A 57,671-nucleotide genomic window follows, 5' to 3' on the forward strand; every position below is an offset into this window, starting at 1 on the left:
AAATCGATCTGATCGAATTGGGGCCGGGGCGCGGGACATTGATGTCAGATGCGTTGCGGGCGGTGCGCAATGTGCCGGGCTTTGGCGATGCGCTGACTGTGCGGTTTGTTGAAACCAGCCCGGTTTTGCGCACCCATCAGCAAACGGCGATCATGGCCTATGGCATTCCGGCAACCTGGCATGAAACATTTGATGAGATCCCGACGCGCGCCAATGTGCCGGCAATCGTCATCGGCAACGAGTTCTTTGACGCCCTGCCGATCCGCCAGTTTGAACGCGGGGAAAAAGGCTGGGCCGAACGGCTTGTCGGCGTCGATGCCACAACCGGCGAGCTTGGGTTTGTCCGTGGGGCGGAAACACCGATCACCGATGCGCTGATCCCGGCGACCATGCGGGGGGCGGCGAAAAAGGGTGATATCTTTGAAAGTTGCGCACCCGCCATCGCCATTGCCGATCAGATCGCAAGGCGCCTGAACGAAACGGGCGGCGGCGCACTGTTTATTGATTATGGCCATCCAGGTAGTGCGTTTGGCGACACGTTCCAGGCTTTGAAGGGCCATGACTATCATCCGGTTCTGAGCGATCCGGGCAATGCCGATCTGACCGCGCATGTTGATTTTGCCGCCATTGGACGGGCGATGAACGAAGCCGGCGCGCGTACCGGTGCGGTTCTGACCCAAGGGACGTTTTTGCGCATGCTTGGCATTGATCAACGGGCCGAGCTTTTGAAAACCAATGCCGATGATGATCAGCAAACCGCGATTGATCAGGCGTTGTCGCGGTTGGTCGATGCCGATCAGATGGGAACGCTTTTTAAAGTTCTGATCGGCTATGGTCGCGATACCACCCCGCCGCCTTGCGTCAGTGGCGTGGCGGGCTAAATTGACCACAAGCGCAACGCCTTTGGCAACGGAGCAGGCCAAGATGACACATCCGATTACCGACGGGATTGAGCGCAGCGCCAAGGGTTTGACCTGGTTTGAAGCCGGGAACCTGTCGGACAAGGATGGATTGCGCCACGGGTTCCTCAGCCGCAAGGGCGGGGTCAGTGACGGTATTCTCGGCGGGCTGAATGTCGGTTTCGGATCGGATGATAATAAGGACCGCGTCGCCGAAAACCGTGCACGCGCCGCATCCGCATTTGACACCAATGCCGATCGTCTGAGCACGGTGTATCAGGTGCATGGTATTGACGTGGCGGTTCTTGATAAGCCGCTATCACGCGAAGAAGCCCCCAAGGCTGATGCCATGGTTACAGATCGGCCGAACATCATGCTGGGTATTCTGACCGCCGATTGCACACCGGTTCTGTTTCATGATCCGGTGGCGGGTGTGATCGGCGCGTGCCATTCCGGCTGGCGCGGGTCCCATGGCGGTATTTCGGCCAGCACGGTTGATGCGATGGAACAGCTTGGTGCTACGCGCGAAAACATTCACGCCGCTGTCGGGCCATGCATTGCGCGCAAATCCTATGAGGTCGACGGCACTTTCCGCGACACCATCCTTGCCGGACCGGAAGGCGAGGAAGACCTGTTCGATGCGTCGGTGCGCGATGGGCATTTCATGTTTGATTTGCCGGAATATGTCCGTCGTCGGACGATTGCGACGGGGATTGCATCGGTCGAGTTGGTGGCGCGCGATACGCTGGCGGAGGAAGAGCTTTTTTACAGTTATCGTCGAACGACGCTGCGCAAGGAGCCTGATTATGGGCGGCAGCTTTCGGCGATCATGTTGACAGAGGCGTAACATCATGCCGCATTTGATCATGCTGTTCTTCTTTATGATCATCGCGACCATGGTTGGTTGTGTGATGATGTGACGACGAAATTTGCCCCGATGAAGTCTTTCCTGCGTTCTGTTGTTTTGATGTTTGCCATGGCCGGTTTGCTTGCGGCCTGTGGCGATTTGCCGCGCCCGTTTGAGGGCGCTGGTCGTGCCGGTGATCCGGGCTTGCTTGAGTTGCGCGATACCGGGACCGTCCGGGTCGAGACGACCGAAGATTTGCCCGAAGGGGCATCAGCCCATCTGGCGCGCGCGATGGCACGGGCACTGCGCATGCGTGATATTCCGGCCTATAGCGAAACCGATACCGGTGGCGATTACATCCTGCGCCCCAATGTGCAGGCCAGCCTGACCGAAAATGGCGCCGCGCTTGATATTACCTGGGTTCTGATGCGCCCGGACGGGCTTGCGATTGATACCACCCATTCAGCCGGGGAGTTGGCGGCTGATCAATGGTTTGCCGATCAACCCACGGGACCTGAGGAAAACAACCTCGCCATTCCCAAGGAACTGGTCGAAAAAGTCCGCGAGCTTGAAGGCAAGGCGGATGATCCGTTGGCAAAAACCTATGAAGGGTTGGTGGCCGAGCCCGCAGACGAGATCGCCTTTATGATTACCGGCGACCGGTCGTCCTTGCGTGCGGCACCGATCATGAAAGTGGCGCTGATTGATTTTGCCGGTGCGCCGGGGGATGGTAATACCGCCCTTCAAAGATCGGCCGGGGCTTTGTTGCAGGCGCGCGGCATCACGGTGGATAACCGTGAGGTGGATGAAAACAGTGTCATCCTGTCTGCGACCATTGATGTCAGTCCGGTCGAAGAAGAAACCACAACCCCGCTTGATCGTGTATCGATTGAATGGATCATCATGGAAGTCGATGGCACGGAACTGGGGCAGATGAACCAGAATAATGTCGTGCCGCGCGGCCAGCTTGATGAGCGGTGGGGCACGGTGGCATCCCTTGCAGCCCAGGCGGCGGTCGAAACCCTTGAGGGGGTTCTGGGCCAGATCGCCAACAGCAAGAAGCTTCAATTGCGCGACGATAATAAAACCGCGTCGGCGCGTTAGGTCGTTCTTGGACTGGCACGTGATGCGCGCGCAAATGGCCGATGGGCAAGGCATGCATGACTGCCTTGTCGTTATTCGGCACTGGCCCCATTTACAGACTGTTGACGGCTGGTTATAAAGCCGCCGCGATCTGCCGATATGCAGAATCGCCGAGATTTGGTCTTTGAGTGTCGTGAATGTGTCGTTGAACCGGCGGGAATTTCCCAGTTTCCGGGCTGTTGGGCGGCAAGGGCAAACAGGGCTGATGACGGCTGAGTGTGTTGAGCGGAGTCGCACAGGATTTAGTTATTCGCTTTCCCGGCACCCATTAACCGAGGCCCCGCTATGAAGATCCTCGCTGGTAACAGTAACCGCCCGTTGGCAGAGGCAATTGCTGACCATCTTAACCTGCCGCTTACCCGTGCAGATGTGAAGCGTTTCTCTGATGAGGAAATCTGGTGCGAAATTCAGGAAAACGTCCGCGGTGAGGACGTTTTTGTCATTCAGAGCACCTCTTATCCCGCAAACGACAACCTGATGGAACTGCTGGTGATGCTTGATGCGCTGCGCCGCGGTTCGGCCCGTCGTATCACGGCTGTCATGCCGTATTTCGGCTATGCCCGGCAGGACCGTAAATCGGGTCCCCGTACGCCGATCTCGGCGAAACTGGTTGCCAACCTGATTACGGTTGCCGGTGCAGACCGCGTTCTGACCATGGATCTCCATGCCGGTCAGATTCAGGGCTTCTTCGATATTCCGCTGGATAACCTGTTTGCATCGCCGGTTCTGACCAGCGACATCCGCAACAAGTTCGAAGGCCAGAAACTGGTTATCGTCAGCCCGGATGTTGGCGGTGTGGCGCGCGCGCGTTCCGTTGCAAAGCGTCTGGATGCTGAACTGGCGATCATCGACAAACGTCGTCCGCAGGCCGGTGTTTCCGAAGTCATGAACGTGATCGGTGACGTCAAGGATGCGGCTTGCATCCTGGTGGATGACATCGTCGATTCTGCTGGCACGCTGTGCAATGCGGCCGGTGCGCTGAAAGATCGTGGTGCATCGTCGGTTGCGGCTTATGTTTCGCATGGTGTTCTGTCCGGTCCGGCGGTTGAGCGTATCGCCAATTCGCCGATGTCCGAGGTGGTTACCAGTGACTCGATCAAGGCATCCGATGCGGTGCGTGGTTGTGGAAAAATCAGACAGCTTCCGATCGCGCCGCTGATGGCAGAAGCCATCCGTCGCATTTCGGAAGAAAAATCTGTTTCCGTTCTTTTCGATTGAGGGTATAAGGCCCTCGCTGCGGTGGCACCCCTGGAGGCCACCGCACTTGTTTTCGCAGGCTTTCAGCGGTGAATCTCACCAACCTGCGGGGGCAACTTACTTTTAGTTCAAGGAGATTTTCCGATGGCAAATACTGTTATCAATGCGGAAATCCGTGAACGGGCCGGAAAGGGGGCCGCCCGTGCCGTGCGTCGTGCCGGTATGGTCCCTGGTGTTATCTATGGTGCAAAACAGGATCCTGTTCTGTTCCAGGTTGACCCGCGTCCGCTTTGGAAACTTCTGCATGCGCCGGGCTTCTATTCCCACGTTCTGACCGTTCAGGTTGGCAAAGAGAAATACGAAGTTCTGCCGCGCGACGTTCAGTTCGACAAGGTTTCTGACGAAATCATGCATGTCGATCTTCTGCGCTTCTCTAAAGGCCAGACCATCAACGTTGAAGTTCCGGTTCGCTTCGAAAACGAAGAAGCATCCCCGGGCCTCAAAAAAGGTGGCGTGCTTAACGTTGTTCGTCACGACGTTGAAGTTCTCTGCGCACCGAACGCAATTCCGGAAGAGCTGGTCTTCGACCTTACGGGTGTCGAAGTTGGTGACTCGATCCACATTTCGGCAATTAAACTGCCGAAAGGTGTTGAGCTTACCATCACCGACCGCGACTTCACGGTTGCGACCGTTGCTGCTCCGTCCGCTCTGAAATCGGAAGAAAGCGAATCTTCTGACGAAGAAGGCGAAGGTGCAGAAGCAGAATCGACCGAAGAATAAGATCGAGGTCTTACGATGTTACTGGTGGTTGGATTGGGAAACCCGGGATCGGGCTACGCCGCCAATCGTCACAACATTGGCTTCATGGCGGCGGACGAACTCGTCCGCCGCTATTCTTTTGGTCCCTGGCGCAAGAAGTTTCAGGGCCAGATTTCCGAAGGTGACTTGAACGGGCAAAAGGTTCTGGTGTTGAAACCGGAAACCTTCATGAACCTGTCGGGACAAAGCGTTGGCGAAGTGCTGCGCTTTTACAAGATTCCGGTTGAAGACGTTATTGTCCTGCATGATGAGCTGGACCTGCCACCGGGCAAGCTGCGCGTCAAACGCGGCGGCGGCCATGGCGGCCATAACGGTCTGAAGTCGATTGATGCCCATTGTGGCAAGGAATATCGCCGCATTCGTTTGGGCATTGGCCATCCCGGGGATAAATCCCGTGTGCATGGACATGTGCTTGGAGATTTTTCCAAGGCCGAACAGGATGGCTGGCTGATGACGCTGCTTGATGTGGTGGCAGCAGAATTCGGGCGCCTGGCCAAGGGCGATGATGGCGGCTTTATGAGCAAGGTTTCCGCCATCGTATCCCCGCCCAAGCCAAAGGCGCCGAAAAAGGACAAGCCGGCGGCCGATAAAGCCAAAGGCGAGAAGAACAAAGATGCCGAAAACCAGCCACAGGCCGGTGAGGGGATCGAAGATCTTTCGGGGGCAGCAAAGGTGCGGCTTGAGCGCGCCGATACCCCGGTCAGTAATGCAGCATCGGCGATGGCCGATGCGCTTGCCAAGGCATTTGGCAAAAAGAAATAGTCTGGTTTGCGCGTATGCAGACCGATCATGATGAACAGAAATTCAAGTTACGGAGCCCGGAAAGATGGGATTCAAATGCGGTATTGTCGGTCTGCCAAATGTCGGTAAATCGACCCTTTTTAACGCCCTGACCCAGACGGCAGCAGCCGAGGCTGCGAACTTCCCGTTCTGTACGATTGAACCCAATACCGGTCGTGTCAGTGTTCCTGACGAGCGCCTTGATAAAATTGCAGCCATCGCAAAATCGGCCAACATCATTCCGACCCAGCTGGAATTTGTTGATATTGCCGGTCTGGTGCGCGGTGCATCCAAGGGCGAAGGTCTGGGTAACCAGTTCTTGGCCAACATCCGCGAAACCGATGCCATCGTGCATGTTCTGCGCTGCTTTGAAGATGACGACATTACCCATGTCGATAATTCGGTCGATCCGGTGCGCGATGCGGAAACCATTGAAACCGAACTGATGCTGGCGGATATGGAAAGCCTTGAAAAGCGCGTTCCGGCTCTTCAGAAAAAGGCGCGTTCGAACGACAAGGACGCCAAACTGACCATGGATCTGATCGAGCGCGCGCTTGAAGTGCTGCGCGAGGGCAAACCGGCTCGTGTCGTCGAAATTGATGGCGAAGAAGAAGCCAAAGCGTTCCGCATGCTGCAGCTTCTGACCAGCAAGCCGATCCTTTATGTTTGCAACGTGGATGAAGACAACGCAGCTGAAGGCAATGCATTGTCCGACAAGGTTGCCGAAATGGCAGAAGCACAGGGTGCGCGTTCGGTTGTGATTTCAGCAGCGATTGAGGCCGAAGTGGCCCTGCTCGAAAGTGCCGAAGACAAGAAAGAGTTTCTCGAAGGTCTTGGTCTTGCCGAAACCGGCTTGGCCCGTATCATCCGCGAAGGCTACAAGCTGCTTAATCTTCTGACCTTCTTTACGGTTGGTCCGAAAGAAGCACGCGCATGGACGGTATTTACCGGTGCGACCGCCCCGAACGCGGCTGGCGTTATCCATACCGATTTTGAACGCGGTTTTATCAAGGCCGAAACCATCGCCTATGACGATTTCATCGAATTCAACGGTGAATCCGGCGCGCGCGATGCGGGCAAGCTGCGTCAGGAAGGCAAGACCTATATCGTCAAGGACGGCGATATCTTCCACTTCAAGTTCAACGTTTAAATCAGCGTTTTTTATAATGATTTCAAAGGCCGCCCCGCACAGCAGGGCGGCCTTTGGTTTTTGGCGGCATCGTTTTGCCGATGCAGGGCTTGTCAAAACGGGGAAACGCAGTCTACCTTCGCTATTGCAGCAAAGAGGATGGTATGAACGACCTGAGCCCGAAAAAACGCATTTTACTGGTTTTCAACTCCGCCACCGGTCAGCCGGGACGGGTGGGCACCGTCATGCGCCGCTACGGGTTCGAGTTCGATATTCGCCGCCCCGGTGAAGGCGACGAATTGCCGACTGATCTTTGCAAATATCATCTGGTCGTCGTGTTTGGAGGACCGATGAGTGCCAATGACGATCATCTTGATAATGTCAGTGCCATCATGAACTGGTTGCCGACCGTAGTTTCCAGTGATGCGATGTATTTGGGCATTTGCCTGGGTGCGCAGATGATGGCGCGCAACCTTGGTGCCGCGGTCGAGCCCCATCCCGAAGGCATGACCGAAATCGGCTATTACCCGGTGCAGCCTACGCCTGCCGGCGAACATCTTTTCCCGGATGAAATGATGGTCTATCACTGGCACAGCGAAGGGTTCGGGCTGCCCGACGGGGCGGAGCTGGTAGCAACCGGGCCGACATTTCCCCATCAGGCCTATCATGTTGATGAGCGGATCTGGGGTATTCAGTTCCATCCCGAAGTCGATGATGAAAGCCATGAACGCTGGCTTGCCAATGCCGGGGATAAAACCGATCGCCCGAACGGCCAGTGCCCCGATACCCAGCGGGCGGGACGGGCAAAATATGACGCCGCGTTCGGTGCATGGTTTGAACGCTTTGCCGAGAAGGTCCTGGTCAAGGGCCATGTGCCAAGCGATGTCGGGCAAAGCAGCTAAGCACTACGCCATTGTCAGGCAGAAACCGTATCTGCCAGATTTGCGGACAACCAGTCTTCGATTGCGGTCTCGTCAAAGGCAAGGGCCTTGGCATAGCCGCCATGGAAAGCGTCCCACGCATCGCGATACTCATCGCGTACCCCGACCAGTACCGGAATTTCCAGATCCATTGCGCGTGAGATGACATCCCGCAAGCCCCGGCCATCGGCCTCGCTTCGTCCAAAGCGTGCGATGATCAGGATGTCACTGCCGGCCTCAACATCGCGCGACAGTTGGGCGGCCAGGGTGGACAGCGCATCGCCATCAAGCTTGCAGCCCTTGGCCATTTTGCCACGATTCTTGGTGATCGGCATTTCATCGCCGCTGCGCAAGTTACGGACATGGACAAGTGTGCCGCAATCGGCATCCTTGCGGCGCTTTTGCACGTAACCGGCAACCGATTTGCCATTGGCGAGCATCCCGTCGGCAATGGCAGCCAGCAGATCGTCAATCGGGTCTTTGGGGTGAAAGGCAATACCGGCCAGCATGGATCAGAACCGATCAATCACGGTGACGCCGGTACCGACGAAGCTGTCCATGCTCATCAGTGCGGTCGCGCCCTCGGCCAGGGTGACGTGATCGCCAATCAGCTTTTGCGGGGCCAGTTTTCCCGCCTGTATCATGTCGAGCATCGCATCATAGCGAAAGGCCTGCATGCCGTGGCTGCCGAGGATTTCAAGCTCATGGGCGACCACCCGATCCATAGGGACTTTGGCATGGGCATGATCATCGGTCATGAGGCCAATCTGGATATGCTTGCCACGTTTGCGCAAACACGCGACCGAATTAAAGCAGGTTACCGCACTGCCCAACGCATCGACCGACACATGCGCGCCACCGCGCGTGATGTCCTTGATTGCCGCCGGGATGTCATCGATGCTGGCAGCATTCAGCACCGCATTGGCCCCCAGTTCCTTGGCGAAATCGAGCTTGGCGTCATCAATATCGACCGCCACGACATAGGCACCAGCGGCCGCGGCAATCATGATGGCCGACAGGCCGACACCACCGGCGCCATGGACGGCGACGATCTGACCGGCCGATACCTTGCCCTGATCAATCACGCCGCGGAAACTGGTGGCAAAGCGACAGCCGAGGCTGGCGGCAGTAGAAAAATCCATTTCATCGGGCAGGCGGACAAGATTGGTATCGGCGTAATCAATAGCGACATATTCGGCAAAGCTGCCCCAGTGGGTAAAGCCCGGCTGGAATTGCTGATCGCAGACCTGATGGTTGCCGCTATGGCATTCCGGGCAATGACCGCAGCCTGATACAAACGGCACGGTGACGCGGTCACCTTCCTGCCAGCGTTTGATGTCCTTGCCGACGGCCACCACAGTGCCGGCAAATTCGTGGCCGGGCACGTGCGGCAACTGGACATCGGAATCATGACCCATCCAGCCATGCCAGTCACTGCGGCACAGGCCAGTCGCGCCCACCTTGATCACCACACCCCCATTTCCCGGGGTCGGGTCGGGAAGGTTCTGGACCTCGATCGGGCCCTGATATTCGGTGAAGTAGGCTGCGTGCATAGGTCTTCCTCCAAGGACGATATTTTTTGCTTTGGCCTAAGTATCGTCCTTGTCGCGGTCCGGATGCAAGCGAACAACTTTCGGAACGCCAACCGATGGTTTGGATTTTGGTTTCGGTTTTGGTTCTGGCGCCGCATTGGGCTGATAACGTCCCCATGGGGATGTATCGCGGTCCTCGCCCTCTTTGCCCCAGGGGCCACGCTGCTCGCGGCGCATATTGGCGCGTTTGGCAGCGCGCTCTGCCTCATAGGCGGCTGCCCAGGGCGGGATATTGGACGTACTGCCGCGTGTTTTACGACCGGGGCGGTAAACGCCAAAGGCCGGGGCGGGCGATCCGTCATGCCAAAGCGGCACATTGCGGTGCTTGAACAGCGGGATCAGGGCAAGACCAGCTAGGAAGCCCGCAATATGGGCTACCCACGCAATGCCGCCGCCGGCACCACTGCCGAAATTGATCACCTGACTGACAAACCAGAAGCCCAGTACGACCACGGCCGGCACATAAAAGATAAACACCCAGAAAAACCAGACCAGCACGCGGGCTTTGGGATAAAGCAGGAAATAGGCGCCCAGCACACCGGCCAGCGCACCGGATGCGCCAATCATCGGGATTTCTGACTGGGTATCCAGCAGTCCATGGCCAAGGGCGGCCGCCACACCGCAGGCGAGATAGAAGATCAGAAAGCGGAAATGACCCATCGAGTCTTCGACATTATTCCCGAAGATCCAGAGATAGAGCATATTGCCGCCCAGATGCATCCAGCCGCCATGCATGAACATCGCCGAAAAGATCGACAGGAAGCCAAAGCCATCCGGGAAGGGTGAAAAGCCGGGCGGCAGTTCGGCATGACCAAACAGCACGGCCGGGATGGCGCCATATTGCAGGTTCATCAGAACCGTTGCGCGCGGATCAAGGGTAACCGTGCCCAGAAACACTACGACATTGATCGCAATGATCGCGTAGGTGACCCATGGCGTGATCGTTGTCGGGTTGTTGTCCTTGATCGGCAGCATTGGCTATGCCTGTTGTCTGTGTCCTGAAACGTGTCCTTAAACGGTACGGCGGGCAACAAGCCCCCGATCAGGCAACCACGGCCTCGTCGCGCGGGGCCAGGCGATCACGCAAAAAGGCCGCCAACTGACGATATTCGCGTTTACGTGCCGAGCTGCGCCGCCAGACCATGCCGATGCGCCGGATCGGAACCGGATTTTCAAACGGGATGATCTTGAGCAAATCCGGCCGACGTGCTTCGACTTCAAGCGACATTTCAGGCAACAGTGTGGCACCGATACCCGCACCGACCATCTGCACCAGGGTCGAGAGACTGTTGGCCTGAAAATCGGCCGATTTGCTCCAGCCCGCTTTCTGACAGACTTCAAGTGCCTGATCGCGCAGGCAGTGCCCGTCTTCAAGCAGCAAAAGCTTTTCATCCTTGATGTCGCCGATTTCGAGATGCTTTTTATGCGTTAGCGGATTGTTCGGCGCGCAGGCAAAGACAAAGCGGTCTTCAAACAGTTCGAACTCTTCAAGCCAGTTTTCATCAATCGGCAGAGCAATCAGGGCAAGGTCGAGTTTGCCCGCCATCAGAAGTTCGATCAGATTGGCGGTCTGGTCTTCGCGCAGGAGCGGCTGCAATTTCGGGAAACCGGATTTCAGCGAGGCCATGACATCGGGCAAAAGATAGGGGCCGATGGTCGGAATGACGCCGATATGGATCGGGCCCGACAGCGGGTCGGCAGCGGCCTGTGCCATGGTGGTTAATTCATCGACTTCCTGAAGGATATTTCGCGCCCGCGAAACGACCTCTTCGCCCAGTGGGGTCATCAGGACCTGACGCTTGTTGCGTTCGACCAGCTGCGCACCGAGAAGGTTCTCAAGCTCGCTGATGGCAGCCGACAAACTTGGCTGCGTAATGAAGCAAGCCTCTGCAGCGCGGCCAAAATGTCCGGTCTCGGACAGCGCGACAAGGTATTTGAGCTGCTTGATGCTCGGTTGGGCAGCCATTAATTTTTCCTATCAAAACTCGAAGTTTTATCTATTTGTCTTAGGTAATGCATTTCTCTACAAATCGCTAGCAAGCAGTGCATTTTTTGCACCTGCTCACACAAATTTCTGCGGCCTGTCGGGGGCCGTTCTGTGTTTTTAAAACTGGGTTAGGAGAAACCATAATGCTTACCGTTGGTGATACGCTTCCTGAATTCAATCTGACCGGTGTTTCGGGCAAAGGCCCGGACAGCTTCGCTCCGGTTACCGACAAGTCCTATGAAGGCAAATGGAAGATCCTGTTCTTCTGGCCGAAAGACTTCACCTTTGTTTGCCCGACCGAGATCGTTGGTTACGGCGAACTGAACGGTGACTTCGAAGACCGTGATGCCGTTCTTCTGGGTTGCTCGACCGACACCGACTTCGTGCACGCTGCATGGCGTACCCACCACGAAGACCTGGGCGACAGCCCGTTCGTATGGCTGGCTGACGAGAAAAAAGAACTCTCGACCGCCCTTGGTGTTCTGGCCAAAGACGCCGGTGTTGCCCTGCGCGCGACCTTCATCGTCGACCCGGACAACATCATCCGTCACGTACAGGTCAATGACCTGAACGTTGGTCGTAACCCGCAGGAAGCGCTTCGTATTCTTGACGCTCTGCAGACCGACGAACTCTGCCCGTGCAACTGGACCCAGGGTGACGAAACCCTCTAAGTCCGGTCCGGGCATGATGATGGGATCGGGCTTTGGCCCGGTCCCGCTTTTCAGCCTGCTATGAATGCTGCCTTTTCCATTGTCCGCGCCCAATGGGTGCGACTCTGACACGGCTGATCCCAAATTCGTTTTTGCATTACGCGCTTATCGCTTCAGACAGTTCCAGAGGATTTTTCCCATGACGTCGATCGTTGAAATCAAGGACTCCATGCCGGCCTATGCCAAGGACCTTAAGCTGAACCTTTCGAGCATGGCCAACAATCCGGGCATGACCGACCAGCAGGTTTACGGTACCGCGCTCGCTTGTGCCTTTGCATCGCGCAACGCCAAACTGACCAAGGCTGTTGCCGCCGAAGCCGCAGAAAAACTGACCGATGAGGCCGTTGAAGCTGCCAAGGGTGCGGCCGCCATCATGGGTATGAACAACATCTATTACCGGTTCAACCATCTGGTATCGGATGAAGAATACAGCTCCATGCCGGCACGCCTGCGCATGAACATAATCGGCAAGCCGGGCATCGACAAAGCCGATTTCGAACTGTTTTCGATCGCTGTTTCGGCGATCAATGGTTGCGGCATGTGCATCGATAGCCATGACAAGGTGCTGAAAAACGCTGGCGTTAAAAAGGAAACCATCCAGAACGCCATCCGTATCGCATCGGTCATTCACGCGGTTGCCGTCGTGATCGACGCCGAAGACGCCCTGGCGGAATAAGCCACATCACCGAATTCGGGCCAACGCCCAAAAGAAAGCCCCGGTACCATCAGGTGACCGGGGCTTATACATTGAGAGGCAGAAGGATTTGTTATGATCCTTCTGCCTCTTTTGTTTGAACGGGTGGTGACCACCACCCGTTCACGGAGCACAGAGCGGTTGAGCCCTTGCGGGCAGGACCCTTGACGGTCGTAAAAAAGCAGAACCCTCTGCGCACCCTGAGGCTTCGTCGAACCGCTGAGAGAGCTTTTACGCTCGTGTATAAGAGGGACAAAGCCAATGACTTATACTACGCGTTTTGTGGGGATCGATATATCGAAATCCACCTTTGATATTTGCCTGTTACCTGAAAACCGGACAAAAACTTTTGCCAATACACCTTCGGGCATTGCCAGCTTTCTTGGTTGGCTTGCCGGGTATGAGGATGTTGAGCGTATCCTTGTTGAACCGACAGGAGGCTATGAACGATCAATTGTTGAAGCCTTGCTGGCGGCACGCCGGCCCGTTGCAAAGGTGAATGCGAAATATATCCGCCAGTTCGCCCGCGCCAGCGGCCAACTGTCCAAAACCGACCGGATTGACGCCTTCGTTATCGCAGATTACGGCAGGCGCATGGAAACCCGCTTGCTCGAGTCCCCTTCAGCACGGCAGTCTGAACTGTCCGACCTCGTACAACGCTATCGCCAACTTTCCCCACATGATCGTTCAGGAAAAGAATCGCAGGGAAAAGCAGATCGATAAAACGCTGGGATGGATTGAGGAAACGCTCGACTTTCTTGTTGAGCAGCGCCGCGAGGTGATCATGGCAATGGAAAACTGCCTGGCCGAAGATGAGGACCTGCAGGCCCGAGCAAATGTTCTGATGTCGCTGAAAGGTATCGGGATGAGAACCGCTTGCTTCCTGCTGGCTGGATTGCCTGAACTCGGACGGTTGGACAAAGGCCAGATTGCCAAACTGGTTGGTGTGGCACCGCTCAATCGTGATAGCGGCCTCATGCGGGGCAAAAGAACGATTGCCGGCGGCAGACAACAGGTGCGCGACGTTCTCTATGTCGCCGCACTACCTGCTATTCGCTTCGATCCGGAGATGAAAGCCTTCTACCAACGCCTCAAACAAAAGGGAAAACCCGGAAAGGTCGCGCTTGTCGCCGTCATGCGCAAAATCATTGTAAGGGCAAACGCAAGGATGCGCATATATCATGCAGCGGTCCTTGACACTTAACACCGCTGCTTTTGTTTTTGGAGGGTGACATATGGGGTGTCGTGAACTGATATAGCTCTAGTGCCAGAATACGTTATCCAAGAAACTGTGAGGGAATGACATGATTGTATGATATACCGTGAGCAGGTTATGCACCGCTTTCTAAACGACTTCCGGAAACAGTTTTTTCAGAATCTGTTTCGAAATATTTTTGGCTCGATCATACAGTTGGTCACCCTTTCTGACACGTCCAATCCCGAACCCTTGTTTCTTTCGATATAGTGCTTCGTGGGGAACCTGTGCTGAATAGGCGCTTTTTAGAGCTGCTTTAAGATCGTTTTGCGCATATCGTACCTCCTCAGGAATGGACCAGGCCGCAAGAATCATTTTCTTACTCAAGAACGGAACCCGTGTTTCCAAAGCGACGGCCATGCTAGCACGATCAACCTTGGTTAGTACGGAATCGTGCATGTAAGTATGGAAGTCAATAAACTGCGCACGTGATCTTGGCGGTAAATCAGGACGGTCGAATTTGCGAAAATACCAATAGTCATCATATGAGGCAGGGATGTTATGGGTTTTCGCCCATGCTTTTTTCCAGGGATCTGTTTTGATCACACCGCCTTTGATTGCAGCCCAGCGCTCCATCGGATCAGTTAGCGTCTTACCTTCGAATCTTTGAGCTTTTTTGATAATAGCCCGATGAGGGGCGTAGCTTTTTAGTGCTACGACCAAGGAACGTAACCAAGCCATTTTAACTGGTGTTGTGGAAAATACATGCTCTGCTGATGAATAAGATGAATAACCTCCGAATAGTTCATCTCCGCCGTCACCAGTTAGAACAACGGTGACGTTTTCTCGAGCAAGTTTGCAAACCTCATTTGTAGGTAGTGCTGAAACATCGCCAAACGGTTCGTCGTATAGTGTCCTTAAAAGGCTAAAGTTTGTATTCGCAATATCTTGGCTGAAGAACTTCTCAAAATGTAGCGAACCAATTCTTTCGGAGACCATGCGAGCAAATGGTGCTTCGTCATCGCTCTCATCGACGTGACCAATTGAGAAAGTTTGAATCTTTGGTAAAATCTGACTCGCTTCTGAGCACACTACACTTGAGTCGACACCACCACTCAAGAAGAAACCTACATCAACGTCCGCAACAAGTTGTTCTCTAACTGCTTGACCGAGATGCTCTCTGATAAACGAGGACCAATCTTCAATGTCAGTACGAGTAGAAATCTCAAGGTTCCAGTATTTTTTCTTTTCAAGACGGGAGGTTTGTAAATCGAATGTGACGTAATGGCCCGGTTCCAATTTGTGTACGTCTTCGTACATCGTCTTTGGGCAAGGGATATATAGATACGTCATGAAGTCGTAAATTGCGGTCGCATCGATGTTGAGATTGTCTTTGCCGCAATATTGTTCAATCGCTTTCAGTTCTGAGGACCAGATTAGTTCTTTTTGTGAAGTGCCAAAGTATAACGGCTTTATTCCGACATGATCCCGAGACAATATAATTTTTTTACGGGCGCTATCATAAATCGAGAATGCGAACATTCCATCGATTTCCGAGAGAAGTCGATCAATTCCCCAATATATGTAACCGTGGAGGATAACTTCACTGTCACTGTCACTATTAAAAGTGACATTGAAATCTCTTTTCAACTTTGATCGCAGTTCGCGATAGTTATAGATTTCTCCGTTTACAGTAAGATAAACACCGTCGGACACCATCGGCTGACGACCGTTTTGCGATAGATCGAGAATACTGAGCCGTTGATGCCCGATATAGACTCCGTCACATACCTCGTAACCCCAACTATCTGGGCCACGATGTGCTAAGGTATGAAGAGCTATGTGTGAGGCTTTGATATTGTCGGAGTGAAGACCAGTATGGCCGAAGATTCCACACATCTTGCTTGCAGCGCCTCTGTTGAAGGTAAATCAGCCCTTGTCTGAGAAGCCAACACTAGAATTACATTGAGCAAATTTAAACATGAAAATTTCCTACGTCGTTACAGTATATAACAAAGCCCCCTATATCGTTGATGTAATCGAATGTCTTGCTGCCGAAAACTCAATCAAGCCCGATGAAGTCGAGTACATTTTTGTGGATGATGGTTCGTCAGATGACTCAGTGAAGCTCATTAAAGAAAATGCACATCTTCTCGACAACAAGGTCAGTGTAATAGAACAAGAAAATCAGGGGGCGGCTATCGCAACGAATGTTGGTGTTTCCGCATCGCAGCACGAATGGATTCGCTTATTGGATGGCGACGATATTCCCTGTAAAGAGTCAACCCGCGTAATGTTCGAAGTTGCCTTAAAAGAACACGTTGATTTTGTTATCGGCTCTTTCGGATATTTTTCTCAATCCGGTAAAGCCGTCACACAAATGGGTAATGTGGACAGTAAGAATTGTATCGTGATGGATCGTAAGGCAGCTCAACAGCGCTTCATCAAAAGCTTTCCGCATAATTCCAGTTGTATGTTAATCAAAAAATCTCTTTTCGAGCAATTTTCTGGTGCAGATACGCGACTACGGTCACCCGACTATACAATTGCCCTGCGGGCAACCGCTGCGACTGACAAGATTGCCAGACTAACTGACAACGTAGCAATGATGGTAGAGGAAGCGCCAGGGCGCCTTTCTTCTCAGATTGCTAGAAGTCGTTATGACTCTATTTGCGCGATCTATTATTTCGCGCATGAGCTTATGGTGGGAGATCGCGAAGTCGCAGTTGCTGTTTACAAACGAGCGTGTTCTCGGGCTTATCGATATTCTCGAATACTTGGAAATAGTCCACTCAAGCATTTTGCGCGATACATTTGCTCGAAAGTCTTCTTGCCCGCTGACCTCGATAAAGCGACCTATCAGTGTTTGTCTGCGTTTACGCCAAATGGCAAACCAGAACGACCACAAGAATGGGGACCAAAAACCAATACATGACATTGGCCAGAAGTCTGCTCTCTTGGTTTTTCTAAGTTATATAATTCTCAGGTGCTTGAGTGTTGCCGAAATCACCTGATCAGGTTGATCGAAATGCGGGATATGGCCGCACTCCTTGATCAGCATCTTGGTCACCGGGCCGCCGGTCTTGGCGCAAATGGTGTGGACCTGTTCACCACTGCCAAACTGATCATCATCGCCCTGAATGACCAGAAGCGGGCAGGTAATGTTGGCCAGTTCATCAACCATGTTCCATTCAAGGAAATCCGGCTGGCGCCAGGTATCGACCCAGGCACGGAAGACATCGTCGGTCTGGGCGAAGTGATGGCGTTGGAGTTTGGTTTTCCAGTCGGTCTCGGCGTAAATTTTGGCCGCCTCGGTAATGCCGGCGACTGTGACATCCTCGACAAAGACGTGGGCGGCTTCTGAAATCACGGCGGTTACGTTGTCGGGGAAGCGCGCGGCATATTTCAGCGCGATGGTCGCCCCGTCACTGTGGCCAAACAGGATTGGCTTGGTCAGGCCAAGTTCCGTGATCAGGCCGTGCAGATAGACATCGCTTTCGGTGTTGTGGAAATCAATGGCGCGCGGAACATCGCCCGCGGCGTGCGGGTCGGATTTCCCGTGGCCGCGCCGTTCATAGACAATCACCGGATGACGGGTGGCGGTTGCCAGCTTGGCGGGAAAGTCACGCCACATGCGAATGGTGCCAAGCGCCTCGTGCAGAAACAGGATGGTGGGTGCATCGGCGCGGACATCATCGGGAACAATCCGCTGGCAAGACAGGCTGATGCCATTCACCGTGGCATAGAAATTTTCGATCTTCATCTGACTTATAGCTCTTATGGGGCAATCTTTGTTGAGGCGTATATCGGTAATTCGGTGCGTAATTATTTGATTGCGATCATGGACAAAAAACAGGGCCCGGCAAGTGCCGGACCCTGATTGATGCGTTTTAATCCCGAAGTTCGGGAATGCAGACCTTATTTCAGGGCTGCGCAAGCACGTTTGATACGTGCGCAAGCCTCGGTCAGGGCCTCGTCAGAGGTCGCATAGGAAATGCGGAAATACGGTGCCAGACCGAATGCCGAACCCTGAACCGCAGCAACGCCTTCTGCTTCGAGCAGGTAGGTGACGAAGTCGGTATCGGTTTCGATTTTCTTGCCATCCGGGGTGGTTTTGCCAATCGCGCCCGCGCAGGACGGATAGACATAAAACGCACCTTCAGGCGTCTTGCATGACAGGCCTTCGCACTCGTTGAGCGCTGCAACAACAAGGTCACGACGCTTTTTGAAGACTTCAGCGCGCTCGGCGAGGAAGTCCTGCGGGCCGCTAAGCGCTTCGATCGAAGCTGCCTGGCTGATCGATGAGGTATGGGTGCTCGATTGCGACTGAACCTTGTTGATCGCCTTGATCAGGTCTTTGGGACCTGCGGCATAGCCCAGACGCCAGCCGGTCATGGCATAGGATTTCGACACACCGTTACAGGTCAGCGTACGTTCTTTGAGCTTCGGCTCGACCTGGGCGATGGTGGTGAATTCGAAACCGTCATAAACGAGGTGCTCATACATGTCGTCAGACATGACATAGACGTTTTCGTGTTTCAGAAGCACGTCGGCAATCGCACGCAGTTCTTCGCGTGAATATGCCGCACCGGTCGGGTTGGACGGGGAGTTCAGAACAACCCATTTGGTTTTCGGTGTGATTGCGGCTTCAAGTTCACTTGCGGTGATTTTGAAGTCGTTTTCTTCCTGGCATTCGACAATGACCGGGGAGCCTTCGGCCATGAGCGCCATGTCCGGATAGGATACCCAGTACGGTGCCGGGATGACGACTTCGTCGCCCGGGTTCAGCGTTGCGAAGAACGCGTTGAACAGGGTCTGCTTGCCACCGCAACCGACGGTGATTTCGTCGATGGTGTATTCCAGATCGTTTTCACGCTTGAACTTTTCGACAATCGCCTTGCGCAGCTCAGGCGTACCAGCGACCGGAGTGTATTTGGTCTTGCCAGCATCGAGCGCAGCTTTTGCGGCTTCTTTGATGTTGTCGGGGGTATCGAAATCCGGCTCACCTGCGCCAAGACCGATCACATCAACGCCAGCAGCCTTAAGTTCGGCAGCCTTGGTGGTGACAGCAATGGTGGGGGAGGGTTTGATACGGCTCAAACGGTCGGCAATGAACGCCATTGGTCTGTTTCCCTGGAATTTATGAGAGTGAAAAGAATCTCGTTCTTTCGGTTCGGACCCTACGCCTGCCTCAGAAGCAATTCAAGGCTGTTTAGAGCCTTTTGCGGGTTCTTTGGGATGATTTTATCCAATTTTGCGGCCATTCAGAAGTCCGAGCGGAAAGAACTGGATACTTTAACGCAACATTTGCCGTGTTGTTCCCGTTTGCCTTCCTGACGTCTGCTGACATTTCCTGACAGGAACTGTCAGGGGCGGGGCTTGCGATTGGTTGTATCTGACCTATAACTAGGGTTGGAATAAAAAGGGACCTGCCCGATGAATGCGCTGCCGGAATTTCTGACCAAACGACGCCCGCCTGTTGAAGGATCACGGGAATTCAAACTCGTGACCGAATATGAGCCGGCCGGCGACCAGCCCGCTGCGATTGCCGAGCTGATGTCGGGCATCAATGATGATGAGCGTGATCAGGTTCTGCTGGGTGTGACCGGGTCGGGCAAGACCTTTACCATGGCCAATATCATTGCCAATACCCAGCGCCCGGCATTGGTTTTGGCGCCGAACAAGACTTTGGCCGCCCAGCTTTATGCCGAGATGAAGCAGTTCTTCCCGGATAATGCGGTCGAATATTTCGTCTCCTATTACGACTATTATCAGCCGGAAGCCTATATCCCGCGCTCGGACACCTATATCGAGAAAGACAGTTCGATTAACGAGCAGATCGACCGGATGCGCCATGCCGCTACGCGTGCGATTTTGGAGCGCAACGACTGTATCATCGTGGCATCGGTGTCGTGCATTTACGGTATCGGGGCGGTGGAAACCTATCTTGAGATGACTCAGCGCATTTCGGTCGGGGATGAGATTGATCGCAACGACATCATGAAGCGTCTGGTGGAGTTGCAATATACCCGCAATGACGCGGCCTTTTCGCGCGGCACATTCCGGGTGCGCGGTGATGTGCTTGAGATTTTCCCGGCCCACGCCGAAGACCGGGCCTGGCGCGTTTCGATGTTTGGTGACGAGATCGAGGAACTGGCGGAGTTCGACCCGCTGACCGGGCACAAGTTTGCCACCATGGACTCGGTCACGGTCTATGCCAATTCGCACCACGTCACGCCGCGTCCGACGCTGGTGCAGGCGATGGCCGGTATCAAGCAGGAGCTTAAAGACCGACTGGCGCAATTCCAGGCCGAAGGCAAGTTGCTGGCGGCCGAGCGGATCGAGCAGCGCACGACCTTTGATCTCGAAATGATGGAAACCGTCGGGCACTGCAAGGGGATTGAAAACTATTCCCGCTGGCTTTCGGGACGTAGCCCGGGGGAGCCGCCGCCGACCCTGTTTGAATATCTTCCGGAAAACGCATTGCTGTTTGTCGATGAAAGCCACGTGGCGGTGCCGCAGATCGGCGGTATGTTCCGGGGTGACTATAATCGCAAAGCGACACTGGCCGAGCATGGCTTCCGCCTGCCGAGTTGTGTTGATAACCGGCCGCTCAAGTTCGAGGAATGGGAAGCAATGCGCCCGCAAAGCGTGTTTGTTTCGGCAACCCCGGGCAATTGGGAAATGGAACGCACTGGTGGTGTGTTTGCCGAACAGGTCATTCGCCCGACCGGCCTGATTGACCCGGTCTGTATCGTGCGTCCGGTCGAAACCCAGGTCGATGATTTGCTGGGCGAGGCCAAGGAATGTGCGGCCAAGGGCCAGCGTGTTCTGGTCACGACCCTGACCAAGCGCATGGCCGAGGATTTGACCGAATACCTGCATGAGCATGGGATTCGTGTGCGTTATCTGCACTCGGATATTGATACGCTGGAACGGATCGAGATTATCCGTGATTTGCGCCTTGGCGTGTTTGACGTGCTGGTGGGGATTAACCTTCTGCGAGAGGGGCTTGATATCCCGGAATGTGCGCTGGTGGCGATTTTGGATGCTGACAAGGAAGGTTTCCTGCGTTCCAAGACATCGTTGGTTCAGACGATTGGCCGCGCGGCGCGTAACGTTGACGGGCGTGTGTTGCTTTATGCCGACAAGATGACTGACAGCCTTGAATATGCGATTGGCGAAACCAACCGCCGGCGTGAAAAGCAGATGGCCTATAACGAGGAACATGGCATCACGCCCGAAACCGTGCGCTCGCGGATTAATGATGTTCTCGAAAGTGTCGCCGAGCAGGATTACGTCACCGTCGATACCGGTGTTTCGGGCGACATCATGGTGGGGCATAACCTGCGTGCCCATATCGAGGATCTTGAAAAACGCATGCGCGATGCGGCCGGGAACCTTGAGTTCGAGGAAGCGGCACGTTTGCGTGACGAGATCAAGCGGCTTGAGGATCAGGAACTTGGTCTTGCCGAAGCCGGGCCGATGGCACGCGAAATCGGTACTGTCGGACCGGGATCAAAATCGGCCAACAAACCGAAATACAAGGGGCGTCGTCGCAAGGGGGCTTAACGAAAAGCTCAATCACACAAAAAAGGCCGGGTGCAGATTGCCCCGGCTTTTTTGTGTTTGAAGGGATGGCATCACATAAACAGTCGTTCGTTTTCCATGCGCTTGTAGATATCAGCGACATATTCGCCGTAGCCGTTATAGATCCGGGTGGGCACGCTTTCGCCGTTATTGAGCAGGCGTTCATGCGCCTGTGACCAGCGCGGGTGGGGGACTTCGGGGTTTACGTTGGCCCAGAAGCCATATTCATCGGCGTTGATGTCTTCCCAGAAGCTTTTCGGGCGCTTGTCGGTGAAGGTAAAGCGGACGATGGATTTGATGTTTTTAAAGCCGTACTTCCACGGCGTCACCAGACGCAACGGCGCGCCGTTCTGCTTGGGCAGTTCTTCGCCGTAGATGCCGGTGGCGATCATGGTCAGTTCGTTGGTGGCCTCGGCCATCGAAAGCCCTTCGATATAGGGCCATGGATACCAGAACTGGCGCAGGCCGGGCATGGTGTCCTTTTGGCTGGCGGTTTCCATTTCAACATATTTCGCACCCGACAGGGGCTTTGCGAAATCAACCAGCGCCTTCATCGGGAAACCGGACCAGGGTACGGTCATCGCCCAGGCTTCAACGCAGCGGAAGCGATAGACGCGTTCTTCGAGCGGCATCTTGCGCACCAGGTCTTCGAAATCAATTTCAATCGGCTTTTCAACCAGCCCGTCGATCACCACGGTCCAGGGGCGGACGCGCATGGCTTGCGCGGCTTGGGAGATCGATTTGTGCGATCCGAATTCGTAGAAGTTGTTATAGGTCAGCGCCTTGGCCTTTTCGGTCATTTCACGTTCGACCGTATAGGCCGGGTTGCGATCAACCGGATAAAGATCAGCGGTGGTGCCCGACCCTTGCGCCAGTGCGCTGCCAAGCGGGAGGTTCGATGCCGTTGCGCCGATGGATCCGGCCGCGATGCCTTTAAGGAACTGGCGGCGGTTTTTATAGATTGATTCCGGTGTGGCGTCTTTTTCAGGGATTTCCCACCCCTTTTTACCGCGTATCAGCATGGTGTCCTCCGTTGATCCTTGGGCTACTGTCCGTGCAAAAGCCGATTTGGGCAAGTCACGGCTCGGTGATCGTTTGGTGAAACGATGACCCTTTGCGGTTGCTATCACGGTTATACGGGCGAAATTGCCGATCTGATCCTTGATCACACGCATGCGCCATCCTATGACAGTGAAACAGAATGCGCGGGACGGATCGTACGGATTTGTTTTATCGCGACAAACAGCAAATCGGGGTGTCAGATGGGTGCAATGATCGATAAGGCAAAAGCGGCAATCGACAAGGTCAATGAACTTGGCGATCTGAAAGGCAAGATCTTTACCGAGTTTGATGCTGAGCGGATTTTAACCGCCGCCGCAGAGACCGAGAAATATTGCGCGCAAAACCCCGGGGCGCCGCTTGGCGGTATGCTGGTATCGATCAAGGATCTCTATGATGAGGCCGGGGTTCGAACAACCGCCGCATCCAAGCTCCTGAAAGACATCGCACCGGCCAAGGAGGATTGCGAATGTGTGCGCCGGATCAAGGCGGCTGGCGCCATTCCGTTTGGCCGCACGAGTATGAGCGAGTTTGCCTATTCCGGCGTCGGGCTTAATCCGCATTACGGCACGCCGGGCAATGTGTTTGACCCGGAAGGGATCCCTGGTGGGTCGTCATCCGGTGCCGGGGTGAGTGCGGGTCTTGGGCTGGTTGATATTGCGATGGGGACGGATACGGGGGGCTCGATCCGGATTCCATCGGCAATCAATGGTCTTTACGGCTTTAAGCCAAGTCGCCTTTCTGTGCCAAGGACGGGTATTTTGCCGCTGGCAGAAAGCTTTGATACGCCGGGGCCTTTGGCGCGCGATCTTGAGACCGCAATTTCGGTGTTTGAGGTCATCAGTGGGCAAAGCGTCCCGCAGCCAGAGGAAAAAAAGCTTCGGGTCGGGGTGCCGATGAACGCCTTTACCAATGATCTTTCCGATCGCGTAAAGGCCGATTTCGAGATGATTTGCGATACCTTGCGCAAGGCGGGGCATGAGCTGATCGAGATTGATCTTGGATTTATTGCCGATAATGCTCTGGTGACCCGTGATCTGGTGTCGAGTGAGGCAAACGCGATCTATGCCAAGGATTTCGCCGCCCTTGAAACCTGCGGCGATCCATATGTTCTGTCACGCTTGAAGTTTGCCGATGGCCTGAGCAAAGATAATGTCATTGCGGCCTACGCCAAACGCACCGATGTGATTGCCCGTTTCGCGGCGGCACTTGCCGATGTGGATGTCATGATTGCACCGACCCTGGCCCGCATGGCGCCAAAGATTGCCGAGGTTGAAGCGGACATCGAAACCCTGAACCCGCTGATGCTGCGCAATACGGGGATGCTTAATCTGGTTGATGCCTGCGCGCTTTCAATGCCGGTTGATATTCCCGGTGAAAAGGCGCCAGCCGCCCTGATGATTGCGGCACCGCACGGGCAGGACAAGGGCGTCCTGAATGCGGGCCGCCTGATTGACCCACTGTTTGCCTGATTTGGTAGTGTGTGCATAGAAAAACGGCCCGGAGAAATCCGGGCCGTTTTGCGTTGGGACGGGATAAATCGGGGTTTAGCCTTCGAGCAGGGAACGCAGCATCCAGGCGGTTTTTTCATGGACCTGAATGCGGGCGGTCAGAAGGTCTGCAGTGGCGTCATCGTCAGCGCTATCGCACAGGGCATAAAGCGAACGTGCGGTCTTGATCACGGTCTCGTGGCCCGAAACCAGCTGTGCAATCATTTCTTTGGCGGCGGGCACACCTTTTTCTTCCTTGATCGCGGTCAGTTCGCCATAGGCCGAGAAGCTGGCCGGGGCAAACGCTCCCAGCGACCGGATACGCTCGGCGATTTCGTCAACGGCTGTTGCCAGTTCGGTATACTGTTCCTCGAACATGTTGTGCAGGGCATTAAACATCGGGCCCGTCACGTTCCAGTGGAAGCTGTGCGTTTTGAGATACAGGGCGTAGCTGTCAGCGAGAACGCGGCCAAGGCCGTCGGCGATCTCGGTGCGGTTGGATTCATTGATGCCAATATCAATCTGCATGTTTATCTCCTTTCGCCGCTTTAGAAGCAAGCGGGTATGTGTGTTCTCTTTTACATTGAAAAGAGTATGCAAGATATTTTCTAATTACACCAATTGATTGTTTAATTGTTTGCGATAGGGCAATTCTATTACTGAAAGTAGGGATATTCCCGTGGGCCATCGATATGGCTGAATCCGATCATTGGAGTGTGGTGGGCATACGGGCAAAAAAAGAATTTCATAGGTTTTGGGCCGGGTTTTCATTTGGCGGACTCAATGAAATCAATGGGTTGGGTTTCTGGTGCCTTGATTGGAACACAATTCGCCCCGAAATGGCCCAATGTGACCTGTTTTCCCGCCTTGATTTCAGGGCACATTCACAACTGTCAGTCGAGGACGCGGTCAGCAGTCTCTGTCCCCCCTCACGATGCTGGCCCGATTGGTTTCAGGCTGTTCCCCCACCTGAAATACCCCGGCTGACCTGGTCTCCCCAAGACCATGATGACCCCGAATAGATTGGGGCGGGTTTTATCCCGCCCCACTTTTTTGTCCGGATTTCGGGGATGCTTGCCGGGCGGGTGTTCTATGCCGCAATTGCCGCAATTTGCCCCCAAAAGGTCACCAATCACCGATTTTTGAGCCGCATTTCAAAGGCATATTCCTAACTGTCGGATGCGAAAACATCGATGCGGTGCTCTCCCTCACGGCATCGAGGCCCGAAAAAGACGCTTTACCTCCCCCCAAGGCGTCATTGCACCCCACGGGCAAGGCAGCGCATCTGACAGGTCTCCCCAAGACCATCTGTCCCCAAAGCCCGGGCGAGCTTCAAGCTCCCCGGGCTTTTAATTTGTCCGGCGCCAATGATCGAGATGTTGAGGGCGGCGTTATCCGTCGCGAGACACGACTGTGCTGTCTGTCGCCTGATCCGAAACAGGCACGGAATTTTTCATCGGTGAGAGTGAGAATATCTTTGTCGGTTGTTCCCGGCCGCGCACGGTGACATCGCCCTGTTCTTCCCATGCCGGAATGTCATCATGGTTGCCGCAGGCACGCACGGTGTCCTCGGTTGCGAGGATATAGGTGCCGAACTCCTTGTTGAGCGACTCAAGTCGGGAGGCGATGTTGACGTTGTCGCCATGGACCGTGAAGGTCAGGCGACTTTCGGAGCCGACCGCACCGACGACAATCTCGCCGGAATTGATGCCGCAGCGGGTTTTAAGCTGCCCGCCATGGCAATAGATGCGTCGATTGGCGAGGTCCTGAATGGCAAGGGCGGTGCGCACGGCATTGAGCGCATGGTCGCTATCGGGGGTGACGGCGTTAAAGGTGATCAGCATCGCATCACCTTCAAACTGGGTGATCACACCGCCAAAATGCGAAATCACCGCGCTGGTCTCGGTGAAATACTCATTGAGCATGGTGGCCAGTTCTTTTGGCGCGAGCTTCTCAGAGACCGAGGAAAAGCCTTCGATGTCAGTAAACATTACCGTGGCATTGACTGCCTCACCATCGCCCGGACGGATCTGTTGTTCGGCATGGGTGATGCGATCAGCAATTTCAGGCGAGACAAAGCGTGACAGATCACGCGCGGCAATTTCATCGGTCACGGCCCGGATAAAGGATCGCTTGGCGCGCATGACGGCAATCGTCAGAACGGCTGTGACCAGAACGATGGCGATGATCTTGTCGATCTCGGCCCCGATCAGAATCGCGTTCGAGGTCATGTAGGTCACATAATCACGCGTGATCATGCTTTTGCCGCCTTCCGACCAGATGACATAACCGGTCAGGATGATCCAACCCGCCGCCGCCGTGCCGCCGGCAATCAGGATATAGCGCGGATCAAAGCGCAAGCTGCGTAGGGCAATGAAGATGAAGACATAAAGCACGGTCGGCGCTTTGAGATAGAAGCTTGCCGGTTGCATGTACTGGATATGAAAGCTCCAGATCAGGACCATCAAAAGTCCGATATCGGCAATCACCGACAGGGTCAGGAACCAGTCGGTCAGTTTGTTGCGATAGGTCAGCGCCAGACGTTTGAGGGTAAACAGGTAATACAGGCCAAGTGCCCATGGCACCGGATGAATGCCATCCGACATCGCCGTTTTGGGCGAGATGACATAGAGGCTGGCAAAGATTGTCACCAGCAGCAGCTGTACCCAGCCGATGAGCTTTTCGCTTTCATATTGCTGCTTTTCAATCGCGCTTTGCACGCGTTCTGGCAGATGGCTGTTGGCGTTCTTGCCAAACAGGAAGGCACTTAGCGTGCTTTTCATGGTGCCGGTGTCCCGATCATTCAGATGGGTGTCTTTTATGGACACAGTGATGGCACCCATAGTGGAACCACAAGCGTTGCTTGCCAAGTCGCGATGCGATGACGGGTGATCACAGCTGCGTGCGGGAAAACGGTATCGGCAGGGGATAAAGCAAAAAAAAGCCGGGCATCAATGTGCCCGGCAAGTTTATCAGGGAGGCTTCACGTCTGGGAGACGTAGGACCCTTCGCAGGGCCCTGGGTAAGCCGGACAGGGCGTCCGGCTAAAGACCGACATAGTCGGTCAGGGAGAAAACTCTGGACCGCGATGCGACGTTTGCCGCTGCGGTTCGAGAAGGAAGATAGCGTTTTTGACGACAATGACCACTGCCAAATTGCTTTTTCAGCCATGCATTTTCTGCATAAATCTTCAGAGGTGCGAAGTGTCAGTGTAACTAATTGATATTAAAAAGAAATATACTCGGATGCTAAGCCGTTTTCGGACTGGATCACTGTTTGCAGGGTGAATTCATTGTGCGGTAGCACAAAAAAAATGCCGGGCATCAATGTGCCCGGCAAGTTTATCAGGGAGGCTTCACGTCTGGGAGACGTAGGGAATCTAGGGAAGATTCCCGTGCCGGATATCGTTCCGGCGGACGAAACGTCCAAAATCAGAAAGTCGGAGCGCTCACGCTTTGTGCGGCTGCTCACAACTTATGATGTGAATATAGGTGAGCTCTGAGTGGATTGAAAATTGAATAACTACAAATCAACCATGCGCTAAACGCATGACAATAAAATGTCAGCAATTTTAAGACATTATGGCACGGTCACCGTTCCACGCGCTTTGATGTTCATTGCATGATGTGAAAATCGCCCTCTGATGGTTGAAATTTCCGTTTCTCATCACAGGGGGCTATTGGCGAGGGCGAATGCCTGGCAGCAAGCGCGCCCAAACGACAACAGCCCGGCATAGCCGGGCTGTGTGAAAGTCTTTGATAGCCGTGGTTTCTGGCGGCTATTTGTCGGTCGTTGCGCTGGCAGCTGCGGCGGCCTTTGCCTTGACCTTGGTGATTTCCTCGATCAGGAAGTCGCGGAAGACGGCGATCCGCTTGGAATGACGCAGTTCTTCCGGATAGACGAAATAGGCATCAAAGCTTGGCCCTTCGAGTTCCGGCAGGATGCGCACCAGATTGCTGTTGGATGGCAACAGATAATCCGGCAGGGCAGAGATGCCGAGGCCAGACTCGGTCGCACGGAAGATGCCATAGATATTGTTCAGCTTCAGAATCGGACGCATGTCCGGTTTGAACTGCTGGGCGGTTGCCATCATCCAGTTGACGTTGGATACCGGCGGGCGGGCATCCGCACCATAAATAATCAGGCGGTGGTCCTTGAGCTCTTCGGGGGTTTTGGGCATGCCGAACTGCTTGATGTATTCCGGCGATGCAAACACATGATAGCGCAGCGTCATCAACTGGCGCTGGACAAGGTCGGCCTGACGAGGTGGTTGCATGCGGATGGCAACATCGGCCTCGCGCATGGCAAGATCGAGCTCCTCGTCATTGAGCACCAGCGACAGTTCGATTTCCGGATAGCGTTCCAAAAACTCGTTGATACGCGGGGTCAGCCAGGTTGAGCCAAAGGCAACCGTTGTCGTGACCTTGAGCGGGCCACTGGGGCGTTCCTTTGATTCTCGAATGCGCGCCTCGGCCATGGACAGCTTGGCGAAAACATCGTGGGCCGTGCGATAGAGCAGCTCACCCTGTTCGGTCAGGATCAGGCCACGCGCATGACGATGGAAAAGCGGGACTTTCACGCTTTCTTCCAGTGCGCTGATCTGTCGGCTGACGGCCGACTGGCTCAGATTAAGGTTTTCCCCTGCGTGGGTGAAGCTCCCGGCTTCGGCAACAGCGTGAAACACACGCAGCTTGTCCCAGTCCATAGACCTGCTCCTAGATGTCACCAGCGCACGGTCGATGCGCCAGACCCCTGATAATGGTTCTCTTCTTTTATGGCCAATTTGGTTTCCACACTATTAAGTGCGTCACAGGCTTTGACCAAGTGCATGATTATTCAATCAATATGAGGCCTGTGGCGTTTTCTGCAAGAAGACATTTTAAAGCAGTTGGCTAAGCGTGTTGCGATTTTCGATCAATCTGAGGCTGGTAGCGGGATCGCGCCAGGTTGGAGCCATTAAAAAAGGGGATGCCGGAAGCATCCCCTTTTGTCATTCAGATCATCCAAGGCCGGAAGATCAGGCTTCTTGCTCTGCAATGAATTTTTCGGCTTCAAGGGCGGCCATGCAGCCCATTCCGGCCGCTGTGACTGCCTGACGGTAAACCTTGTCGGTGACATCGCCTGCAGCATAAACGCCTTCGACATTGGTCAGGGTCGTGCCCGGCTTGACGAGGATATAGTTCTCGTCATCCATATCGACCTGATCCTTGAAGACGGCGGTTGCCGGGTCATGACCGATGGCAACAAAGAAGCCATCTGCCGGAATGTCGAGGGTTTCGTCGGTTTTGATATTACGGACACGTACGGCTTCAACGCCATCCATCGGACCGTCACCACCGAGAATGTCCTCAACGACACTGTCCCAGACAACGTCGATTTTCTCATGCTTGAGCAGGCGTTCCTGAAGCATCTTTTCTGCACGCAGTTCATCGCGGCGGTGGATCAGGGTCACCTTGGAACAGATACCAGCCAGATAAAGCGCTTCTTCAACGGCGGTGTTGCCGCCACCGACAACCGTGACCGGCTTGTTGCGATAGAAAAAGCCGTCGCAGGTGGCACAAGCCGAAACGCCGCGGCCATTGAATTTCTCTTCGCCCGGAAGACCCAGCCAGCGGGCCTGTGCACCGGTCGAGATGATAACGGTTTCGGCAATATAGGTATCACCGGAGTCGCCTTTGCAGACGAATGGACGTTTGGAGAAATCGACCTCGGTGATCAGATCATGGACCATTTTGGTGCCGACATGCTCGGCCTGGGCCTTCATCTGATCCATCAGCCACGGACCCTGAATGACATCGGCAAAGCCCGGGTAGTTTTCGACATCGGTGGTAATCGTCAGCTGGCCGCCCGGCTGAAGGCCCATGACCATCATGGGTTCAAGGTTGGCGCGCGCAGCATAGATCGCAGCAGTGTATCCGGCAGGGCCGGATCCGATGATGAGGACTTTGGTCTGATGTTCCTGGGCCATGGTCTTTGTAATTGTCCGAGATGAGTAAAAAACTGACGTCGAACATATGTGGAGAGCGCCCAAGACGCAACCGGCAGAGGAAAAGTTTGCACGCGCCAATGCGCGTTTTGGCAAAGAGGGAATTCCACGTTTGCGGCGGGTAGAATTTGTAAATCACCAGCCGGCTTGGCGTGCCCCGCCATACGTGGGCCATGCGACGGTCAAAAACCGGATTTTGCAGCATTTTCAGTTACGGCAACCAAGCACAAGATTGCATTCTTGCCTCGATTATATTATTGCCAGCAACTTGCCTCGCTGTAATATTGTTTCAATCGAGGTAACTTTCGCGCACAGAATCGAGGAATAAATGCAACGGGTCAAACTCGACAAGATCGACCGCAGGATTTTGCGCGATCTGCAGGAAGATGGCCGCATGACCAATGTGGAACTTGCACGCCGTGCAGGTATTTCGGCTCCTCCCTGTTTGCGTCGTGTGCGCGCACTCGAAGAAACCGGATTCATTCAGGGCTATCACGCCGAAGTCGATGCGCAGGCACTTGGCTATAACGTCACCGTGTTTGCGATGGTTGGGCTGGCAAGTCAGGCTGAACATGATCTACGCGCCTTTGAAGCCCGTGCGGCAGAATGGCCAGAAGTACGTGAATGCCACATGGTGGCCGGCGAAATGGACTTCCTGCTTAAGATCGTGTCGCACAGCTGGGACGAATATCAGAAGTTCCTGACCACCGAACTGACCGTTGCCGAGAACGTCAATCACGTCAAATCAGCGCTTTCGATTCGGACGGCGAAGAATATGCCGGGCGTTCCGATCGATATCGACGTCGACGATTGAGCGCGATGCGCCCACAGATCTGCAACATATGAGCTGACATTCCTGATCAAGGCGGAAAAACCGGCGCTTTTTCACGCCGGTTTATTTGTTTTGCGACCCTTGCTAGGACATGAACAAGGCATCATGTCCAAAACCTATCCGTGTTGCGGTCGCATTATGCCCGTTGAACAAGGGAGCCATGCATCATCCTCAAGATGTGATCCAGGCCGGGTTCACACCGTGGAAAGGTACACAGAAACAATAAGTTAAACGGTGTGATGGCGCACGTTTACCGGATGGTGAACACTAAGCGTATGGGTGAAAGTCCTTGTCAGTGACGTGGCAAGGGCATTAAGTAGTAAGTACCTATGCCAATGGTGTATTGTTTATCTCTTAGGATAGTGATTGTCTTGGGATCGTAATTGGAAGCGTTTCAAAAAGAACTTGAACCCGATGTAATTCCAGCTGTCGAGGAAGACGATTGGCGTGGAATCGTGCCGACAATGCTGTTTGCGATTGCCGGTGTAATGTTGCTGGTCGTTCTGTCTTATCGCCCGTCCGACGCGCTGGCGGGTGTGGGAATGGTGTTTCCTTTTGCCATGAGTGAAGAGGAAATCCTTGAGCGGGTCGGGGCTTCCGGTGGTCGCGTCTCGAGATTTGGCGGCTTTGGGCATATGGCGGTCGTTATACGTGACGATGGCGCGGTGCCCGAAGCTGATGATTTCGGCGCTTTGTTTGCCTTGTCGCCGCTTGTCGCATCAGCCTGTTTTGACGCGGACGAAGATATAAAAGCCTTCTGATATTTGGGTGGAAGCCTATGGAAAAGTTACTCGAAATTCGTGCCATTGCGATAAAGGCGCTGTTTGTCATTTTGGTCGTGCATATCGTTCTCAGTGCGATTGCCGGTTATTTTGCAAGCGGTGACGCGCTATCACCGCTTATTGCCAGCGCGGTTTTTGCTGCTATTGCATTTGTTGTCTGCCGGGGGGCGGGACCGCAGGCGCAGATTTCGCGCTTTATTGTGTCCTCTGCCATGATCCTGCAGGTCGCGGTTCTGGTCTATGCCTTCCGCGGGCATGAATGGCAGCTCGACATTCACATGTATTTCTTTGCAGCCTTGGCTGTGCTTGGCGCGCTGGTCTGCTGGAAAACGATTGTGGTTGCCGCTGGCGTTATTGCCCTGCACCACCTGATTCTGAACTTTGCCGTGCCCTATTGGGTGTTCCCGAATGGCGCCGACTTCTTCCGGGTGGTTCTGCATGCGGTGGTCGTGATTGTCGAAGCCGGGGTTCTGATCTGGTCGTGCAAAAGTCTTTACTCGACACTGACCAATGCCGATACCGCACGGGCCGAAGCCGAAGAAGCGGCAAAATCCGCACAGGACCTTCTGGCACAAAACGAGCGACTGCGTGATCAGCGCAAGATCGAACGTGAAAACTTCAAACGTGAACTGGCCGATCAGATCACCTCGATGATTGGTAAGTCTGCCAGTGCGGTGGATGCGGAATCGCTTCAACTGCAAGAACGCGCCCAGCTTCTTGATGATCGCGCACGTACCGGTCGTGAGGCGTCTGTCGGCGCGGTCCACGCGTCCGAGGAAACCTCGCAGAACGTGCAGTCGGCGGCATCCGCCGTTGATGAGATCAATGCATCCGCCGAAGAGATTTCCCGTCAAGTCGTCCGCGCCCGCGAGATCACCGACAATGCGGTTTCGCGGTCCTCGACGGCGAGTGAGCGGATCGAATGGCTGTCAAAAGCAGCCGAGAAGATCGGCGAGGTCGTCAATCTGATTACCGATATTGCGTCCCAAACCAACCTTCTGGCGCTGAACGCAACGATCGAGGCCGCCCGTGCCGGGGAAGCCGGCAAAGGCTTTGCCGTGGTGGCAAACGAGGTGAAAAACCTTGCCAACCAGACCGCGCGTGCAACCGACGAGATTGCCCAGCAGATTTCGGAAATCCAGGCCGCAACGGGCGATTCCGTCTCGGCGGTCAACGGGGTTTCGGAGACCATCGGCGATCTGGTGGAAGTTACCACCACGATTTCCTCGACCATGGACCAGCAGCAGGCCGCATCGCGCGAGATTGCTCAAAGCCTGAATGTCACGGTCGATGCGACCCGTGATCTGTCAGACCTGATCCATCAGCTGTCGGAAATTTCCGATCAGACGGGTCAAACCGCGACCGAGCTTCTGGGCAGTGCCGATCACCTTGGATCAGAAGCAACCGATCTTAACCGCAATGTTGAAGCGGTTCTCGATCAGTTGGCGAAATCCGAGTAAGGCTAACAAGCGTCCCAACCAGCAAAAAAGCCGGGCATTTTGCCCGGCTTTTTTTTGTGTCTGTGTCTCGAATGAAAGTCTGAAACGAAAAAGGCCCGGGAATTTCCCGGGCCCTGATGCTGATCAGTTGTTTCCGGGTCAGGAAAAATCGACCTTCAGAATTTCATAGCTTTTGGTGCCGCCCGGGACGGTGACCTCGACAGAGTCACCGACCGACTTGCCAATCAGAGCACGGCCGATCGGGGATGTGGTCGAGATACGGCCGGCATTGATGTCGGCTTCGATCGGACCAACCACCTGATAGGTGGTTTCCTCTTCGGTGTCTTCGTCAACGAGCTCTACCTTCGCGCCGAATTTGACGACATCGCCGGCCAGTGACGGCACGTCGATGACTTCGGAGCGGCTGAGTACGTCTTCGAGCTCGGCAATACGACCTTCGCAGAAACTTTGGCGTTCGCGTGCGGCATGGTATTCGGCATTTTCCGAAAGATCGCCATGTTCGCGGGCATCCGCGATGGCCTTGATGATTTCAAGACGTTCGACGGACTTGCGATGCTTCAGTTCTTCTTCGAGACGCTGATGCCCCTGGGGGGTCATTGGTACTTTTTCCATCGCGCTCACAGCCTATTCTTATTAGCGGTCGATACTACAAAATCAACCGCCCGGCATCCCGCCGGGCGGTCTGAATTCTTGCCTTTGGTTCAATAGAGAACCTTAGTACTTGTCCCCAAGATATTCCTGAACGGGACGGACTGCAAGTGCGCCGCGTTTCAGGTTGTCGATGGCGCGCAACGTGGCGCGGGCACCGGCGACAGTGGTGTAGTACGGGATGTCATCGGTAAGAGCGGTGCGGCGGATCGAGAAACTGTCGACCACGGCCTGTTTGCTCTCGGTGGTGTTGAACACCAGTTTGATATCGCCGTTCTTCATCATGTCCACAATGTGGGGACGTCCTTCCTGTACCTTATTGACCGGGGTGACGTCCAGCCCTTCTTTTTCAAGAGCTTGTGCGGTTCCGTGGGTCGCAACCACGCCAAAACCAAGCGCAATGGCGTCGCGTGCCAGTTGAATAGCGGCAGGCTTGTCATAGTTTTTGACCGAAATGAACACCTTGCCTTCAAGTGGCAGGGTGTGACCCGCTGCCATCTGTGCCTTGGCAAAAGCGCGCCCGAAATCGGTATCAAGGCCCATGACTTCACCAGTCGAACGCATTTCCGGGCCAAGCAGGGTATCGACACCCGGGAAGCGGTTGAACGGAAGGACGGCTTCCTTGACGGCGATATGCTTGAACGGACCGTGATCAATGTCAAAGTCGCCAAGTTTTTCGCCCGCCATGATCCGCGCACCGATCTTGGCAATCGGGTTGCCGGTGGCCTTGGCGACGAATGGAACCGTGCGAGAGGCACGCGGGTTCACCTCGATCAGATAGATTTCGTCGTCCTTGATCGCGAACTGCACGTTCATCAGGCCGACAACATCCAATGCCTTGGCCAGTTCAACTGTCTGGGCCTTGAGGCGTTCGATCATTGCGTCAGCAAGCGAATAGGGCGGCAGCGAGCAGGCCGAGTCACCAGAGTGAATACCGGCTTCTTCGATATGCTGCATGATGCCGGCAACAAAGACGTTCTCACCGTCCGAGACCGCATCAGCATCAATTTCAATCGCATCAAGCAGGAAGCTGTCGATCAGAACCGGGCTTTTGCCCGACATTTGCACCGCTTCGTGCATGTAGCGCAGAAGATCTTCGGTGGTGTGAACGATTTCCATCGCGCGGCCACCCAGAACATAGCTTGGGCGGATGACGATCGGATAGCCGATGCCTTCGGCGATCTGGACAGCTTCGTCGACCGAGCGGGCAATGCCGTTGGCCGGCTGCTTCATGCCGAGCTTGTTGATCAGTTCCTGGAACCGGTCACGGTCTTCGGCAAGGTCGATGCTGTCCGGGCTGGTGCCCAGGATCGGAATGCCGGCATTTTCAAGTGCAGCGGAAAGTTTCAGAGGGGTCTGGCCGCCATACTGAACAATTACACCCATCAGCTCGCCCTTGGACTGTTCAAGCTGGCAGAGCTCGATCACGTCTTCGGCGGTCAGCGGTTCGAAATACAGACGATCAGAGGTGTCATAGTCGGTTGAAACCGTTTCCGGGTTACAGTTGACCATGATGGCCTCAACACCTGCTTCACGCAGCGCATAGGCCGCGTGCACACAGCAGTAATCAAACTCGATGCCCTGACCAATACGGTTCGGGCCACCACCAAGAATGATGACTTTCTTGCGATCGGTGACTTCGGCCTCGTTTTCCGGCTCAAAGAAACCATCGCCTTCATACATGGAGTACATGTAAGACGTGCGCGACGGGAATTCGGCGGCACAGGTGTCGATACGCTTGTAAACCGGACGCAGGCCAAGGGCCTGACGATCGGCGCGCACGGCGTCTTCTTCGCGGCCCGCCAGTTCGGCAAGGCGCGCATCCGAGAAGCCAAGCTTCTTGAGGCGCAGCAATTCCTGCTTGTCGGTCGGAATGCCGTTTGCGCGGACTTTTTCTTCTTCCGCGACCAGCATTTCGATCTGTTTGAGATACCAAGGATCGAACTTGGTTGCGGTCTGGATTTCTTCAAGCGTCATGCCATGGCGGAAGGCCTGGGCCGCGTAAAGCACACGGAACGGGATCGGCTGGGTCAGCTGGGCGCGGATCGCGGCCTTGTCCGGTGCGCCTTCGATTTTGACTTCATTCAGGCCCGTAAGCCCGGTCTCCATCGAGCGCAGACCTTTCTGAAGGCTTTCAGCAAAGCAGCCACCGATCGACATGGCTTCGCCAACCGACTTCATCGCAGTGCCCAGAAGCGGCTTGGCGCCCGGGAACTTTTCAAAGGTGAAGCGCGGGATCTTTGTGACGACATAGTCGATGGTCGGCTCGAACGATGCCGGGGTAACACCGGTAATGTCGTTATCAAGTTCATCGAGCGTGTACCCAACCGCGAGCTTTGCTGCGATCTTGGCAATCGGGAAGCCGGTTGCCTTGGAGGCCAGCGCAGAAGAACGCGACACACGCGGGTTCATTTCAATCACGATCAGACGACCGTCATCCGGGTTGACCGCGAACTGCACGTTTGAACCACCGGTATCGACACCGATCTCGCGCAGGACGGCAAGCGATGCATCGCGCATGATCTGGTATTCTTTATCGGTCAGGGTCAGCGCCGGGGCGACCGTGATCGAGTCACCGGTGTGGATGCCCATCGGATCGACGTTTTCGATCGAGCAAATGATGATGCAGTTATCCGCATGGTCACGGACCACTTCCATCTCATATTCTTTCCAGCCGAGAATGGATTCTTCGATCAGAACCGTGTGGGTCGGCGAGATTGCCAGACCGTTGCGCACGATCTGTTCGAACTCTTCGCGGTTATAGGCAATACCGCCACCTTCACCACCAAGCGTGAAGCTTGGACGAATGATCGCCGGAAGGCCGGTGACCTCAAGCGCCTTGACCGCGTCTTCGAAGGTGCTGACCATCGCAGAGCGTGCACTTTCAAGGCCGATCTTGTCCATGGCTTCGCGGAACAGTTGACGGTCTTCGGCCTTTTCGATGACGTGCTTTTTCGCACCGATCATCTTGACACCGTATTTTTCAAGCGTGCCGTCATCATGCAGGGCAAGCGCGGTGTTCAGCGCTGTCTGACCACCCATGGTCGGCAGGATCGCGTCCGGACGTTCCTTTTCGATGATCTTGGCGACCATCGCCGGTTTGATCGGCTCGATATAGGTGGCATCGGCCAGGTTCGGGTCGGTCATGATGGTCGCCGGGTTCGAGTTGACCAGAATGACGCGGTAGCCCTCTTCCTTGAGCGCCTTACAGGCCTGGGCACCGGAATAGTCAAACTCGCAAGCCTGACCAATAACAATCGGGCCGGCACCGACGATGAGGATTGATTTGATATCTGTACGTTTCGGCATGTCGTTTTCCGCTTTTAGCAGGGCGGGCGCGATGGCTGCACCGCCTCGTTTAAGTCCGTTAATCGCGTAATCTCGGGCGTGTCCTGGTGATCAGGTCAGGCTTTGGCGTCCTCGATCAGACCAACGAAACGTTTGAACAGGTAGTGGCTGTCATGCGGCCCCGGCGATGCTTCCGGGTGATACTGAACCGCGAAGACCGGCTTGTCTTTCAGGCGCAGACCGGCAAGCGATCCGTCAAATAGCGAGAAGTGCGTCGCTTCGACGCCGTCGGGCAGGCTGTCCTTGTCGACAACAAAGCCGTGGTTCTGGGATGTGATTTCAACAACACCGGTGGTCGTGTCCTTGACCGGGTGGTTCGCACCGCGATGGCCGACATCCATTTTCATGGTTTTTGCCCCAAGCGCGAGCGCCATCATCTGATGACCAAGGCAGATGCCAAATACCGGCTTGCCGCTTTCGATCAGGGTTTTGATGGTCGGCACGGCGTATTCGCCGGTCGCCGCCGGATCGCCCGGACCGTTTGACAGGAAGATGCCATCGGGGTTCATCGCAAGAATTTCATCAGCCGGGGTGGTTGCCGGAACCACAGAGACCTTGCAATCCAAGCTTGCCAGATTGCGCAGGATGTTGCGCTTCACACCGTAGTCTATGGCAACGACATGGTGCTTGGCATTGCCAACCTTGCCGTATCCGCCTTCGCGCGACCAAAGTGCTTCGTCCCAGTCGTACCCGGTGGTGCAGCTGTTATCCTTGGCAAGGTCCATGCCTTCAAGGCCCGGCCAGTCATTGGCCTTGGCGATGAGGGCGGGAATATCAAAGGTGCCGTCCGGGTTGTGGCAGATCACACCATTCGGCGCGCCTTCGGTCCGGATGCGTTTGGTCAGGCGGCGGGTATCAACACCGGCAATCCCGATCCGGCCATGTTCGCTCAGCCAGTCGTTGAAGTGTTTCTCGGCGCGGTAGCTTGACGGGTCGGTAATGTCCTGGCGCAGGATGCAGCCAAGGGCGACCGGTTTGGCGTTTTCGATATCTTCGTCGTTGGTACCGACATTGCCGATATGGGGGAAGGTGAAGGTAATCATCTGACCGGCGTAAGACGGGTCGGTCATGATTTCCTGATAGCCCGTGATCGACGTGTTGAAGCAGACTTCACCAACGACCTCTCCTCGGGCCCCGACGCCGCGTCCCCAAAAAACTGAACCATCTGCAAGAACCAGAACGGCAGAAGCACCAGGTGGCGGGGTGTGCGTGGGCGCTGACATTGGCAAATGTCCTTTCGATCTTTCCACGGTGAAACACGGAGTCTTTTTATATATAATATTTCTGCGCAAGCCGACAAAAACGGCTGCCTTCAACCTGCATACCGGACATGCAGACGCGCCAAGTGGTTTCCAGCAAGATGAACTGAGCATGTCATGAACGTCAGCGTTGTATGCTGAAAGCGGGGCAAAGCGTGATCCCGGCAGGCAAATTGGCGGATATCTACGGGAGTCGGCATGGCATGTCAAGAACGCATCTAAACTTTTATTTTATCAATAAAAACAATAACTTAGACGTTAACGTTTTCTTTGCGTCAAATGCTGTTTTGCGGTATGTTCGCTCCTTTATTCCACAGAATCAGAGATGAGCCATGCTGCGATCGCAGCTTAATGACGCTTTGAAAAAGGCTGTCCTTGCTAAGGATGCCTGCTCCGTAACCACCGTGCGCCTCATTCTGGCGGCACTGAAGGAACGCGATATTGCCGCACGGAGCGACGGCAACACGGACGGCATTTCCGATGACGAAATCATCAGTTTGCTTCAGGCGATGGTAAAACAGCGCCGTGAAAGCATCGAAATGTACACCAAAGGCAACCGCCCGGAACTGGCCGAACAGGAAGCCAAAGAGATCGAAGTGATCGAAAAGTTCCTGCCCGCCCAGTTGTCTGATGACGAAATCGAAGAAGCCGTGCGCGGTACGGTTTCCGATATCGGTGCGACCTGCCTTAAGGATATGGGCCGCACGATGGCCGCCCTTCGCGAAAAATACAGCGGCACGATGGATTTCGGCAAAGCCGGTGGTGTTGCCAAAAAACTGTTGGGTTAATCGCAACAGCACACTGTTATTTGGAAGCCGGGCGTGTAAAATCGTCCGGCTTTCGTCGTCCCGGGACCGGACAATAATCACATCAAATCAGGTCGACCGGGGCAGGGACCAATCAACTTCGTCGCAGCGCCACGTTGCGACCTTACGGGAACGGGGCGCACATGAGCTTTCCCCAGTCGTTTCTTGACGACCTGCGGGCACGGGTGGGACTGGCGGATGTCGTCGGTACATCGGTGAAGCTGATTAAACGCGGTCGGGAATATTCCGGGCTGTGCCCATTCCATTCTGAAAAATCCCCGTCCTTCACAGTCAATGAGCAAAAGGGTTTCTATCACTGCTTTGGCTGTGGCGCGCATGGCGATGTCATCAGCTTTGTGATGAATACCCGTGGTCTGACCTTTGTCGAGGCGGTCGAGGTGCTGGCCAATCAGGTCGGCATGGACGTCCCCAAACAGTCCCGCGAAGCCCAAGAACGCGAACAGAAGGCCAAGACCCTGTATGAGGTCATGGAAGCCGCCTGTGCGTTTTTTGAACGCATGTTGCGCATGCCCGAAGGCAAGGAAGGGCTTGGTTACTTCCATCAGCGTGGGCTCGATGATCAGACAATCGGTGACTTCCGGCTGGGCTATGCGCCTGATAATCGCGGCGCGCTCAAGGCCGCACTCAAGCGCGAAGACATTGACGAAAAACTGATGATCGAGGCCGGGCTTCTGATCGAGCCCGAAGATAGCGGACGGCAAAGCTATGACCGGTTCCGTGGCCGGGTGATGTTCCCGATCCTGGATCGGCGCGGCCGGGTGGTGGCCTTTGGCGGGCGCGTCATGGGGGACGCCAAGCCGAAATACCTTAACAGCCCGGATACACCGCTGTTTCACAAGGGGCGGCTGCTTTATGGCCTGCCGCAGGCGCGCGAAGCATCGCGCAACGACGCCCCGATCATTGTCACCGAAGGCTATATGGATGTGATCGCCCTGCATCGTGCGGGCTTTCGCGGGGCGGTGGCCCCCCTTGGCACGGCCGTGACCGAAGAGCAGATTGGCGAGCTTTGGAAAATGACCAATGAGCCGATCCTGTGTCTGGATGGCGATGCCGCCGGGAAGCGCGCCGCGGTGCGTGCGGCTGAGCGGGCCTTGCCGATCCTGCGTCCGGGAAAATCATTGCTGTTTTCCATCCTGCCCGAGGGCGAAGACCCCGACAGTTTGATGGCCGCCCCGGATGGCTTTAACAGTTTCCGTAAGATTATTGATCATGCCGTACCGCTGGCCGAGCTGGTCTGGCGCATGGATGTGGGTACGCACAAGATCGACACGCCCGAACGGCGGGCCGCGCTTGAGGCGACAATCAATCAGCGGATTTCCGTGATCGCCGATGAAGCGGTGCGCTCACAATATAATGCGATGTTCCGTGACCGGATCTGGAAATTGTTCAAGGGGGATCGCGGCGGCAAGCCGGCAAATCGCGGAGGCTATTCCGGCGGTTTTCAAAATAAAAAGGCCGGCTGGGGTGGCAAACGCGGAAAAAATGACCATTTCTGGGGTCCGGCCGGTAAAGCGGTGCCGGGCATGTCGCGACCGCCCATGCAAAAGAAGCGCGACCTGCAGGACTCCATTCTTTTGCTGACGCTGATCAACCATCCTGCCCTGCATGACGAGATCGGCGAACAGCTCGGAATCTATAGTTGTGCAGACTCCGCGCTTGACAATCTTCGTCGGGCCGTCTTAAAGCTGCTTGACGATGATCCTGGACTTGATTGCGAGACGATCAAGGCTCATTTGGAGCGCGACGGGCTGTCAGAGACAGTTTTGCGGGTGGTCAGTGCGGAGGTAATAGCGCACGCTGCTTTCGCCAAGCCCGAAACGCCGCTTGAACGGGCCCTGACGGGTTGGAAGCAGGTTTTTTCCATGGCTGTAAGCTCCCTGGAGGACGAAGAGGCAAAATACGCCGTCCGACAGTTGGCAGCAGATACCAGCGAGGAAGAGTGGGAAAGGTTTTCTCATCGCCGAGAAGATCTCGCCCGACGCCGGGAGAAAGTGTTTAAGCTCGACGACTGATCTTGGATCAATGTGTGGTCTGGATCAGCGATCGGGCTATTTGTGATTTGCGCTGAGAGATACGGCGCTTGGGACAACAACGGTACGAACGTACCCAGCGGGAAACGGGGAATAGATGTCGTCTAAGACTTCGAACGCTGAAGAGAAAAAGAACTCTTCTGAAAACGCAGACGGACCTCTTCTCGATACATATAAAGCGGCCATTAAAAAGCTCATTGCCAAGGGCAAGGAGAAAGGCCACATCTCGGTCGATGAGTTGAACGCGGCCCTGCCGTCCGAGCACTTCTCCTCGGAGCAGATCGAAGACGTGATGAGCAATCTCAATGAGATGGGCATCAATGTCATCGACGCGGATGAAGCCGACGACAATGACGACAGCGACGAGGCCGAAGCTGATCCGCGTGGTAACATCTCGGAAGAAGATGTTGGCCGGACCGATGACCCGGTGCGTATGTATCTTCGCGAAATGGGCAGTGTTGAACTGCTGTCGCGTGAAGGCGAAATCGCCATCGCCAAACGTATTGAAGCCGGTCGCGACATGATGATTGGCGGGATTTGCGAATCCCCGCTGACCATTCGTGCAATTGTGAACTGGCATGACCAGCTTCAGGCTGGCGAACTTCTGCTGCGTGACGTCATTGACCTTGAGACCACCTATGGCGGTGGCCCGGAAGCGGAAATTGCCGCAGCCGAAGGCGAAGAGGAAGAAGATACCGACGTCGATGCAGAAGCAGACGTCGAAAGCTTCGAGTCCGCCAATGACGATGACGAAGAAGCCGAGACCGAAACCCCCGCAGGCATCACCGACGAGTCTGATGAAGAAGAGGACGAAGACGACGACGAGTCTGAAAAGTCCGAAGGCGAAGAAGGTGAGGGTGACGGCGAAGACGACGACGATGACGAGAACGAGCAGGTCAACGTTTCGCTTTCCAAAATGGAAGAGGAACTGACCGAGCAGGTTCTCGAGAAGTTCGAGCTGATTGCCAAGACCTATGAGAAATTGCACAAGGCGCAGGAACAGCGTCTTGTCGCGCTGAACAAGGGTGAAGCCGTTCCGGCCGCAACCGAGAAGCGCTATAACAAGCTCAAGAACGAGATGGTCGATCTGATGGAAGATGTTCACCTGAACAACTTCCGCATTGAAGAGCTTCTTGATCATCTGACCGGTTTGAACAACCGTCTGCTTGGCCTCGAAGGGAAACTTCTGCGCTTTGCCGATCGCTGCAAGATCAAACGTCCGGACTTCATCAAACAGTATCAGGGCCATGAACTTGACCCGAACTGGATGGAGCGTGTTGGCGGCTTGCCGGGCAAGGGCTGGAAAACCTTTGTTGAACGCTATTCCGAAGAAATCGCCAACCTGCGCGAAGGCGTTGGTGGGGTTTCGTCCGAAGTCGGCTTGCCAATCGGCGAATTCCGCCGCGTATATGGCGTGGTCAACAAGGGTGAACGCGAAGCCGGCCGTGCGAAAAAGGAAATGATCGAGGCCAACCTGCGTCTCGTGATTTCGATCGCCAAGAAATACACCAACCGTGGTCTTCAGTTCCTTGACCTGATTCAGGAAGGCAATATCGGCCTGATGAAGGCGGTGGACAAATTCGAATACCGCCGTGGTTACAAATTCTCGACCTATGCGACCTGGTGGATCCGTCAGGCGATCACCCGCTCGATTGCCGATCAGGCGCGCACGATCCGTATTCCGGTTCACATGATAGAGACCATCAACAAGCTGGTGCGGACCTCGCGCCAGATGTTGCATGAAATCGGCCGTGAACCGACCCCGGAAGAGCTGGCTGAAAAACTGCAAATGCCGCTTGAAAAGGTCCGCAAGGTTCTGAAAATCGCCAAGGAGCCGATCTCGCTCGAAACCCCGATCGGGGACGAGGAAGACAGCCATCTTGGCGATTTCATCGAAGACAAGAACGCCGTTCAGCCGCTGGATGCGGCGATCCAGGCCAACCTGCGTGAAACCACCACGCGCGTTCTGGCATCGCTCACCCCGCGTGAAGAACGTGTTCTGCGTATGCGTTTCGGGATCGGCATGAACACCGACCACACCCTCGAAGAGGTCGGTCAGCAGTTCTCTGTGACCCGCGAACGTATCCGTCAGATCGAAGCAAAAGCGCTGCGCAAGCTCAAGCATCCGTCGCGCTCGCGCAAACTGCGTTCGTTCCTCGATTATTAAGAAATCACATGCGGTTCGGGCTTGACCTTGCCCGGAAAATCGCTAGTTTTCGGGACCGCACCGGACCACCGGTGCGGTCTTTTCTTTACCCGGACTTTTGTCTTGGGGGCCCGTAGCTCAATTGGTTAGAGCCGACCGCTCATAACGGTCTGGTTGGGGGTTCAAGTCCCTCCGGGCCTACCACGGGAAATAATCATATTATATGATTATTTCCCGTGGTCACCTTACTCCCTCATAAATCATCGTACTTTATTGCGAAGCCATGATTTTGCTGTTTTGTCATAATTCGGGGTTATACGTCCGACAGCGAAATCCTTAATCCTTCGCGAGCGGATTTGGCGATTGCGTGAATGACTTTTTCGAATTCGTAGGCATGGGTAAAATCCGGATACGGCGAGGTGTCATCGCGGATGGCACGCAAGAGTGCTGAGGCTTCGATGACTTTGAGGTCGTTAAAGCCAAGCTGGTGGCCTGGCGCCGGGCAGAACTCGCCGTAGGGCGGGTGGGCCGGGCCGGTCAGGATTGTGGTGAAGCCTTGTTGTGCTTTGTCGCCTGAATTGCGGAAGAGCTGCAGCTCGTTCATGCGTTCCTGGTCAAAGCAGATCATCCCCTTGGTGCCGTGAACTTCCCATGCCAGCCGGTTTTTGCGTCCCCAGGCCGACCGTGATGTTGAAAGGCTGCCTTGTGCACCGTTTGCGAACCGGACCAAGGCCGATGCCGTATCCTCGTTTTCAACTTTCGCCCGTCCGGTGCCATCCGAGAGGGGGCGTGTGGCGTGCACGGTTTGCATGTCGGCGATCAGGCTTTCGATCGGGCCAGCAATGCCATATGCCATGGAAACAAGGTGACACCCCATGTCGCCAAGCGCACCAAGTCCGGCTTCGGCAAGTTTCGCCCGCCAAGTCCAGGGCAGGTCCGGATCAGCCTGATAGTCCTCGTCGACCCAGCCGCGGAAATGGACAATGTCACCAATCTCACCGCTTTGGACAAGCCGGCAGGCATGGGTGAAGGCCGGGTTTTTGATGTAGTTATAGCCGACCATGGTTTTCACACCCGCTGTTCTGGCGGCATCGCGCATTTCGAGGGCTTGATCCAGCGTAAGTGCCAGCGGCTTTTCGCAATAGACATGCTTGCCAGCCTTGATTGCGGCAATCGCCATGTCGAAGTGAAGGGCATTGGGTGTGGTGATCGAAACGATATCGACATCCGGATCAGAGATCAGCGAGGTCCAGTCAGACGTGCTTCTGGCAAAGCCAAACTGATCGGCCATCTGTTCGGCTTTTTCTGCAGGGGTGTCGCATAAAACTGCAAGGTGAGATTCCGGAACATCGCCCATAATTGCCCGTGCCGCGCCAAATGCGAGCGCATGCGCCTTGCCCATGAACCCTGTGCCAATCAGGCCAACTCCCAGAGATTTCATTTATTGGAACTCCTCACCTAGTTAAAATAGAATTTTTGTTCTATTTAGTGGATGATCATGGAACGAAGCTTGCGTCAAGCAGAATCAAAAAAGGAAAAACAAACGCCATGAGTGATCAGATTGCGCCTGTCTCGCTTGAGGAATTCAATCACCGCTTAGCCGAAATATCGGAAACCATGCCCAAAAGGTTGCGCCAATGTGCAGAGTATGTTGCGCAGAATACCGATCGTATCGCCGTTTCGACTGTCGCAGAGTTGTCCGAGGGGGCCGGTGTACAGCCATCGGCTTTCATGCGGTTCTGTCAGTTGATGGGGTTCACCGGGTTTTCGGAAATGCAGAAGATTTTCCGTGAAACATATGCACAGAAATGGCCCGATTACGCGACGCGGCTTGAGAATCTTCGCGCGACTGGAGATGACAGTCCAAGCGCACTGCTTGCTGAATTTGTTGAGGCAGGCCGGTTGTCGTTGGAAAATTTGGCCTCATCTATTTCACCAGAGTCCTTGGAGCAGGTGGTCAGGATCCTGGCAAACGCCCCTATGATTCACATTGTAGGGTTCCGGCGCGCTTTCCCGGTTGCAAGTTACCTTTCATATGCATTCGAAAAAATGGACATCCCCTCGGTTTTGCATGATGGCGTAGGCAAGCTGAACCCACGTCATGCCATTCGTAAGGGTGACGTGGTTATCGCCATTACTTTTGCGCCATATTCCCAAGAGACGATAGATCTTGCGACTTACGCACGTGGAGTCGGCTGCGAGGTTGTGGCTATTACCGACACGATGAGCAGCCCATTACGCAAAATCGAGGCTTCGGTTCTTGCTGTTTCCGAAGTTGATGTTGGGGCTTTCCGCGCTCTGTCAGCAACAATTTCCTTGGCAATTTCGGTTGCAGTTGCAGTTGGTGCGCGAAGAGATGGTGCGATGCAATAGAAAATATGTATTGAAATTTTTAAAAAATGGAATAAAAATTCCATTTAGTTCGAAGAACGGGCAGTAGCACTTATCAAACGGGCACCGTAGATGTCCGGTGACAAACCTTTGTTTGCGGGCAGGGAGGCCGATTGCGACCTGCATGACTGCAACCGGAGAAAAGCACGATCACTCACATGGTCATCGTGATAGGGAAGGAAAATTTTATGTTGAAGGTAGGTCTGCTTGGTGCAGGGCGTATTGGTCAGGTTCACGCGGCAAGCATCGCTGCCCATCCGGGATGTGAGTTGGTTGCGGTATCTGACAAGTTTGAAGAAACTGCAGCAAAGTTGGCTGTAGCGTTTGGCATCAAGGCTATGTCAACGGATGACATTATTAGTGATCGTGCGATTGACGCGGTGCTTATCGCGACTTCTACCGATACGCATGCAAACTTGATTGAGGAAGCAACGGCAGCAGGCAAGGCTGTCTTGTGTGAGAAGCCGGTTGATCTTGATCTGGCCCGCGCACAGCAATGCCTGAAGGCAAGCGCACAACATAACAAACCGATAATGATCGGGTTTAACCGCCGTTTTGATCCAAACTTTTCTGCACTCAAAAACGCGTTCGACAATGGTGAAGTCGGAGAAGGCGAGCTGCTTTCGATCACGTCCTTTGACCCGGCACCGCCACCTGTAAGCTATATTGCTGTATCGGGCGGGATATTTCGCGATATGGCGATCCATGATTTTGACATGGCTTGCTGGATATTTGGCGGTGTGCCCGAAAAGGTTTCTGCCAGCGGTTCAAGTATTGTCGATCCTGAAATCGGCAAAGCAGGTGATCTCGATACCGCCATCATTACCCTGACATTCCCGGGTGGTCGCATGGCCGTGATCAAAAATAGCCGACGTGCTGTTTATGGCTATGACCAACGTGTTGAGCTGCTTGGCTCCAAAGGGCTGCTTTCAGCCCGGAATGTTCTGGAAAACACGGTCGAGAAAATCACAACCAGCGGTGCTGTTTCAGCCAAGCCAGAGTACTTTTTTCTTGAACGTTATGCCCGTGCCTATGAACAGGAATGGGCTGCCTTTGTTGATGCCGTCAAGGAGGGCAGCGACCTCCCGGTTACCCTTGAGGACGGCATCAACGCCCTTGTCGTGGCAGAAGCGGCCGCGAAATCAGCACTTGAAGGGCGTTCGGTCGATGTGAAAACAGAAATTCTGGGAGGCTGAACATGGACAGAAAGTTTGGATGCTGTACCTGGATTTTCGGCGATGCGCCATTGACGGTTACGGCAGGGCATGTGCGCAAGGCGGGACTTGATGGTGTCGAGCTGTTTGGCGATGTTGCCGGTACTGACCCGGTCAAAGCACGCGAGATTCTTGCCAATGAGGGACTAAGCGTCTTTTCGGTTACGCCGGGCGATGCGGATATTTCACATCCCGATCCGGCGATCCGCGCCAAAGCAATTGCTTATTATGATGCCGTGATGGATTGGGCAAAGGAACTTGGAAATCCCCTGATCTCCTGCCATGGGCAGGTGACGCGTATCAAGCCGGTGACATCTCAGAACGAAGAAGATGGCTTGTTGATTGATGCCACCCGCCAGATTTGTGACTTTGCCAGAAACCGCGGCCTTTCTGTCGTGTTTGAAATCCTCAATCGTTATGAAACCCATCAGGTTCGCACCGTTGAGGAGGGTCTGGCTTTCCTTGAAGCGGTCGGTGCTGACAACCTCAAGCTTCTGCCTGATGCCTATCACATGAATATCGAAGAAGAAAATCCGGCTGCCGCGTTGGTGCGCGCGGGCGACAAGATCGGCCTTTACCACGCTGCAGACAGCAACCGTGCCGGTGTTGGTGAGGGTCACACAGATTTTGCCGCGCAAATCAGATCACTTGATCAGATTGGTTATGCCGGGCCTGTCATTTTTGAAGTTAATGCGCCTGGTCCCAATCCGTTTACACCGGTCAAGGGCCCCGGGTTCAGGGATATCGTCGAAGCACAACTTGAAAAGTCCGTAAGAGGCTTTCGCGCTTTGGCGAACTGATATTCGGTGGAAAACACCGAATTTTAGGCGGTAATCACGCCGCAAACAACAAAACCCTCGTAGGGAGGAAAATCATGAAGAAGTTCGCAGGCGGCCTTGTTGCTGCCGTCACGATGCTGGCTGCAGTGCCAGCAATGGCTACTGACATTGTCGTTGTTGCACATGGTCAGGCCAACGATCCGTTCTGGTCTGTGGTTAAGAACGGCGTCGAGAAAGCCGCCGCCGATACTGGTGCCAATGTCGAGTATCGCTCGCCAGAGACCTTTGACATGGTCGCGATGAGCCAGTTGATTGATGCGGCTGTCAACCAAGAGCCCGATGGGCTTGTTGTTTCCATTCCGGATGCGGATGCGCTTGGCCCGTCGATCGAACGTGCGGTTCAGGCTGGCATTCCGGTGATTTCCATGAATGCCGGTTCTGATGTGTCCAAAAAGCTGGGCGCGCTTTTGCATGTCGGTCAGGATGAATTCACAGCCGGTAAGGTCGCAGGTGAAAAACTTGCTGCGATGGGTGGTTCAAACGGTATCTGTGTGAACCAGGAAGTCGGCAACGTATCACTTGATCAACGGTGTGCCGGCTTTGCCGAAGGTTTTGGTGGCGAAGTCACTGTTCTTCCGACTACCAACGACCCGACCGAGATCGAAAGTAAAGTCCGTGCAGCACTCGAAGCGGACGAAGACGTTGACACAGTTATGGCGCTTGGTGCCGGTACTGCAGGCGAACCGGCAGTGGCGGCAGTCAAAGCGGTTGGTCGTATCGATACGGTCAATGTTGCGACCTTCGATCTTTCGGCAAGCTTCCTTGAAGCGGTTGTTGCTGGCGATGCGGCATTTGCAATTGACCAGCAGCAGTTCCTTCAGGGTTACCTGCCAGTAACGTTCCTTTCCTTGAACGCGCAGTACGGACTTATTCCGGGCGGCAACGTTCCGTCTGGTCCGAACCTGATTACCGGTGAAAAAGCCGGTCAGGTTATCGAGCTTTCGGCGCAGGGCATTCGATAAGTCATTTAGAACTATCGGTTGACCGGGGCGCGTCATTTTTGGTCTCGCCCCGGTCCACAAAAAAGATCAGAAGAGGAAGCAATGACTGGTGATACCGCCTTGAATCAAGATGAACGGATCAAAGAAGAACCGTTGATCGCCCGACTGATGAAACGTCCCGAGCTTGGCGCGATAGCCGGCGTTGTGTTGGTTACGATATTCTTCTTGTTCACTGCTGACAGCTCGATGTTTACCCTTTCCGGGTTTATGAACTTTATGAGCCCCGCAGCTCAACTTGGCATTCTTGCGATTGGCGCTGCCATGTTGATGATCGGTGGGGAATTTGACCTTTCGATCGGCTCGATGGTTGCTTTTGCTGGTATGATTTTCGGTGCCTTTACGGTCAATCTCGGTCTGCCGTTAATTGTTGCGATCCCGATGACGCTCGTAGTTGCGGCCTGCATGGGGGCTGTTAACGGGCAGATCGTCATTCGCACCGGGTTGCCATCCTTTATTGTTACCCTGGCATTTCTGTTTATTTTGCGCGGCATTTCGCTTGTTGGGCTTAAATGGTTGACTGGTGGCGCGACTCAACTGCGCGGCGTTCGTGACGCCGTCGAAGGTGATTTTCTGGCACCGGTCTTTAGTGGCGAAGCCTTCAGCGGGCTATTTGCCTGGTTTGCCTCCCTTGGTTTGATCGAAACATTCAAGAACGGCATGCCCAAGGTTGCCGGTATTCCCATTGAAATCCTTTGGTTTGTGGGACTTGCGCTTGTTGCAACTTATGTTTTGTTGCGCACCCCTTGGGGAAACTGGGTGTTTGCGGCTGGTGGGGATGCTAACGCAGCATCAAATTCCGGTGTCCCGGTCCGTAAGGTCAAGGTTGCGCTGTTCATGTTTACGGCAAGCTGTGCGGCTCTTCTTGCAATCATTCAGGTTCTTGATGCCGGAAGCACCGACGCACGGCGCGGGTTCATGAAAGAATTCGAGGGCATCATTGCAGCTGTTATTGGTGGATGTTTGTTGACCGGAGGATATGGGTCCGCCATTGGCGCGTTCTTTGGGGCGATCATCTTTGGCATGGTTGTGATCGGCCTGACCTATACGAATATCGATCAGGATTGGTTCCAAGTGTTCCTGGGCGCCATGCTGCTGTTGGCCGTGATGTTTAACAACGTTGTTCGCAAACGTGTAACCGGGGAGCGTTGAGATGTCTGAACCAATCATTCATATGGACAATATCGAAAAGCATTTCGGTAACGTGATTGCCCTGGCCGGGGTTAGTTTCGATGTTTACCCGGGCGAATGCCACTGTCTTCTTGGCGACAATGGTGCGGGCAAGTCGACTTTTATTAAAACCATGTCGGGCGTCCATAAACCGTCCAAGGGCTTCATTCGGATGAATGGCAAAGAAGTGAACTTTGCCAGCCCGCGTGAAGCGATGGAAGCGGGCATTGCAACCGTCTTTCAGGATTTGGCTATGATCCCGCTCATGTCGGTTTCGCGTAACTTCTTTATGGGGCGCGAACCCACCAAAGGGGGTGGTCTTTTTAAACGCTATGACCATGTAGCGGCAAACACCATCACGATGAAACACATGCGTGAAATGGGTATCAACCTGCGCAGTGCCGATCAGGCTGTCGGGACGCTTTCTGGGGGCGAACGGCAAACTGTAGCGATTGCACGTGCAGTCTATTTCGGAGCCAAGGTTCTAATCCTTGATGAACCGACATCGGCCCTTGGTGTACGCCAGACGGCAAATGTTTTGGCGACGATCGACAAGGTCAGGGCTCAGGGCGTTGGTGTCGTTTTCATCAGCCATAACGTTCGGCACGCGCTTGCCGTGGGGGATCGTTTCACGGTTTTGAACCGTGGACGCACTTTGGGCACTGCCGAGCGCGGCAAGATTACTGCCGAAGAGCTACAAGATCTTATGGCGGGTGGTCAGGAACTGGCCGAACTCGAAGGGTCGCTCGGAGGGACGATTTAATGAAGCGGCTTGATGTCATTACAATTGGACGATCATCCGTCGACCTTTATGGCGCCCAGATTGGCGGGCGCCTTGAGGACATGGCGTCCTTCAATAAATATATCGGCGGGTCGCCCACCAATATGGCCTGCGGGACTGCGCGACTGGGCCTGAAATCTGCGCTTATCACCCGTGTCGGGGATGAGCATATGGGGCGCTTCATCCGCGAAAAACTGGTTGCCGAAGGGGTCGATGTGAACGGCGTGATCACCGATCCCGAACGTCTGACAGCCCTTGTCATTCTTGGTGTACGCGACCAGGAACAATTCCCGCTGATTTTCTATCGCGAGAATTGCGCGGATATGGCGTTGTGCGAGGATGATATCGATCCTGATTTCATCGCAAGCGCGCGTTGTGTCACCGTGACAGGAACGCATCTTTCCCATCCCAAAACCCGTGCAGCTGTTTTAAAGGCTGTCAGGCTTGCCCGTGAAGCGGGGGCCAAAACGGCACTCGATATTGATTATCGGCCTAATCTTTGGGGGTTGTCCGGACACGGGGATGGTGAAAACCGCTTTATCGCCTCGGACGCGGTCACCAAAGAATTGCGGGCAACCCTGCATCTGTTTGATCTGATCGTTGGGACCGAAGAAGAATTCCATATTGCCGGTGGCGTGACCGATACCCTTGAAGCGCTTGAAAATGTTCGGGTGATTTCAAACGCGACGCTGGTTTGCAAGCGCGGGCCGATGGGGGCAGTGGCCTTTTCTGACAAGATAGGCGACAGCCTTGATGACGGTGTTTCCGGGCCGGGGTTTGCAGTCGATGTGTTTAATGTTCTTGGTGCTGGCGACGGATTTATGTCCGGCCTGTTGAAGGGCTGGTTGAGTGACGAGAACTGGGAAACGTCCCTGAAATATGCCAATGCCTGTGGTGCATTTGCGGTGTCACGTCATGGCTGTACACCTGCCTATCCGAGTTGGGATGAACTGCAGTTCTTCTTTGATCGCGGTATCAAGACCCCCGAACTGCGCCATGATGCTGAGCTGGAGCAGATCCACTGGTCGACCAACCGGACGGGCAGTTGGCCGGATATGCGGGTTTTTGCCTTTGACCACCGGATGCAGCTTGAAGACCTTGCCGATGAGGTGGGTGTTTCAAAAGATCGCATCGGGCCGTTCAAGGAGCTGTGCCTGAAGGCGGTTCGCACTGTTTCGGGTGGCAAGGAAGGCTACGGCATTCTTTGTGACCGGCGACTTGGGCGTGATGCGCTTTATGCAGCGGCAGGCACTGGACTTTGGATCGGGAGGCCGGTTGAGTTGCCGGGCTCGCGCCCGCTTGAGCTTGAAATCGGGCCTGATCTTGGCACGGACCTCCAAGAATGGCCGGTAGAACATGTGGTCAAGGTTCTGTGTTTCTATCATCCGGACGATGACGACGGCACAAAGGCCGATCAGGAAGCAACCATCCAACGACTTGCCGATGCTGCGCGCGGTAATGGCCTGGAATTCCTGCTTGAAGTTATTCCATCAAAAGTCCGCGAGTGTGATGATCAAACGACAGCCAGAGTGATTGAGCGTTTCTATGAAATCGGGGTTTATCCCGATTGGTGGAAACTTGAACCGATGAAATCGGATGCGGCGTGGCGCAATGCATGTGATGCCATTACCAAGAATGATCCCTATTGCCGTGGGATCGTCGTGCTTGGTCTTGATGCACCGGAGGCGGAACTGGTCGAGAGTTTCGAAGTAGCAGCGCGCTTTAACATGGTTAAAGGCTTTGCTGTCGGGCGCACCATCTTTATCGATGTTGCACGTGACTGGATGCAAGGTAAGGTCACCGATGATCAGGCCGTTGCATCAATGGCCCAAAAATACCGTGTCCTGTGTGATACCTGGGACGCGGCACGCAAAAAATCGGGAGGAACGGCATGAAAACCGTTCGGTTAACCGCCGCCCAAGCCATGGTGCGGTATCTGAGTGCACAGCTCAATCATGACGGCGAGGACTTCTTTGGCGGGTGCTGGGCCATATTTGGCCATGGTAATGTCGCTGGTATTGGCGAAGCGTTGCATGGTGCGGGTGACAGCTTCCCGACCTGGCGCGGCCATAATGAACAGGGCATGGCGCATGCGGCAATTGCCTATGCCAAGGCATCCAATCGCAAACGCGCCATGGCGGTCACAACATCCATCGGGCCGGGTGCGACCAACATGGTTACCGCTGCGGCACTGGCCCATGTCAATCGTTTGCCAGTTCTGTTTATCCCCGGCGATATCTTTGCCAACCGTGCACCGGATCCAGTGTTGCAACAGGTCGAAGATTTTGGAGATGGTACTATTTCAGCCAACGACTGCTTCAAGCCTGTCAGCCGGTATTTTGACCGTATCACCCGCCCTGAGCAGCTTTTGACAGCCTTGCCACGCGCCATGGCGGTTCTGACGGACCCGGCCGATTGTGGCCCGGTGACACTGGCATTTTGTCAGGATGTTCAGGCAGAGGCCTATGATTGGCCGGAAAGTTTCTTTGCGCCGAAAACGTGGAAGCAGTTGCGTCCGCGTGCCGATCTTGATCAGATTGATAGCGCGGTGGCCGCGATCAAGGCGGCCAAAAAGCCGCTGATCATAGCCGGGGGTGGTGTGCATTATGCCGATGCCTGTGGCGATCTACGTGAATTTGCCCATCGTCACAATATTCCGGTTGCCGAAACCCAGGCCGGGAAATCTGCCCTGCCATGGGATGATGGGCTTAATCTGGGATCAATCGGTGTCACCGGGGCAAGCAGTGCCAATGCGATTGCCGAGGAAGCAGATCTTATTATCGCCCTTGGTACGCGTCTTCAGGATTTCACCACGGGTAGCTGGGCGCTGTTTAAAAACTCCAATCGTCGCATTCTGTCGATCAATGTTGCGGCTTACGATGCGCGCAAACATGATGCGATTTTGGTTGTCGGCGATGCAAAGGTGACATTGGCTGAATTGACCAACGCCCTGGATGATTATCATGCAGGTGCGGTCGATCCGGCACTTAAACAAAACTGGATTGATGCGGTTGATGAAGTGACTGCCGTGCCGCAAAGCAACGCGTTGCCAACCGATGCACAGGTAATCGGGGCGGTTCAGCGCAGCACGGATGAAGATTCCATTGTGGTGTGTGCTGCCGGGGGGCTTCCGGGTGAATTGCACAAGCTTTGGAAAGCATCCAGACCGAACGGTTATCATGTCGAATATGGCTTCTCATGCATGGGCTATGAGATTGCCGGCGGCCTTGGTGTGAAGATGGCATGCCCCGATCGCGAGGTTGTCGTCATGGTGGGCGACGGGTCCTACATGATGATGAATTCGGAACTCGCGACCAGTGTGATGCTGGGTCACAAGGTTATCACTGTGATCCTTGATAACCGCGGTTTCGGCTGCATCAACCGGTTGCAAATGGCAACCGGCGGAGAAAGCTTTAACAACCTTCTGGACACCGCGCGCCATGTCGAGCCCTCTGCGATTGATTTTACAGCCCATGCAGGCGCAATGGGCGCAATTGCCGAGAAGGTTTCTTCGATCACCGAGCTTGAAGAAGCCATGGAGCGCGCGCGCAAGGCAGATCGATCCTATGCCATCGTTATTGACACCGATCCACTGCCCAGTACCGAGGCGGGCGGTCATTGGTGGGACGTTGCTGTGCCGGAAGTGTCCGTTCGACCAAGCGTGAATGAAGCCCGAAAAAATTACGAAGCTGCGCTGAAAAATCAGCGCCCCGGAGATTAAGATCATGATTCTTTACGGTACCAACCCGATTGCCTGGTCCAATGATGATGACCAGACCCTTGGTGCAGAAATCAGCCTTGAGGCCTGCTTGTCCGAAGCTGGAAAAATCGGATTTGATGGCATTGAAAAAGGCCACAAGATGCCGACCGAGCCAGCAGCGCTTAAAGCAGCCCTTGATCCGCATGGCTTGAGTTTCATCTCGGGCTGGCATTCCCTTAACCTCCTGACGCATTCAGTTGAGGACGAGAAGAAAGCCATCCAGCCGCATCTGGATTTACTTAAGGCGATGGGGTGCAAGGTTTGCATTGTCTGTGAAACGTCAAACGCCATTCACGGCAATGATAATGCTGCGCTAAATGACAGCCCGGTTCTGGCCGAAGGCCAGTGGGCGAAGTTTGGCGCGGATGTCGAAAAAATCGCGGCCTATTGTGCTGATCAGGGCATTGATCTCGTTTATCACCACCACATGGGCACGATTGTTGAAACGGCCGATGAAATTCATGCTTTCATGGCCAACACGGGTCCGAAAACCAAGCTTTTGCTTGATACCGGTCATGCGTGGTTCGGCGGTGCGGATCCGGAAGAGCTCGCCGCGCGTTACATCGACCGTGTGGGCCATATCCATTGCAAAAACGTACGCCCGGCCATGAGCAAACAGGTCCGTGAACAAGGACTGAGTTTCCTCGAAGGTGTGCGTCGGGGCGTCTTTACGGTCCCGGGTGACAGCGAAGGCGGCGTTGCGTTTGAACCGGTTCTTAAAATTGCAGGTGAACACGGTTATTCCGGTTGGCTGGTGATTGAGGCCGAACAGGACCCCAATGTCCGCAATCCGTTTGAGTATCAGTCCTTGGGGCTGAAATCACTTCGCGATATGGCACGGAAAACCGGACTGGATAAAGGAGACGCCTGATGGCAGATCTGCTCAGAAAGCCAAGTGGAACGACCGGAAAGGTCCATGATATCACGGCCGAAAGTGCCAATTGGGGCTATGTCGGGTTTGGGTTGTATCACCTGAAACCCGGTGAAAGTGCCGCGGAAGCAACTGGCGACCGTGAAGTCATCCTAGTTCTGGTCGAAGGCAAGGCACAGGTTTCAGTCGGCGATCAGGACTTTGGTGAACTTGGCAAACGGATGAGCGTGTTTGAACGCATTCCGCCAGCTTGTGTCTATGCGCCCAATGATGCCAACTGGAAGGCCGTTGCGACGACCGAATGCACGCTTGCAGTTTGTACCGCGCCGGGCAAGGGCAATTACCCCGCTTGCGTGATTGATGACATCGAACTGGTCGAACGCGGCAAAGGCGCGAATACCCGCTATATCCATCCGATTGCGATGGAAGAAAAAGACATCGCCGATAGCCTTCTGGTGACGGAGGTCTTTACGCCACAAGGTAACTGGTCAAGTTACCCGCCACACCGTCATGACGAGGACAACTATCCCGATATGACGTATCTTGAGGAAACCTATTACCATCGCCTCAATCCCAAACAGGGATTTGGTTTCCAGCGCGTCTTTACCGAGGATGGCGAACTTGATGAAACCATGGCGGTCTCAGACGGTGACGTTGTGCTTGTGCCCAAAGGACATCATCCCTGTGGCAGCCCGTATGGCTATGAGATGTATTACCTCAATGTCATGGCGGGCCCGGTTCGCAAATGGCGTTTCCAGAACCACCCGGACCATGACTGGATATTCCAACGCGACAGCAAATGAAGCCAATGTTCAAGACTGGGCCAAAGAAAGTGTTCAGCCAAGCTTAAAACCGAAGTAGCTGCGCATATCGCTATGGCCCTTCTCTGTCTACTGGCAGCATTTTGGTTCAACGCCAATTTTTCTTCATCGCAACTGTTTGGTAATAGGACTGGTAGTTGGGCGGGTAAACCTGCCCCAACGACAGGTCTGGCCTGTCGGACCTAGCGTCTTAACGTTGGTTCTCAGTGTAGCCAAACTGACCGGGCAAACCTGACCAGTCTCCGGTCACCCGGTAAGTGCACTTTGATCAGGTCTGTCTTCGACCAAAGAAATTCGACGTCCAATTGGCTGAAATAGAGAAATGTCAGCTTTTCTGTCAATTCAGCTGATTTTTGTCACCTTTTGTGGCAATCGATGACAACTTATCTGGCAATCGAAAATGCTAAGGCATTGATTTCGCAGGAAGTCGAATGTCAGCTTTTGTGGCGCCTGACACCGGGCCTACCACGGGAAATAATCATATTATATGATTATTTCCCGTGGTCACCTTACTCCCTCATAAATCATCGTACTTTATTGCGAAGCCATGATTTTGCTGTTTTGTCATAATTCGGAGTTATGAATTACCAAAATTTTCCATTCCCCTTATGCATTTTGAGCAGTGTCGAAGGCCCGATGCATGATTTCTGCATCGGCGTTGTTTACGACAACTTCCTCGCATCCGAGCGCAAGGTAGCGACGCGCGGTATCAGACGGTGATGATCTCCAAATACGTCCTGTTCATCCGAAAAGCTTGGCATGACGAAGTTTGATAGCGATGCTGCGTGCTCAATCGCCTCACACATCTCGCTATGTGTTGTCCAGAGCTTTGGGCGGATGTTCGGGGCAAAAATGATGTGCCGCCTGGCTTTCGCCCAGCAGGATCGCGGTTGCACATAATTCTGCCCCGAAAAGGATCAGGACATGCCCGATATGGTGTGAGAGATTTTCAAAACGCATCATCTGCTTCCCTGTTTGGTGATTGGTGTCAGGCAGATGTAGTATCTGGGGCTGGGCTGGTTTGGGCATTGGCCTTGGAGGCATCACCACCCAGTGCCTGATACAGCGTGATCAGATTGGTAATGCGATCAAGCTGGTTGGCCAGAACAGATTCTTCGGCTGAACGTCTGGTTTCCTGTGCGTCCAGCCAATCCTGCATGGCGACCGCCCCTGATCGGAAACGGGTTTCATAAATCCGTTCGGCATTGCGGGCGGCATTGAGGGCAGCTTCAAGCCGGACGGCACGACGATCATACTGCGTACGGGCAGAAAGTGCGTTTTCAACGTCACTCATGGCTTCGTAGGCTGTCTGACGGAATTCGGCGACCGCCTGTTCATATTCAGCTTCGGATACCTTGATATTGAGCTGCCCCTCGTTCCAGTTCAGGAACGGCAGGGCAAGGCTTGCGCCAAGTGTGCCGATCGGGTTTTGCAAAAGGTTACGCAACTGGTCGCTG

47 protein-coding genes, 1 tRNA gene and 1 pseudogene (2 of these 49 only partly in view) are annotated in these 57,671 nt (G+C 54.5%); 31 read left to right on the forward strand and 18 right to left on the reverse strand.

Annotated elements, in window-relative coordinates:
• The 8 genes from ACXAF0_RS17320 to ACXAF0_RS17355 all read left to right on the forward strand — a co-directional run.
• Positions 1 to 881, forward strand: the 3' portion of a protein-coding gene (locus ACXAF0_RS17320) for a class I SAM-dependent methyltransferase (RefSeq protein ID WP_475347079.1). It extends 247 nt beyond the left edge of the window; the window shows 881 of its 1,128 coding nt (coding positions 248–1,128); the start codon falls outside the window, past its left edge; the stop codon is at positions 879 to 881.
• Positions 882 to 924: 43 nt separating this feature from the next.
• Positions 925 to 1,746, forward strand: coding sequence for a peptidoglycan editing factor PgeF (gene pgeF / locus ACXAF0_RS17325; protein ID WP_475347080.1), 822 nt, complete (start codon positions 925 to 927; stop codon positions 1,744 to 1,746).
• 90 nt (positions 1,747 to 1,836) lie between these two features.
• Positions 1,837 to 2,850 (forward strand): hypothetical protein, encoded by a 1,014-nt coding sequence (locus ACXAF0_RS17330; RefSeq protein ID WP_475347081.1) that lies wholly within the window; start codon positions 1,837 to 1,839, stop codon positions 2,848 to 2,850.
• A gap of 324 nt (positions 2,851 to 3,174) precedes the next feature.
• The gene (locus tag ACXAF0_RS17335) at positions 3,175 to 4,107 is read left to right on the forward strand and encodes a ribose-phosphate pyrophosphokinase (protein ID WP_475347082.1); all 933 of its coding nucleotides are present in this window, start codon (positions 3,175 to 3,177) and stop codon (positions 4,105 to 4,107) included.
• Positions 4,108 to 4,230: 123 nt separating this feature from the next.
• Positions 4,231 to 4,866, forward strand: a complete 636-nt coding sequence (locus ACXAF0_RS17340; protein WP_475347083.1) for a 50S ribosomal protein L25/general stress protein Ctc — start codon at positions 4,231 to 4,233, stop codon at positions 4,864 to 4,866.
• A gap of 15 nt (positions 4,867 to 4,881) precedes the next feature.
• Positions 4,882 to 5,667, forward strand: a complete 786-nt coding sequence (gene pth, locus ACXAF0_RS17345) for an aminoacyl-tRNA hydrolase (RefSeq protein WP_475347084.1) — start codon at positions 4,882 to 4,884, stop codon at positions 5,665 to 5,667.
• Between the two features lie 64 nt (positions 5,668 to 5,731).
• Positions 5,732 to 6,835: a redox-regulated ATPase YchF gene (ychF, locus tag ACXAF0_RS17350; protein WP_475347085.1), complete on the forward strand. Its 1,104-nt coding sequence runs from the start codon at positions 5,732 to 5,734 to the stop codon at positions 6,833 to 6,835.
• Between the two features lie 143 nt (positions 6,836 to 6,978).
• On the forward strand, positions 6,979 to 7,716 hold the full coding sequence (locus tag ACXAF0_RS17355; RefSeq protein ID WP_475347086.1) for a glutamine amidotransferase-related protein: 738 nt from the start codon (positions 6,979 to 6,981) through the stop codon (positions 7,714 to 7,716).
• Between the two features lie 14 nt (positions 7,717 to 7,730).
• On the opposite strand, the gene ACXAF0_RS17360 is transcribed toward ACXAF0_RS17355, so the two are convergent.
• From ACXAF0_RS17360 to ACXAF0_RS17375, 4 genes are all read right to left on the reverse strand, one after another.
• The gene (locus tag ACXAF0_RS17360) at positions 7,731 to 8,243 is read right to left on the reverse strand and encodes a DUF2478 domain-containing protein (RefSeq protein WP_475347087.1); all 513 of its coding nucleotides are present in this window, start codon (positions 8,241 to 8,243) and stop codon (positions 7,731 to 7,733) included.
• A gap of 3 nt (positions 8,244 to 8,246) precedes the next feature.
• The gene (locus ACXAF0_RS17365; protein ID WP_475347088.1) at positions 8,247 to 9,287 is read right to left on the reverse strand and encodes a zinc-dependent alcohol dehydrogenase family protein; all 1,041 of its coding nucleotides are present in this window, start codon (positions 9,285 to 9,287) and stop codon (positions 8,247 to 8,249) included.
• A gap of 36 nt (positions 9,288 to 9,323) precedes the next feature.
• Positions 9,324 to 10,301 carry a rhomboid family intramembrane serine protease gene (locus ACXAF0_RS17370; RefSeq protein WP_475347089.1) on the reverse strand — a complete coding sequence of 326 codons (978 nt, stop codon included), beginning with the start codon at positions 10,299 to 10,301 and terminating at the stop codon, positions 9,324 to 9,326.
• 67 nt (positions 10,302 to 10,368) lie between these two features.
• A complete protein-coding gene (locus ACXAF0_RS17375) occupies positions 10,369 to 11,292 on the reverse strand; it encodes a LysR substrate-binding domain-containing protein (RefSeq protein ID WP_475347090.1) in 924 nt (307 codons plus the stop codon).
• 164 nt (positions 11,293 to 11,456) lie between these two features.
• Between ACXAF0_RS17375 and ACXAF0_RS17380 the strand changes: the two genes are divergently transcribed.
• The 3 genes and pseudogenes from ACXAF0_RS17380 to ACXAF0_RS17390 all read left to right on the forward strand — a co-directional run bounded on the left by ACXAF0_RS17380 (position 11,457) and on the right by ACXAF0_RS17390 (position 13,921).
• A complete protein-coding gene (locus ACXAF0_RS17380) occupies positions 11,457 to 11,984 on the forward strand; it encodes a peroxiredoxin (RefSeq protein WP_044827842.1) in 528 nt (175 codons plus the stop codon).
• 178 nt (positions 11,985 to 12,162) lie between these two features.
• Complete coding sequence (gene ahpD / locus ACXAF0_RS17385; RefSeq protein ID WP_475347091.1) at positions 12,163 to 12,699, forward strand: alkylhydroperoxidase, AhpD family; 537 nt, start codon at positions 12,163 to 12,165, stop codon at positions 12,697 to 12,699.
• 279 nt (positions 12,700 to 12,978) lie between these two features.
• Positions 12,979 to 13,921, forward strand: a pseudogene (locus tag ACXAF0_RS17390) (IS110 family RNA-guided transposase).
• A 141-nt stretch (positions 13,922 to 14,062) separates the two neighbouring features.
• Here ACXAF0_RS17390 and asnB read toward each other — a convergent pair.
• Positions 14,063 to 15,811, reverse strand: coding sequence for an asparagine synthase (glutamine-hydrolyzing) (gene asnB / locus ACXAF0_RS17395; RefSeq protein ID WP_475347092.1), 1,749 nt, complete (start codon positions 15,809 to 15,811; stop codon positions 14,063 to 14,065).
• A gap of 82 nt (positions 15,812 to 15,893) precedes the next feature.
• On the opposite strand from asnB, the gene ACXAF0_RS17400 reads away from it, so the two are divergent.
• Positions 15,894 to 16,847 (forward strand): glycosyltransferase family 2 protein, encoded by a 954-nt coding sequence (locus ACXAF0_RS17400; RefSeq protein WP_475347093.1) that lies wholly within the window; start codon positions 15,894 to 15,896, stop codon positions 16,845 to 16,847.
• A gap of 36 nt (positions 16,848 to 16,883) precedes the next feature.
• On the opposite strand, the gene ACXAF0_RS17405 is transcribed toward ACXAF0_RS17400, so the two are convergent.
• Positions 16,884 to 17,675, reverse strand: coding sequence for an alpha/beta fold hydrolase (locus tag ACXAF0_RS17405; RefSeq protein WP_475347094.1), 792 nt, complete (start codon positions 17,673 to 17,675; stop codon positions 16,884 to 16,886).
• A gap of 155 nt (positions 17,676 to 17,830) precedes the next feature.
• Positions 17,831 to 19,033 (reverse strand): aspartate transaminase, encoded by a 1,203-nt coding sequence (locus tag ACXAF0_RS17410; RefSeq protein ID WP_475347095.1) that lies wholly within the window; start codon positions 19,031 to 19,033, stop codon positions 17,831 to 17,833.
• 315 nt (positions 19,034 to 19,348) lie between these two features.
• Between ACXAF0_RS17410 and uvrB the strand changes: the two genes are divergently transcribed.
• A complete protein-coding gene (uvrB, locus tag ACXAF0_RS17415; RefSeq protein WP_475347096.1) occupies positions 19,349 to 21,484 on the forward strand; it encodes an excinuclease ABC subunit UvrB in 2,136 nt (711 codons plus the stop codon).
• 71 nt (positions 21,485 to 21,555) lie between these two features.
• Here uvrB and msrP read toward each other — a convergent pair whose 3' ends face one another.
• Positions 21,556 to 22,524, reverse strand: coding sequence for a protein-methionine-sulfoxide reductase catalytic subunit MsrP (gene msrP, locus ACXAF0_RS17420; protein ID WP_475347097.1), 969 nt, complete (start codon positions 22,522 to 22,524; stop codon positions 21,556 to 21,558).
• A gap of 84 nt (positions 22,525 to 22,608) precedes the next feature.
• On the opposite strand from msrP, the gene ACXAF0_RS17425 reads away from it, so the two are divergent.
• A complete protein-coding gene (locus ACXAF0_RS17425) occupies positions 22,609 to 24,033 on the forward strand; it encodes an amidase (protein WP_475347098.1) in 1,425 nt (474 codons plus the stop codon).
• Positions 24,034 to 24,108: 75 nt separating this feature from the next.
• On the opposite strand, the gene ACXAF0_RS17430 is transcribed toward ACXAF0_RS17425, so the two are convergent.
• The 4 genes from ACXAF0_RS17430 to trxB all read right to left on the reverse strand — a co-directional run bounded on the left by ACXAF0_RS17430 (position 24,109) and on the right by trxB (position 30,019).
• Positions 24,109 to 24,579: a Dps family protein gene (locus tag ACXAF0_RS17430; protein WP_475347099.1), complete on the reverse strand. Its 471-nt coding sequence runs from the start codon at positions 24,577 to 24,579 to the stop codon at positions 24,109 to 24,111.
• A gap of 863 nt (positions 24,580 to 25,442) precedes the next feature.
• Positions 25,443 to 26,834, reverse strand: coding sequence for an adenylate/guanylate cyclase domain-containing protein (locus tag ACXAF0_RS17435; protein WP_475347100.1), 1,392 nt, complete (start codon positions 26,832 to 26,834; stop codon positions 25,443 to 25,445).
• Positions 26,835 to 27,829: 995 nt separating this feature from the next.
• Positions 27,830 to 28,756 (reverse strand): LysR family transcriptional regulator, encoded by a 927-nt coding sequence (locus ACXAF0_RS17440; RefSeq protein ID WP_475347101.1) that lies wholly within the window; start codon positions 28,754 to 28,756, stop codon positions 27,830 to 27,832.
• 312 nt (positions 28,757 to 29,068) lie between these two features.
• Positions 29,069 to 30,019, reverse strand: a complete 951-nt coding sequence (gene trxB / locus ACXAF0_RS17445; protein WP_475347102.1) for a thioredoxin-disulfide reductase — start codon at positions 30,017 to 30,019, stop codon at positions 29,069 to 29,071.
• Positions 30,020 to 30,365: 346 nt separating this feature from the next.
• Here trxB and ACXAF0_RS17450 point away from each other — a divergent pair, with 346 nt between their 5' ends.
• The 3 genes from ACXAF0_RS17450 (at position 30,366) to ACXAF0_RS17460 (ending at position 33,111) form a co-directional block, all read left to right on the forward strand.
• Entirely contained in the window at positions 30,366 to 30,851 is a 486-nt protein-coding gene (locus tag ACXAF0_RS17450) for an Lrp/AsnC family transcriptional regulator (protein WP_167720494.1), read from the forward strand.
• Positions 30,852 to 31,252: 401 nt separating this feature from the next.
• The gene (locus ACXAF0_RS17455; protein WP_475347103.1) at positions 31,253 to 31,630 is read left to right on the forward strand and encodes a hypothetical protein; all 378 of its coding nucleotides are present in this window, start codon (positions 31,253 to 31,255) and stop codon (positions 31,628 to 31,630) included.
• A 17-nt stretch (positions 31,631 to 31,647) separates the two neighbouring features.
• Positions 31,648 to 33,111 (forward strand): methyl-accepting chemotaxis protein, encoded by a 1,464-nt coding sequence (locus ACXAF0_RS17460; protein ID WP_475347104.1) that lies wholly within the window; start codon positions 31,648 to 31,650, stop codon positions 33,109 to 33,111.
• A 138-nt stretch (positions 33,112 to 33,249) separates the two neighbouring features.
• Here ACXAF0_RS17460 and greA read toward each other — a convergent pair whose 3' ends face one another.
• The 3 genes from greA to carA all read right to left on the reverse strand — a co-directional run bounded on the left by greA (position 33,250) and on the right by carA (position 38,330).
• A complete protein-coding gene (gene greA / locus ACXAF0_RS17465) occupies positions 33,250 to 33,723 on the reverse strand; it encodes a transcription elongation factor GreA (RefSeq protein WP_475347105.1) in 474 nt (157 codons plus the stop codon).
• Between the two features lie 102 nt (positions 33,724 to 33,825).
• Positions 33,826 to 37,068 (reverse strand): carbamoyl-phosphate synthase large subunit, encoded by a 3,243-nt coding sequence (gene carB / locus ACXAF0_RS17470; protein ID WP_475347106.1) that lies wholly within the window; start codon positions 37,066 to 37,068, stop codon positions 33,826 to 33,828.
• 95 nt (positions 37,069 to 37,163) lie between these two features.
• Positions 37,164 to 38,330 carry a glutamine-hydrolyzing carbamoyl-phosphate synthase small subunit gene (carA, locus tag ACXAF0_RS17475; RefSeq protein ID WP_475347107.1) on the reverse strand — a complete coding sequence of 389 codons (1,167 nt, stop codon included), beginning with the start codon at positions 38,328 to 38,330 and terminating at the stop codon, positions 37,164 to 37,166.
• Between the two features lie 368 nt (positions 38,331 to 38,698).
• Between carA and ACXAF0_RS17480 the strand changes: the two genes are divergently transcribed.
• From ACXAF0_RS17480 to ACXAF0_RS17495, 4 genes are all read left to right on the forward strand, one after another.
• A complete protein-coding gene (locus ACXAF0_RS17480) occupies positions 38,699 to 39,154 on the forward strand; it encodes a GatB/YqeY domain-containing protein (RefSeq protein WP_475347108.1) in 456 nt (151 codons plus the stop codon).
• A gap of 161 nt (positions 39,155 to 39,315) precedes the next feature.
• Complete coding sequence (gene dnaG / locus ACXAF0_RS17485) at positions 39,316 to 41,205, forward strand: DNA primase (RefSeq protein ID WP_475347109.1); 1,890 nt, start codon at positions 39,316 to 39,318, stop codon at positions 41,203 to 41,205.
• A 115-nt stretch (positions 41,206 to 41,320) separates the two neighbouring features.
• The gene (rpoD, locus tag ACXAF0_RS17490; RefSeq protein ID WP_475347110.1) at positions 41,321 to 43,390 is read left to right on the forward strand and encodes an RNA polymerase sigma factor RpoD; all 2,070 of its coding nucleotides are present in this window, start codon (positions 41,321 to 41,323) and stop codon (positions 43,388 to 43,390) included.
• A 106-nt stretch (positions 43,391 to 43,496) separates the two neighbouring features.
• Positions 43,497 to 43,573, forward strand: a tRNA-Ile gene (locus ACXAF0_RS17495).
• 109 nt (positions 43,574 to 43,682) lie between these two features.
• Here the strand turns inward: ACXAF0_RS17495 and ACXAF0_RS17500 are convergent.
• Positions 43,683 to 44,810, reverse strand: a complete 1,128-nt coding sequence (locus ACXAF0_RS17500) for a Gfo/Idh/MocA family protein (RefSeq protein ID WP_475347111.1) — start codon at positions 44,808 to 44,810, stop codon at positions 43,683 to 43,685.
• 107 nt (positions 44,811 to 44,917) lie between these two features.
• Here ACXAF0_RS17500 and ACXAF0_RS17505 point away from each other — a divergent pair, with 107 nt between their 5' ends.
• The 10 genes from ACXAF0_RS17505 to iolB all read left to right on the forward strand — a co-directional run bounded on the left by ACXAF0_RS17505 (position 44,918) and on the right by iolB (position 56,196).
• Positions 44,918 to 45,742: a MurR/RpiR family transcriptional regulator gene (locus ACXAF0_RS17505; RefSeq protein ID WP_475347112.1), complete on the forward strand. Its 825-nt coding sequence runs from the start codon at positions 44,918 to 44,920 to the stop codon at positions 45,740 to 45,742.
• Positions 45,743 to 45,948: 206 nt separating this feature from the next.
• Positions 45,949 to 46,956: an inositol 2-dehydrogenase gene (gene iolG, locus ACXAF0_RS17510; RefSeq protein WP_475347113.1), complete on the forward strand. Its 1,008-nt coding sequence runs from the start codon at positions 45,949 to 45,951 to the stop codon at positions 46,954 to 46,956.
• Positions 46,957 to 46,958: 2 nt separating this feature from the next.
• Positions 46,959 to 47,774: a sugar phosphate isomerase/epimerase family protein gene (locus ACXAF0_RS17515; protein WP_475347114.1), complete on the forward strand. Its 816-nt coding sequence runs from the start codon at positions 46,959 to 46,961 to the stop codon at positions 47,772 to 47,774.
• Positions 47,775 to 47,848: 74 nt separating this feature from the next.
• A complete protein-coding gene (locus ACXAF0_RS17520; RefSeq protein WP_475347115.1) occupies positions 47,849 to 48,775 on the forward strand; it encodes a sugar ABC transporter substrate-binding protein in 927 nt (308 codons plus the stop codon).
• Positions 48,776 to 48,856: 81 nt separating this feature from the next.
• Entirely contained in the window at positions 48,857 to 49,963 is a 1,107-nt protein-coding gene (locus ACXAF0_RS17525; RefSeq protein ID WP_475347116.1) for an ABC transporter permease, read from the forward strand.
• Position 49,964: 1 nt separating this feature from the next.
• Positions 49,965 to 50,744 (forward strand): ATP-binding cassette domain-containing protein, encoded by a 780-nt coding sequence (locus ACXAF0_RS17530; protein WP_475347118.1) that lies wholly within the window; start codon positions 49,965 to 49,967, stop codon positions 50,742 to 50,744.
• Positions 50,744 to 52,657, forward strand: a complete 1,914-nt coding sequence (locus ACXAF0_RS17535) for a bifunctional 5-dehydro-2-deoxygluconokinase/5-dehydro-2-deoxyphosphogluconate aldolase (RefSeq protein WP_475347119.1) — start codon at positions 50,744 to 50,746, stop codon at positions 52,655 to 52,657. Before ACXAF0_RS17530 ends, ACXAF0_RS17535 begins: the two co-directional genes overlap by 1 nt.
• Positions 52,654 to 54,483 carry a 3D-(3,5/4)-trihydroxycyclohexane-1,2-dione acylhydrolase (decyclizing) gene (gene iolD / locus ACXAF0_RS17540; protein ID WP_475347120.1) on the forward strand — a complete coding sequence of 610 codons (1,830 nt, stop codon included), beginning with the start codon at positions 52,654 to 52,656 and terminating at the stop codon, positions 54,481 to 54,483. The genes ACXAF0_RS17535 and iolD overlap by 4 nt, the downstream gene beginning before the upstream one ends.
• Positions 54,484 to 54,487: 4 nt before the next feature.
• On the forward strand, positions 54,488 to 55,393 hold the full coding sequence (gene iolE / locus ACXAF0_RS17545; RefSeq protein WP_475347121.1) for a myo-inosose-2 dehydratase: 906 nt from the start codon (positions 54,488 to 54,490) through the stop codon (positions 55,391 to 55,393).
• On the forward strand, positions 55,393 to 56,196 hold the full coding sequence (iolB, locus tag ACXAF0_RS17550; RefSeq protein WP_475347122.1) for a 5-deoxy-glucuronate isomerase: 804 nt from the start codon (positions 55,393 to 55,395) through the stop codon (positions 56,194 to 56,196). Before iolE ends, iolB begins: the two co-directional genes overlap by 1 nt.
• Positions 56,197 to 57,024: 828 nt before the next feature.
• Here iolB and ACXAF0_RS17555 read toward each other — a convergent pair.
• Positions 57,025 to 57,177 carry a hypothetical protein gene (locus ACXAF0_RS17555; protein WP_475347123.1) on the reverse strand — a complete coding sequence of 51 codons (153 nt, stop codon included), beginning with the start codon at positions 57,175 to 57,177 and terminating at the stop codon, positions 57,025 to 57,027.
• A gap of 25 nt (positions 57,178 to 57,202) precedes the next feature.
• On the reverse strand, positions 57,203 to 57,671 hold the 3' portion of the coding sequence (locus ACXAF0_RS17560; protein WP_475347124.1) for an efflux transporter outer membrane subunit. 968 nt of this gene lie beyond the right edge of the window; 469 of the gene's 1,437 nt are visible here — the last part of the coding sequence; the start codon falls outside the window, past its right edge — the gene reads right to left on this strand; its stop codon occupies positions 57,203 to 57,205.

Source organism: Thalassospira sp. ABD4_177, from assembly GCF_056160125.1.

Excerpts from the sequence above, each read along its gene's own strand:
- pgeF (WP_475347080.1), top strand. The coding sequence starts at position 925 with ATGACACATCCGATTACCGACGGGATTGAGCGCAGCGCCAAGGGTTTG.
- ACXAF0_RS17330 (WP_475347081.1), top strand. The coding sequence starts at position 1,837 with ATGAAGTCTTTCCTGCGTTCTGTTGTTTTGATGTTTGCCATGGCCGGT.
- ACXAF0_RS17335 (WP_475347082.1), top strand. The coding sequence starts at position 3,175 with ATGAAGATCCTCGCTGGTAACAGTAACCGCCCGTTGGCAGAGGCAATT.
- ACXAF0_RS17340 (WP_475347083.1), top strand. The coding sequence starts at position 4,231 with ATGGCAAATACTGTTATCAATGCGGAAATCCGTGAACGGGCCGGAAAG.
- pth (WP_475347084.1), top strand. The coding sequence starts at position 4,882 with ATGTTACTGGTGGTTGGATTGGGAAACCCGGGATCGGGCTACGCCGCC.
- ychF (WP_475347085.1), top strand. The coding sequence starts at position 5,732 with ATGGGATTCAAATGCGGTATTGTCGGTCTGCCAAATGTCGGTAAATCG.
- ACXAF0_RS17355 (WP_475347086.1), top strand. The coding sequence starts at position 6,979 with ATGAACGACCTGAGCCCGAAAAAACGCATTTTACTGGTTTTCAACTCC.
- ACXAF0_RS17360 (WP_475347087.1), bottom strand. The coding sequence starts at position 8,243 with ATGCTGGCCGGTATTGCCTTTCACCCCAAAGACCCGATTGACGATCTG.
- ACXAF0_RS17365 (WP_475347088.1), bottom strand. The coding sequence starts at position 9,287 with ATGCACGCAGCCTACTTCACCGAATATCAGGGCCCGATCGAGGTCCAG.
- ACXAF0_RS17370 (WP_475347089.1), bottom strand. The coding sequence starts at position 10,301 with ATGCTGCCGATCAAGGACAACAACCCGACAACGATCACGCCATGGGTC.
- ACXAF0_RS17375 (WP_475347090.1), bottom strand. The coding sequence starts at position 11,292 with ATGGCTGCCCAACCGAGCATCAAGCAGCTCAAATACCTTGTCGCGCTG.
- ACXAF0_RS17380 (WP_044827842.1), top strand. The coding sequence starts at position 11,457 with ATGCTTACCGTTGGTGATACGCTTCCTGAATTCAATCTGACCGGTGTT.
- ahpD (WP_475347091.1), top strand. The coding sequence starts at position 12,163 with ATGACGTCGATCGTTGAAATCAAGGACTCCATGCCGGCCTATGCCAAG.
- asnB (WP_475347092.1), bottom strand. The coding sequence starts at position 15,811 with ATGTGTGGAATCTTCGGCCATACTGGTCTTCACTCCGACAATATCAAA.
- ACXAF0_RS17400 (WP_475347093.1), top strand. The coding sequence starts at position 15,894 with ATGAAAATTTCCTACGTCGTTACAGTATATAACAAAGCCCCCTATATC.
- ACXAF0_RS17405 (WP_475347094.1), bottom strand. The coding sequence starts at position 17,675 with ATGAAGATCGAAAATTTCTATGCCACGGTGAATGGCATCAGCCTGTCT.
- ACXAF0_RS17410 (WP_475347095.1), bottom strand. The coding sequence starts at position 19,033 with ATGGCGTTCATTGCCGACCGTTTGAGCCGTATCAAACCCTCCCCCACC.
- uvrB (WP_475347096.1), top strand. The coding sequence starts at position 19,349 with ATGAATGCGCTGCCGGAATTTCTGACCAAACGACGCCCGCCTGTTGAA.
- msrP (WP_475347097.1), bottom strand. The coding sequence starts at position 22,524 with ATGCTGATACGCGGTAAAAAGGGGTGGGAAATCCCTGAAAAAGACGCC.
- ACXAF0_RS17425 (WP_475347098.1), top strand. The coding sequence starts at position 22,609 with ATGACCCTTTGCGGTTGCTATCACGGTTATACGGGCGAAATTGCCGAT.
- ACXAF0_RS17430 (WP_475347099.1), bottom strand. The coding sequence starts at position 24,579 with ATGCAGATTGATATTGGCATCAATGAATCCAACCGCACCGAGATCGCC.
- ACXAF0_RS17435 (WP_475347100.1), bottom strand. The coding sequence starts at position 26,834 with ATGAAAAGCACGCTAAGTGCCTTCCTGTTTGGCAAGAACGCCAACAGC.
- ACXAF0_RS17440 (WP_475347101.1), bottom strand. The coding sequence starts at position 28,756 with ATGGACTGGGACAAGCTGCGTGTGTTTCACGCTGTTGCCGAAGCCGGG.
- trxB (WP_475347102.1), bottom strand. The coding sequence starts at position 30,019 with ATGGCCCAGGAACATCAGACCAAAGTCCTCATCATCGGATCCGGCCCT.
- ACXAF0_RS17450 (WP_167720494.1), top strand. The coding sequence starts at position 30,366 with ATGCAACGGGTCAAACTCGACAAGATCGACCGCAGGATTTTGCGCGAT.
- ACXAF0_RS17460 (WP_475347104.1), top strand. The coding sequence starts at position 31,648 with ATGGAAAAGTTACTCGAAATTCGTGCCATTGCGATAAAGGCGCTGTTT.
- greA (WP_475347105.1), bottom strand. The coding sequence starts at position 33,723 with ATGGAAAAAGTACCAATGACCCCCCAGGGGCATCAGCGTCTCGAAGAA.
- carB (WP_475347106.1), bottom strand. The coding sequence starts at position 37,068 with ATGCCGAAACGTACAGATATCAAATCAATCCTCATCGTCGGTGCCGGC.
- carA (WP_475347107.1), bottom strand. The coding sequence starts at position 38,330 with ATGTCAGCGCCCACGCACACCCCGCCACCTGGTGCTTCTGCCGTTCTG.
- ACXAF0_RS17480 (WP_475347108.1), top strand. The coding sequence starts at position 38,699 with ATGCTGCGATCGCAGCTTAATGACGCTTTGAAAAAGGCTGTCCTTGCT.
- dnaG (WP_475347109.1), top strand. The coding sequence starts at position 39,316 with ATGAGCTTTCCCCAGTCGTTTCTTGACGACCTGCGGGCACGGGTGGGA.
- rpoD (WP_475347110.1), top strand. The coding sequence starts at position 41,321 with ATGTCGTCTAAGACTTCGAACGCTGAAGAGAAAAAGAACTCTTCTGAA.
- ACXAF0_RS17500 (WP_475347111.1), bottom strand. The coding sequence starts at position 44,810 with ATGAAATCTCTGGGAGTTGGCCTGATTGGCACAGGGTTCATGGGCAAG.
- ACXAF0_RS17505 (WP_475347112.1), top strand. The coding sequence starts at position 44,918 with ATGAGTGATCAGATTGCGCCTGTCTCGCTTGAGGAATTCAATCACCGC.
- iolG (WP_475347113.1), top strand. The coding sequence starts at position 45,949 with ATGTTGAAGGTAGGTCTGCTTGGTGCAGGGCGTATTGGTCAGGTTCAC.
- ACXAF0_RS17515 (WP_475347114.1), top strand. The coding sequence starts at position 46,959 with ATGGACAGAAAGTTTGGATGCTGTACCTGGATTTTCGGCGATGCGCCA.
- ACXAF0_RS17520 (WP_475347115.1), top strand. The coding sequence starts at position 47,849 with ATGAAGAAGTTCGCAGGCGGCCTTGTTGCTGCCGTCACGATGCTGGCT.
- ACXAF0_RS17525 (WP_475347116.1), top strand. The coding sequence starts at position 48,857 with ATGACTGGTGATACCGCCTTGAATCAAGATGAACGGATCAAAGAAGAA.
- ACXAF0_RS17530 (WP_475347118.1), top strand. The coding sequence starts at position 49,965 with ATGTCTGAACCAATCATTCATATGGACAATATCGAAAAGCATTTCGGT.
- ACXAF0_RS17535 (WP_475347119.1), top strand. The coding sequence starts at position 50,744 with ATGAAGCGGCTTGATGTCATTACAATTGGACGATCATCCGTCGACCTT.
- iolD (WP_475347120.1), top strand. The coding sequence starts at position 52,654 with ATGAAAACCGTTCGGTTAACCGCCGCCCAAGCCATGGTGCGGTATCTG.
- iolE (WP_475347121.1), top strand. The coding sequence starts at position 54,488 with ATGATTCTTTACGGTACCAACCCGATTGCCTGGTCCAATGATGATGAC.
- iolB (WP_475347122.1), top strand. The coding sequence starts at position 55,393 with ATGGCAGATCTGCTCAGAAAGCCAAGTGGAACGACCGGAAAGGTCCAT.
- ACXAF0_RS17555 (WP_475347123.1), bottom strand. The coding sequence starts at position 57,177 with ATGATGCGTTTTGAAAATCTCTCACACCATATCGGGCATGTCCTGATC.